Raw genomic sequence first — 57,671 nt, forward strand, 5'->3', positions numbered from 1 at the left:
TTCACTCTTCGTTCTTCACTTTATTAAAGAGCATTCAGCACCTGCTCCTTGATCTGCTCCAGTTCGTCCTTCATCTTCACCACGATGTTCTGCATCTCAGCCTGGTTGCTCTTAGAGCCGGTGGTGTTGATTTCGCGTCCCATTTCCTGTGCGATGAAACCGAGTTTTTTTCCTACACCATGATCTTCCTCATTCATGGTCTCGCGGAAATACTTCAGGTGGTTGGCAAGGCGCTGCTTCTCCTCGCTGATGTCGAGCTTCTCGATGTAGTAGATGAGTTCCTGCTCCAGGCGGTTCTTGTCGTAATCCACATTCGGAATCTGCTGCAGGCCGTTAACGATGTTCTGTCTGATTTTCTCCACGCGAGCCTTCTCGTATGGTTCGATGCTGGCAAGGAGCGCCTGGATGTTATCCACCTTCTCAGTAAATTTCTTCTGGAGAGCGGCTCCTTCCTGCTTACGGAAGGCTACGAGATGGTTCACAGCCTCGCAAATTGCATTTTTTGCCACTTCCCACTCCTCATCGCTCAATTCTTCCACATCCGTCTTCGTTGTTACATCAGGAAGACGCAACAGAGTGCTGTACCAGTCGGTTGGCTCTGGAATGCCTGTTTCAGCCGAAATCTTCTTGATTTGCTGGTAATAATTCTGTACAAGTGCCGCGTTGATAGGAGTGGCATCTGTAGTAGCATCCTTATCAATCCAGATGGCGAAGTCAACCTTGCCTCTTTCTAGATTTTTAGAGATATACTGACGGATTTCCATCTCCTTCTCTCTATAGAGCGGAGCAATACGAGTAGAGAGGTCAAGCGTCTTGCTATTTAATGACTTTATCTCTACATTAATCTTCTTTGTTTTAAAGGCCGCGGTAGCTTTTCCGAAGCCTGTCATTGACTGTATCATATAATCTTTCGCGTTAAATTTCTGCAAAAGTACAAAAAAAAGCGAGAAAATGAGTATATTTGCACCTTATTTAAGAATATATTTTTTAATTATGTCGTGTATTTTGAATATTGAGACGAGTACGGACGTGTGCTCAGTGGCAATTAGTGATAGTGGACAGGTGATTTTCAACCAGGAAGATCACACAGGTCCTAACCATGCTGTTAAGTTGGGTGTGTTTGTGGATGAGGCTCTTGATTTCCTCGATTCTCATGGTCTTCCGCTGGAGGCTGTGGCGGTAAGTTGTGGTCCGGGTTCCTATACCGGATTGCGTATCGGTGTGAGTATGGCGAAGGGCATCTGTTATGGTCGTGGTGTGAAACTCATCGCTGTTCCAACACTCGAACTGATGGCAGTGCCTGTATTGCTTGGCGAACATCCTGAGGAGGAAGACGCCCTCATCGTACCTATGCTCGACGCCCGCCGCATGGAGGTATATGCCGAAGTGCTCGACCGCGCCCTGAAGGTGGTTCGCCCTATTCAGGCTGATATTGTGGATGCTGATACCTACAAGGAATATCTGGACCAGCATCATGTGTACTTCTTCGGAAATGGCGCTGCCAAGTGTATGGAAACCATCAACCATCCGAATGCTCACCTCGTAGAGGGCATTGAGCCTTTGGCTAAGTATATGGCTCCGCTGGCAGAGAAGCGTTTTGTAGAGGGCAAATTCGAAGATGTGGCATATTTCGTGCCTTTCTATCTCAAGGATTTCGTGGCTAAGATGCCAAAGAAACTGCTCTAGAATTATTGATTATATAAAATATTGTAAGAATGAATATAGAAGGATTAGACTATAATACCCAGAGAGCTAAGCTCATTCTGCCTGAGTATGGCCGTGAGATTCAGCAGATGGTAGACCATTGTCTGACGCTTACCGACCGTGAAGAGCGCCAGCGCTGTGCAGAGACCATTATTGCAGTCATGGACCGTATGTTCCCTGAGAACAGAGGGGTAGAGGACCATGAGCAGAAACTCTGGGACCAGCTTGCCATCATGAGCAATTTCCAGCTCGACATCGATTTCCCTTATGATGTATCGGATGCTGTGAAGATAGCAACCAGGCCGGAGCCTTTGCCATATCCTATGCAGCACATCCCGGTGCGCCATTATGGAGCTATGCTCTTCGAGATTTTTGAAAAGCTGAAGACGATGGAACCAAGTGAGGAGCGCGATAAACTCGTGGAGCTTACTGCCAACCAGATGCATCGCGACCTGGTAACCTGGAGCCATGGCTCCAGTGATGTAGCCAAGGTAGCTTCCGATCTGGCACGTTTTACCGATGGCAACATCCAGCTCGATCTCGATACTTTCGTTTTCGAGAAGATTGAGGCACAGCCTAAGAATGTAAATAATAATAAGAAGAAAAAGTAATCCACATTATTATATATAGTAGACAAGCTTATGGAGTCTTTCATCATAGAGGGCGGTCATCCGCTCAAAGGTACTATCACACCTCAGGGCGCCAAGAACGAGGCCCTGCAGGTTATCTGTACCACAATCCTTACCGACGAGCCTGTGCGCATCACCAACGTGCCGGACATCCTGGATGTGAACAACCTGATTAAGTTGCTCCAGGAGATAGGTGTCAAGGTAACCAAGCACAGTCGTCACGACTATACATTCCAAAGTGATGAGTTGAAACTCGATTATCTCGACAGTCTGGAGTTTGTGAAGAAATGTTCTTCTCTTCGTGGTAGTGTGCTCATGATAGGTCCGCTGCTCGGTAGATGTGGCAAGGCTACCATAGCTCAGCCGGGTGGCGATAAGATAGGTCGTCGCCGTCTGGATACCCACTTCCTGGGCTTCAAGTATCTGGGCGCCAACTTCGTTCACGATGATGAGCGTAATGTTTACCAGATACAGGCAAAGAAGCTGAAGGGCTGCTATATGTTGCTCGATGAGGCTTCGGTTACCGGTACCGCCAATATCATCATGGCATCAGTATTGGCAAAGGGCACTACCACCATTTATAATGCAGCTTGCGAACCATATATCCAGCAGCTCTGCCATCTGCTCAATGCGATGGGTGCTCAGATCAGCGGCATCGCCAGCAACCTGCTCACCATCGTGGGTGTTGATAAACTGCATGGTGCCGAGCATCGCATCTTGCCTGATATGATTGAGGTTGGTTCGTTCATCGGCATGGCGGCAATGTGTGGCGAAGGTGTGCGCATCAAGAATGTGTCTGTCAAGGATTTGGGTATTATTCCTGATGCATTCCGCCGCCTGGGAGTGAAGATAAAGATAGAGGATGATGACCTTGTGATTCCAGAACAGAAACATTATGTCATCGATTCATTTATTGACGGCACCATTATGACGCTTGCCGATGCCCCTTGGCCAGGACTCACTCCTGACCTTCTCTCCGTGCTCCTCGTAGTGGCTACCCAGGCTCGCGGCAGCGTCCTCTTCCATCAGAAGATGTTCGAGAGCCGCCTCTTCTTCGTGGATAAACTGATTGATATGGGTGCGCAGATCATTCTCTGTGATCCTCACCGTGCTGTGGTGGTTGGTCATGACCATAAGATCAAACTGCGTGCTGGCAGAATGACCAGTCCTGATATTCGTGCCGGTATAGCCCTGCTGATTGCTGCCATGAGTGCCAACGGTACCAGCCGCATTGCCAATATTGCCCAGATAGACCGTGGTTATGAGGATATCGAGCATCGCCTTAATGCGCTGGGTGCCAAGATTACCCGTGTCAGTGACTAGATAAGTGAAGAGTGAAGAACGAAGAGTGAAGAATTCAACGGCTTTACTAATCATAAAGTTCAAAGTTCAAAATTCAAACTTCCAAGTAATATGATTAGACGCGACGAAGTATATAAGATAGGAAAGTTGGGAAAACCTCATGGCGTGAAGGGCGAGATTACTTTCGCCATTACAGATGATGTTTTCGACCGTGTAGATGCCGAGTACCTGGTACTCGACATCGATGGCATCCTCGTGCCTTTCTATTTAGAGGAATATCGTTTTAAGAACGATGAGAATGTGCTCGTGAAGTTTGAGGATATCGATACCCAGGAGCAGGCACGCAACTATACCGGTTGCGAGGTTTTCTTCCCACGTCATCTCTCTGACAGTGATGAAGAGAACATGAGCTGGGCAGAAATCATCGGTTTCCATCTGGTAGATGCTGTAAGCGGCAAGGTGGTAGGTACCATAGAACATGTAGACGATTCTACCCTCAACCTTCTTTTCGAGGTAACAACCGATGCAGGTGATGAAATCCTCATCCCTGCCAGCAACGACCTCATCGAAGAGGTGAGCGCTGAAAAGAAAGAAATCAGAATGGCGATTCCGGAAGGATTGCTCGACTTATAAAGTGAAGAAATATGAAGAAACAACAGATATGTATTCTCGGTTCTACGGGAAGTATCGGTACACAGGCGCTTGATGTCATCGAGCAGCACAGTGACCTTTACGAGGTGTATTGCCTCACCGCCAACAACCGAGTGCAGGAACTTGCCGAGCAGGCTCGCAAGTTCCATCCGGCTGCTGTGGTCATAGCCAATGAGGCTCGTTACGAGGAGCTGAAGGATATGCTCAGTGATGAGCCTGATATCAAGGTTTATGCCGGTGCTCATGCGCTTTGCGATATCGTACAGGCTGAGCCTATCGATATGGTGCTGGCTTCCATGGTAGGCTTCTCGGGCCTGGAACCAACCATCCATGCCATCAAGGCGCGTAAGAAGATATGTCTTGCCAACAAGGAAACGCTGGTGGTAGCGGGTGAACTGATTTGCAATCTTGCACAGGAATATCATGTGCCTATCCTCCCTGTTGACAGCGAGCATAGTGCTATCTTCCAGAGTCTGGTGGGTGAGGGCGACAACGAGGTAGAGAAGATTCTCCTGACCTGTTCGGGTGGTCCTTTCCGTAATTATACCCACGAGCAGTTGGAGAAAGTGACTGCTGCAGATGCCCTCAAGCATCCTACCTGGGATATGGGCGCCAAGATAACCATCGATTCGGCTTCGCTCATGAACAAGGGCTTCGAGGTGACAGAAGCTAAATGGCTCTTTGGGGTTCCGGCTGACAAGATAGAGGTGCTTATCCATCCGCAGAGCGTTGTGCATAGTGCCGTTCAGTTTGTTGATGGTGCTGTCAAGGCTCAGTTGGGGGTGCCAGATATGCGTCTGCCTATCCAGTATGCCTTCTCTTTCCCTCAGCGTCTGCATCTGAATGGCGATCGTCTCGACCTCTTCAAGACGCAGGATTTGCAGTTCTTCAAGCCCGACTATCAGAAGTTCAAGTGTCTGCAACTGGCTTTCGATGCCATCAGAAAGGGTGGTAATATGTCATGTATCGTGAATGCTGCCAACGAGATAGTGAATGCCGGCTTCCGCAAAGGTGAGTGTGGCTTCCTTCAGATGGCTGATATCATCGAAAAGACGATGGCGAAGGCTACTTTCGATAGTAATCCCGACCTCGATGTCTATCTGCAGACCGATGCTGAGGCTCGCCGCATAGCTACGGAGCTGATGCACAAGTAATAGTTTATAGTTAATAGTTTATAGTTAATAGTTAAAATGAACATAGGATATAGGGCTAATCATAAAGTTCAAAGTTCCAAGTTCAAAGTTCAAAGTAAATAAATGGAAGTATTTTTGATTAAAGCGTTGCAGCTGATGCTGTCGCTTTCCATCTTAGTGTTGCTCCATGAGGGTGGACACTTCTTCTTCTCCAAACTCTTTGGTGTAAGAGTGGAGAAGTTCTATCTGTTCTTCGACCCTTGGTTCCATCTCTTCGAGTTCAAGCCAAAGAATTCGGATACTACCTATGGTTTGGGATGGTTGCCGCTCGGAGGATATTGCAAGATTTCGGGTATGATAGATGAAAGTTTCGATACCGAACAGATGAAACAGCCGGAACAGCCATACGAGTTTCGCAGCAAACCGGCATGGCAGCGCCTGCTCATCATGATAGGTGGCGTGCTGGTTAACTTCGTGCTGGCTCTCTTCATCTATTCCATGATTCTGTTCCATTGGGGCGACAATTATGTTGCTACCCGCGATATGAGTTATGGTATGAAGTTCAATACCGAGGCAAAGGCTTTGGGTTTCCAGGACAAGGATATTCTGGTAAGCACCGATCTGGGTGAGTTCAAGACCTTTGATGGCGATCTGTATCGTAATCTCTCTGAGGCTAAGCTGGTCAATATCATCCGTCAGGGCAAACCGGTGACGCTTTATCTGCCTGGCGATCTCGACATGCTCAGTATGATTAAGAGCAGTCCTCGCTTCGTTGATGTGTATGTACCGCTGCAGATTGATAGTGTGATGAAGGATTCGCCTGCCAGCAAACTCGGTTTGGCAAAGGGTGATAAGATTCTTGCTATTAATAATAAAAAGGTAGTCTCTTTCAACGAATTTCAGATAGAATTGGGCAGAGTAGAGGATGTGCTTGCTTCGGCTGAGACGCCGCAGGATAGTGCCAGAGCACTTACTGCTCAGGTTACTTATCTCAAGGCTTCTGGCGATACCGTCAAATCGAGTGTTCTTCTGAAGTCTACCGAAGAGGGTGTGAAGTTTGGTTTCTACAATCATCCTGTCATGCTTGATTATAAGATTACTCATGTCAACTATGGCTTCTTCGAGAGTTTCCCTGCCGGCATCAAATACGGCTGGAATGTCTTGGCCGGTTATGTGGGCGATATGAAGTATGTCTTCTCTAAGGAAGGTGCCAAGAGTCTGGGTGGTTTCGGTGCGCTGGGCAGTCTCTTCCCATCTGTATGGGATTGGCATGCATTCTGGCTTATGACAGCGTTCCTGAGTATCATTCTTGCCTTCATGAACATTCTTCCTATCCCTGCTCTTGATGGTGGACATGTGTTCTTCCTTCTCTATGAGATTATCACAGGCCGCAAACCGGGCAATAAGTTCATGGAGCGTGCTGAGTATATTGGTTTCGGCATACTGATTCTTCTGCTTGTTGTGGCCAATCTGAACGATGTATTGCGACTCTTCGGCATCTTGTAATGCCGGGGAATCGCGAAAATAAAGGTCTGAAAAAAGAGGGTATGTCATTAATTTATGACACACCCTCCTTTTTTTTGAGTTTATTCTTTTATACGTATCTGATAATCTGTCCTACACTAACCTTCTTGTCTTTGCGGTAGCCGTTGAGTCTGCAAATCTGCTCTACAGTTACGCCACGCTTTTCAGCGATAGAACTAAGCGTTTCGCCTGGCTTCACCTTGTGGTAGAGCTTCTCGTGGCCAGCAGGCAATTCGTTGTATCTTCCCGCTTCGCCGCCGTTAACCTGCTCTCTGGTGTAACCGCCGTTGCCAACCTTGCCGCGGGCAGCATTGGCATCAGCTGATTCGCTTTCGTAGGTATCACGGTTAAAACTGTAGAAGTCGCCTGTAACGTCCTGGTTGCGGAAGTCGAAGAAGAGTGCCGGGTTCAGAGCCACACCACAGAGACGGGTCTCAAAGTGGAGATGCGAACCGGTACTTCTACCCGTGTTACCACCCAAGCCAATCACATCGCCGGCTCTTACCTCTTCGCCCTCAGTAACGAGCTGCTTAGAGAGGTGACCATAGATAGTCTCCAAACCGTTGTTGTGACGAATCACGATGTACTTACCGTAACCACCACCTTCATATCTTACGATGCGAACTCTGCCTGAAAAGGCTGAGCGGATTGAGTCGCCAATATAAACCTTGATGTCCATACCTTTATGTTGGCGGCCAAAGCTAGCACGGTAACCGAAGTTACTTGTGACAACGCGACTAGGAGTTGGCATGCAGAAATGACGGAGATCGATGCGGAAGTGCTCAGGCAAGGTTGTAGCCCTGTGAGCGTACTTGTTAGAGAAATCCTCATACAGCTCGGCTGCAGGGTTCTCTCTGTCTTCAATCATTCGATAATGCGACACAGCGAGTGTGTCGAGCGATTTCATTCTGTGGTCTACAGGTGCCTGTCTTGCCAACAGATCTTGTCCGCAAACGGGAGAAACTGTTAGCGCCAACAATGCAACGACCGAAATTTTCTTTATACTCTTTTTTAAACTCATACTACTTTTTCTATTTTCTTTTTTAGGTTCGTGTCAACAGCGCAGAATCATACAAAAAACTCTGCAAAAACCACTAAGGCAAATGCCTTCATACAGCGATTTTGTTATGTAGACGTTGCAAATATAACAAAAATACTTCAAAAAACCAAAGTTGTTAAAGCCAAAAGGGCGATATTTAACGCCCTAGCCTTATTTTTAACTTACATTAGGAAAATAAGATGCAAGGAGTTGACTTTTAGCACGTTTCATGATTTTGTAGCATTCTCAACAGAGCCACGGCAGGAGAATGCCCCATGAAAATATACTTTTTTACCTCCGGACTGGTGAATCTGAGGCATTCCTGATAAGCGCGGTAGAGGTCGTTGAGATTGATGGTAAATTCCTTACCCGATGACTCTCTGATACCGATAATCATCTTTGCCGTGACATGCAGTTTGACGTATCTGATGCCTGTTGCGCTTTCTATTTCTGTAATGTTTTCGAGAATGGCTCTCATTTCTTCCAGGGATATTTCTGGTCGCGGCTCCCTGATAGCCGGCTTTCTTCTTCTATCCATAATTATACTTTTTACTTTTGGGACAGGCGATGGAATCGCCTGGAACGGGGGTGAGGCTGCTTGATAGCTGAAGCCACCTTTTAGCCTTGCTTTCTGATAGCAGGAACTGCTCTTGCTTGCTGTTTTAGCTGATGGCTGCCCAGTTGATATGGGTTTTCTTCAAATCCCTGAGGCGGTTCCAGAGCAGGGCGTTGTGAGGAGCATTGCATTCGGGATCGTTGTCGATGATTTCCTGTGCTTCTGTGCGTGCCAGTTGTACCAGCTGACCGTCTCTGGCAATATTCGCTATCTTCAGGTCGAAAGCCATGCCGCTCTGCTGCGTTCCCTCCAAGTCGCCGGGACCACGGAGTTTTAAGTCGGCCTCGGCGATACGGAAACCGTCGTTCGTATCGCACATGATATCAATGCGTTTGCGGGTTTCTTCTGAAAGCTTATAGTTGGTTACCAGAATGCAGTAGCTTTGGTCGCAGCCTCTTCCTACACGGCCTCGCAGCTGGTGCAACTGGGAGAGACCGAAGCGCTGTGCATCCAGGATAACCATCACAGAAGCATTGGGCACATTTACACCTACTTCTATTACGGTGGTGGCAACGAGAATCTGTGTTTCGCCCTTTACAAACTGCTCCATCTCTACCTCCTTTTCAGCAGATTTCATCTTGCCATGAATCTTACTCAACTTGAACTCCGGGAATGCCTGTTTCAGCGTTTCGTAACCTTCTTCCAGGTTCTTCAGGTCACTCTTTTCACTTTCTTTGATCAGCGGAAAGACGATATATACCTGTCTGCCGAGATTAATCTGGCGGCGGATGCTCTGATAGAGACTGGTGAGTTGGGTATCAAACTTATGTAGCGTCTGTATCGGTTTTCTGCCCGGTGGCAGTTCATCAATCACGCTCACGTCCAGGTCACCATAAATGGTCATGGCGAGGGTGCGGGGGATAGGAGTGGCGGTCATCACGAGGATATGAGGCGGATTCTCGCTCTTGTTCCACAACTTGGCTCTCTGCGCCACACCGAAACGATGCTGCTCATCGATGACGGCTACGCCTAATCTTCTGAAAACCACCGGGTCTTCGAGGATGGCATGGGTGCCTACCAGAATCTGGATGTCGCCCGTAGCCAGGTCGGCAAGAATCTTTTCTCTCTTCTTTCCCTTTACGATGCCAGTGAGCAGTTCTACCCGGATGTCCATTCCCTGCAGAAAGTCGCAGATGGTTTGCAGATGCTGCTCGGCAAGAATTTCGGTAGGTGCCATCATACATGCCTGATAACCGTTGTCCAGCGCAATGAGCATGGTCATGAGAGCCACGAGCGTCTTGCCTGAACCTACATCACCCTGCAGAAGACGGTTCATCTGTCTGCCGCTGCACATATCGGCTCTGATTTCATGCATCACCCGTTTCTGTGCTCCTGTCAGTTCGAAAGGCAGATGATGGGCATAGAACCCGTTGAAGATGTCAGCGATGCGGTTGAAGACATAGCCCCTGAACTTGCGGCGCTGGTCGGTGGCATACCTTATTATATTAAGCTGCACATAGAAGAGTTCCTCAAATTTAAGGCGTACCTGTGCTTTCTGCATCTCCTGATGGGAATGCGGATAATGAATCATGCGGATGGCTGCATCGCGCGAAACCAGATGCAGACGGTCTACGATATGGCTGGGCAGCGTTTCGGGAAGAGGAGGAAGGATGGTGACCAACTGCTTGGTCATCTTCTCTATGGAACGTGAGGTGTAGCCGCGCTTTCTCAGGTTCTCGGTAAGCGAGTAGTAGGGCTGCATGCCCATCTCTGAAATCTGGAGATTGGTGGCATCGTCCATATCGGGATGGGTAAACTGGAATCTGCCGTTGAAGACGGTTGGCTTTCCGAAAACGAGATATTCGGTTCCCACCTTATAGGTCTTCATGATGTATTGGGCACCGCGATACCAGATGAGGTCAGCCACACCGTAGCCGTCTGAGAAATGGGCTACCAGCAGCTTGTTGCGCTTGCCGGTATCTATCTCATCGTAGCTGAGTATCTTGCCTTTGAGTTGTACAAAGGGCATGTCGGCATTGAGTTCGCTGATGTGGAAAACCTTGGAGCGGTCTACATATTTATATGGATAGTATTCCAGCAGGTCACTATAAGAGTTGATGCCGAGCTCCTTGCTCAGTATCTCTTTCTTCTTGGGTCCTACCCCCGGCAGGAACATGATGTCTTGGTCTAAAATACTATTCATAATGATGCAAAAGTACAACATTATGGCAAAACAGCCAAAATGTTTAACTTATTTTTAAATAGTGACGTTACAAAACGGAGCGTCTTGCGTCTTTATTCTATAATCATTAGAAACAAACTCTAGAACAATGATAAAGATAAAGAATAAACTGTTCATCATCTTATGGTTGCTGTCCTTGGGCTTTGCAGTCCAGGCACAGGATCTTTATGTGTCAACCTCTTTCCACGAGCCGGCAACCGACGGCTTGCGGTTCATCTATAGTAGGGATGCTGTCCATTGGGACAGTATTCCGGGCACCTTCCTGGCTCCTAAGGTAGGCAAGCAGAAAGTGATGCGCGACCCTTCCATCATCCATACCCCAGACGGTGTGTTCCATCTGGTATGGACCAGCAGCTGGCGGGGCGACCGTGGCTTCGGTTATGCCGAGAGTCGCGACCTGATGCATTGGAGCGAACCGAAATTCATCGAGGTGATGGACGATCCTACCACGGTGAACGTATGGGCACCGGAACTCTTCTGGGATGAAGACCGCCACCAGGCAATGGTGGTATGGGCATCGTGTGTGCCTAGCCAGCACTTCGCCCTGGGTATCGAAGACGAGAAGAACAATCACCGTCTCTACTATTCCGTAACCAAGGATTTTAAGACATGGACCAAGGGCAAGCTCCTGATAGATCCGGGATTCAGTTGCATAGATGCCACTCTGCTGAAGCGTGGTAAGAACGATTATGTGATGGTATTGAAGGATAATACCCGCAATGCCCGCAATATCAAGGTGGCTTTTGCCAAGAACCCGATGGGACCGTGGAGCAAGGCTTCTGAACCGTTCACCGGCAATTTCATGGAAGGACCAACCACCGTCAAACTGCCTAAGAACAGTCCGCTGGGCAATGGTTATCTCATTTATTACGATCGTTACCGCCTCTTCGATTTCGGCGCTCATTTTACCAAGGATTTCGTTCATTTCACCGATGTGAGCCAGCAGGTGAGTGTGCCGAAGAACCACAAGCACGGCACCATCTTCCGTGCTCCGGAACGCATCGTGAATGCTTTGCTGGAGCAGGACCGCATCCACTATACCGGAACCACGATGGCAGATCCGTCTCGTCATGACGGAGCCTTGTCGCCAGTGGTAGGAGTTCACAATATCCAGACGCTCCGTGCCAACCGCGAGCATCCTTCTCAGGCAAATGGCGGGGGCTGGACCTATAACCACCAGCCGATGATGGCGTATTGGAATGGCAAGTTCTACATGCATTTCCTGAGCGATCCTGCTGAGGAGCATGTACCCCCATCGAGAACCCTGATGCAGGTTTCTGAGGACGGATATAACTGGAGCCAGCCACAGATTCTCTTCCCTGAATATGATGTGCCAGCCGATTTCAGAAAGGCGAAATACCAGCCGAAACCGGAACTGCAATATCCTGATGTCTACAAGCAGAAACCATTGAAGGCAATCATGCACCAGCGTGTGGGCTGGTATGTATCCAAGGGCGGCATCCTCCTGGCTACCGGAAACTATGGTGTGGCATTGGACCGGAAGGACGACCCGAACGATGGCAACGGCATCGGCCGTGTGGTGAGAGAGGTGAAGAAAGACGGTTCGCTCGGACCTATCTATTTTATCTATTACAACCACGGATTCAATGAGAAGAATACCGATTATCCTAATTATAAAAAAGCATCCAAGGCGGTAAGAGCGGCTTGCGAGGAAATCCTTGCCAACCCACGTTACCGCATGCAATGGGTGGAAGAGGCAGATAGAGGCGAAAAGCTGATACCTGTCAACAATGGTTACAAGGCTTATTGCGACTATACCCTGCCGGATGGCAGAATAGCCAGTCTGTGGAAGCATGCCCTTACCTCGCTGAGCTTGGATGGCTGCAACACCTATACCACTACCAACCGTGCCCTGGGATTCGTCAACAGCAATGCCAAAATCTGGGGACAGCGGTTGAGTGATGGTACCTATGCCACCGTCTACAATCCGTCTGAATACCGCTGGCCGCTGGGCATCTCGCTGAGTGGTGACGGATTGGAATATAAAACGCTGAATCTGATTTGTGGCGAAGTACCACCGATGAGATACGGTGGCAACTATAAGAGTCGTGGTCCGCAGTATGTCCGTGGCATCCAGGAAGGCAATGGCGTTCCTAAGGATTCTGATATGTGGGTGAGCTATTCCATGAACAAGGAAGATATCTGGGTGGCGCATGTACCCGTTCCGGTAAAGACCGTGGCTACTGCCCATGCCGATGATGATTTCGCTCAGTATCAGAAACTCGGCGATCTCAAGACCTGGAATATCTATTCTCCGCTGATGGCGCCGGTTTCACTCCGTCAGGAGTGGCTCGAACTGAAGGATGAAGATCCGTTCGACTATGCCTGTGTAGAGCGCAAGATTCCAGCTTCTTCCTACCTGAAGGCATCCTTCGATGTGCAGGCAGCTCAGACCCGCAACGGTTCCCTGCAGATTGAATTCCTCGATGAGAAGGGCATCGCCTGCACCCGCATCGAACTGAACAAAGAAGGAATGATACGTGTGAAGAACGGAGCGAGATATGGCAATGTGATGCCTTATCAGGCTGACCAGACCTATCGTTTCGAAGCTACATTGGATATCCAGCACCGCCAACTCAACCTCACCGTGAGCACACTCGATGCAGATGGCAAGGCATTGCAGAGCAAGAGTACCAAACGCATCTTCTACGCACCTGTGCATCAGATAGAGCGTATCCGTTTCCGTACCGGCGACCTCCGTACCTTCCCTACCATCGACACTCCTGCCGACTGGTTCGGTACTTTGGAGCATGCCGGTGATACCGATACCACCGCCCTCTACCGCATCGCTCATGTCAAGACCGTGAGTCTAGGTGCTGATGCCGGTTCGGCTGTGCTCAAGATCGCAGATTACAAGCATTATGTAGACGATTTCAATGCAATGGAGCCGGAGGTTCTCCATGCTTCTGCCATCCCGAATGCGCAGGCATGGGACTGGATGAAGCAGAATGTGCCCCTCTTCGACTGTCCGCAGCGCAACTTCGAGGAGATGTATTATTTCCGCTGGTGGACGCTCCGCAAGCATATCGAAAATACACCTGTAGGCTATGCGATGACCGAGTTTCTCGTTCCTCGCAGCTATGCCGACAAGTACAATCTCATCGCCTCTGGAGTGGGACATCATATCCACGAGAGTCGTTGGATTCGTGATGGAAAGTATCTCGACGGCATCTTGAATACCTGGTATCATGGCAATGGTGGCAAGCCGATGGCTAAGATCAATTTCTATAGCAGTTGGATGCCTGCCTCTATCTGGGAGCGCTATCTCGTAGACGGTAACTGGAAGGAGTTTAAGTCGTTGTTGAACGACCTGGACAAGGAGTATCAGCTGTGGGATGACCACCGCTGGAGCAACGGACTCTACTGGCAGTATGATGTGCGTGATGCGATGGAAGAGACCATCAGTGGCGGCAGAAGAGAAAAGAATGCCCGTCCTAGCATCAACAGTTATATGTATGGCAATGCAATGGGCATCGCCCAGATGGCAAAGACCATCGGCTATCAGGACTTGGCTAGGAAGTATGAGGCTAAGGCAGATACTCTGAAGCATCTGGTAGAAACCCAGCTCTGGGATGCCGACCATCAGTTCTTCGAGGTGTATAAGCCGAATGCCGGCGAGGCGAAGGAGGTAGCCACGAAGAGAAGTTTCCAGCCTAGTGGCGATGCTGCAGTATCAGCAAAGGTGCGCGAGGCAATCGGTTTCCTGCCTTGGTATTTCAATCTCCCTGCTGATGAGGCGAAGTTTGCTGAGGCATGGAAACAGGCAGCAGACAGCAAGGGCTTCTCTGCTCCTTACGGACAAACCACCGCAGAGCGCCGCCATCCGCAGTTCCGCTCTCATGGAGTAGGAAAGTGCGAGTGGGATGGTGCCATCTGGCCTTTTGCTACCGCCCAGACCCTGACAGCGATGGCGAATTTCATCAATAATTATCAGGTGAAGCCATCTGCCCTCGCAGCTTCTTCAAAAGGTAGTCTCGATATGGACAGCCTTTACTTCAATGAGATGGAGAAGTATGTGCAGAGTCAGAGCATGCGTGGCAAACCTTACATCGGTGAGTATCTTGATGAAACCACTGGTTACTGGTTGAAGGGCGATCAGGAGCGCAGCAGATATTACAACCATTCTACCTTCTGCGATCTCATCATCACCGGCATCGTGGGTCTTCGTCCTCGTGCCGATCAGACCATCGAGGTGCGTCCTATCATCCCAGCCGGCAAATGGCAGTACTTCTGTCTTGACAAGGTGCGTTATCATGGTCACGACCTCACCATCCTCTATGACCAGGACGGTTCCCGTTATCATGTGGGCAAGGGCTTGCAGGTATGGGTAGATGGCAAGTTGGCGGGGCAGCGTGATACGCTCGGCAAACTCGTAGTGAAGGATGCATTCAAATAATGTAGAATAAAATACGATATGAAACGAAGAAAATATTTATTGATACTGATAGGACTTTTGGGCATGATGCAGATTCATGCTCAAAAGTCTGTTGCTTTTAATACGACCGGTGAAGCACCTCAGCCACAATGGATTGGAGCGATAACCGATGAGGATGCGCACATTCCGAGTAACCGAGATTATATCGGAACGGGAACGGTGAATGCGAAGGGAAAACCAGACTGGAAGGCTACGGCTCCATTGTCAAGACAAAGCATCTGGCTGAAGAAAGAAATGAAACTCCCGGCTGATGTCTACAAGGCAACGATGAAGATTGTGGGACTGGGTTTCTATGAGCTCAGCATCAACCGGCAGAAGGTGACGGATGCCGTTTTCGTCCCTCTGTGGAGCGATTATGACAAGACCGTCTTTTACAATACTTACGATGTGACTGCGTTATTGAAGAAAGGCAAGAACCAACTTTCGGTATTGCTGGGCAACGGATTCTATAATGAGCAGGGTGGAAGATACACCAAGATGAAGGTTTCCTATGGTCCTCCTACGCTCTACTGTTCGCTCGAAATAGAACTGAAGAATGGCAGAACCGTCTGCATCGTCAGCGATGGCTCATGGAAATATTCGCCTAGCAGCATCACCTTCAACAGTATCTATGGTGGTGAAGACGAGGATGCCCGCATTACGCCTTCCTGGAAACCGGTGGTGATACAGAAGGGACCTCGTGGTATTCTGCGCCAGCAGATGGCACAGCCGGTGAAGATGATGGAATACTTCGGTGTGAAGAGCCGTCATCAGCTCACTCCTCAGCAAATCGCCAAGGCTTCCAATGCCAAACATCCTATTCCGGCAGGAACCTTTGTGCTGGATATGGGACAGAATCTCGCCGGTTTCCCACAGATTAAGGTCAGTGGAAAGGCAGGACAGCAGGTACGGCTCTATCCCTCCGAGACCCTGACCGCACAGGGAACCTGCAACCAGAAACAATCGGGCAGTCCTTACTATCTTACTTATAAACTCAGCGGAAAGGGCGAGAAGTCGGCTGACGGCAAGCGCATCGAGACTTGGCATCCGCATTTCACCTATTATGGTTATCGCTATATCCAGGTAGAAGGTGCCGTAATGAAGGGTGATGAGAATCCTGATGGCAAGCCAGTGATAGAGGATATCCAGTCGTGCTTCGTCTATAATTCAGCTGCGAAGATTGGCAACTTCGAATGTTCTAATCCGATGTTTAACCGTGCTTATCAGATTATCGACCGTGCCATCCGAAGCAACTGGCAGGCTGTCTGGACCGACTGTCCTCATCGTGAGAAACTCGGTTGGCTGGAGCAGGATTGGCTCAATGGTGAGGGATTGGTATACAACTACGACTGTCGCTCGATGATAGAGCAGACGATGCAGAATATCGCCGATGCCCAGCATGCCAACGGTGCCGTTCCTACAACCGCTCCTGAGTATATCTACTTCAAGGGCAAGTGGCTCGACCCGTTTGCTGAATCTCCAGAGTGGGGCGGTGCCCTGGTAGCGCTTCCATTCCTTTATCTGCAGCATTATGGTGACGACCGGATGGTGAAGAAATATGCACAGCAGATGTTCCGCTATGTGGATTATCTCCAGAGTAAGGACAGTTGCCGTATACTGAAACAGGGTTTGGGTGACTGGTATGATTACGGAAAAGGCCGTTCGGGCTTCTCTCAGAACACCCCGATGCCGCTGGTAGCTACAGCCCATTATTATCTGTGGGTGAAACTGACACAGAAGGCTGCGGCAATGAGCGGAAAGACTGCTGAAGCCAACCGCTATGCCATCCTGGCTTCTGAAATTCTGCAGGCTTTCCAAAAGGAATTCCTGCATGTTGAGAAGGCTGCATCTTCTGAGAAATCTTCTTCGGATGCAGTAGTAAAGGATGCTGTAGAAAAGGTATATTACGGTTCGGGAAGTCAGGCTTCCAATGCCATTCCTTTGGCGCTGGGCATGGTTCCATCCCAGTATCGCAAGCAGGTTCTCCAGCATCTGGTAGATGACATTCATGCACATCACGACCGGCTGACAACCGGTGATGTGGGCAACCGCTACCTCTTCCAGACATTGCTCAGAAACGGATATGCCGACCTCTGGTACAAGATGCTGGCGCATGATGATGTGCCGGGCTACGGCTTCCAGATTAAGAAGGGAATGACCACGCTCACCGAACAGTGGAATCCGGAGATGGGTGCTTCGATGAATCATTTCATGATGGCGCATATCAACAACCATTTCCTGCCGGATATTGTGGGCATCCGCATAGAGCAGGGCAGACTCATTATCGCTCCTCAGCCGATGGGCAACTTGACCTGGGCTAAGGGAAGTACCCGACTCAGCGATGGCAAACAGGTTGCCGTGGCTTGGAAGAAATTGGCTGATGGTAAAATAGAAGTAACGGTAGATACTGATAATGATATAGAATACGAAATCAAGATAGATTATGATGAAACAGAACATAATGACGGCACTTATCGCGGCAAGCATGTCTTTGTCGGCAAGTGCGCAAAATAACGGAAACCAGCCAAAGGCTGTTGCTCAGAACTGTTATCAGGGGCATTTCACCCGCAGTCTTCACGATGTGATGCAGGACGTATCGCAGCGCTGGGGTGTTCGCTTTAAATATAATGTGGATACCGTTGGTAGGCAGTTGCCTTATGCCGACTTCCGCATCAAGCCCTATTCGCTGGAGGAAACCCTGACGAATATCTGTAAGTATTTCGACTTCAACTGGTGGAAGCAGAATGGTAATGTCTATAAGATCAAGCCTTATGAATATCCCCGTCGCCATACCGAAGAGGGTGAGCAGATGCTTGCTTATCTCAAGACACTCTACCAGAACCGGGAACAGTTTGAAGCACGCAAGGATTCTGTACGCAAGGAGGTGCGCTGCATCCTGGGTATCGACCGTTATATGGATTCCCTGGTTCATAAGAAACCGATTTTGGGAAAGGTACGCCGATATGACGGGTATACGGTTCAGAATATCTGCATCGAGACCTTGCCTGGCGAGCATGTCTTCGGTTCCATCTATACGCCCGCCAAGAAGGGCAAGCATCCTTTGATTATTTGTCCCGACGGTCATTTCGGTGGTGGCAGATATCGTGCCGATGAGCAGCAGCGCCTCGGAACCTTGGCAAGAATGGGTGCTATCTGTGTAGATTTCGACCTGTATGGCTGGGGACAGAGTGAGGCTGAATATGGCAAGAATTCGCATCAGACCGACCGTGCCCATGTGATTCAGGCTCTGAATGCCGAGGTATTGCTCGATTATATGTGGAACCATCGCAAGGATGTGGATAAGACGCGCATCGGAGCGAATGGCGGCAGTGGCGGCGGTACGCATACAGTCCTGCTGACGGTACTCGACGACCGTATCACGGCAGCAGCCCCAACGGTGAATCTTGCTTCTCATTTTGATGGCGGTTGTCCTTGCGAGAGTGGCAAACCTATCCAGTTGGCGGGGTATGGTACGTGTAATGCCGAGTTGATGGCTTTCTTTGCCCCTAAGCCGTTGTTGGTAGTGAGCGATGGTGGCGATTGGACCGTCTCTGTTCCATCTCTCGAATATCCGTATCTGCAGTATATATATAATATGTATGGTGCCAAGGAACAGGTAACCAATGTGCATCTGCCTAAGGAACGTCATGATTATGGCATCAACAAGCGCCAGGCAAACTACGATTTCTTCATCCGTGTCTTCGGTTTGGACCGCAGTAAGTTGGATGAAAGCAAAGTGAAGGTTGAAAAACCGGAAGTTTTGCAATCGGTCATCAGATAATAAGATAGAAGATAATAAATCAGACCTCACGCCGTTTTGTAAATGACGTGAGGTCTTTTTCGTCTTTTCTGACGACAAAGGCGGCTCTTTTGCGTCTATATATAAAATTGTTTAATCGATTAAAACAAAAACAAATGAAAATCTTAAGAACCATCACACTTTGCTGCCTGGCTTGTCTCTCTTTGCAAGCAACAGCACAATCATATAAGCTCTGGTACGACAAACCAGCGCTGGTCTGGACCGATGCCTTGCCTTTGGGTAATGGACGGTTGGGTGCCATGGTATATGGCATTCCAGCCACCGAACGTCTGCAGCTGAACGAGGAAACCATCTGGGCAGGACAGCCTAACAAGAATGCCAATCCTCATGCCAAGGCAGCTCTTCCAGTTGTCCAGAACCTCATCTGGCAGGGCGAATACCGTAAGGCACAGGATATGTGTACCGAGAAAATCATGTCGAATACCAACTTCGGAATGCCTTACCAGACCTTTGGTGATGTCTATATCTCTGCTCCCGGGATGGATGGCTATTCTCAGTATTATCGTGAACTGAGTCTGGATTCTGCCCGCTGCCTCACCCGCTGGACAGCCCATGGTGTCACCTATCAGCGCGAGGTCATCACCTCCTTTTCCGATAATGTAGTGATGGTAAGATTCACTGCCAACAAGCCTCATAGTATCACCTTCAATGCCAACTTCACTTCTCCTCATGATGATGTCATCATCCGTACCGATGTCGAAGAAGCTACCCTCGAAGGAGTGGCTGCCAAGCACGAAGGTCTGAAGGGAAAGGTGAGATTCATGGGCAGAATGGCGGCTCAGATCAAAGGCGGCGAGGCTGCGAAGACCTGTCGCGACGGCGTGGTAAGCGTGAAGAATGCCGATGAAGCCGTACTCTATATATCCATCGCCACCAACTTCGTTAACTACAAGGATATTACCGGCAACGAGGTGGAACGCAGCAAGCAGGCGCTTCATACCGCCATGGCGAAGGATGCCCGAGAACAGATGGCGCAGCATGTGGCTAAATTCCAGAGCATGATGCATCGCAACTCGCTCTGGTTGGGCGCTGACAAGTATCAGAATCTGCCTACCGACGAACGCCTCATCCGCTTTGCCAAGCAGGACGATAACTATCTCGTAGCCACCTATTATGCTTTCGGCAGATACCTTCTGATATGCAGTTCGCAGCCTGGCACACAGCCAGCTAACCTGCAGGGCATCTGGAACGATAAGATGTTCCCGTCATGGGACAGCAAGTATACCACCAACATCAACATGGAGATGAACTACTGGCCATCAGAGATGACTAACCTCTCCGAACTCAATGAACCGCTCTTCCGGTTGATTCGTGAGGTAAGCGAAACCGGAAAGGAATCAGCTCAGACCATGTATGGAAAGAACGGCTGGGTTTTGCATCACAATACCGACATCTGGCGAGTGACGGGCGGTATCGATAAGGCAGCATCAGGCATGTGGATGACCGGTGGCGCCTGGGTTTCATCCCATCTCTGGCAACATTATCTCTATAGTGGCGACAAGGAATTCCTACGTAAGGCTTATCCTATCATGAAGGGGGCAGCCACCTTCCTCGATGAGATGCTGATACCGGAGCCTGAGCATGGATGGCTCGTGATTTCTCCAGCTGTGAGTCCGGAGAATACTCATCCTTCCAAGGATGGAAAGATAGCCATGAGCTATGGCACTACGATGGATAATGAATTGCTCCACGAACTCTTCTCTACCGTTATCAGAGCGAGCGAAATCCTGGGCGAAGATGCCGGATATGCTGCTCATCTGAAGGAAGTTTTGGGAAAGATGGCACCGATGCAGATTGGCAAGTGGGGACAGTTGCAGGAATGGATTAAGGATTGGGACGATCCTCAGGATAATCATCGCCATGTGAGTCATCTCTATGCGCTCTATCCTGGTAATCAGATTACACCGGAGCAGACTCCGGAACTCTTCGATGCAGCCCGTACTTCGCTGATACATCGTGGCGACCCGAGTACAGGTTGGTCGATGGGATGGAAGGTTTGTCTCTGGGCTCGTCTTCTGGATGGTAATCACGCCTATAAACTGATTCACAACCAGTTGACCCTGACCGATGACCACTTCCTCGCCTATGGATTGAACAAGAAAAAGGGTGGAACCTATCGCAATCTCTTCGATGCGCATCCACCGTTCCAGATAGATGGCAACTTCGGCTGTACAGCCGGTATCGCAGAGATGCTGATGCAGAGCCATGACGGATGTGTCAATATCCTGCCGGCTCTTCCTGATGCCTGGAAGGCTGAAGGAAAGGTGCAGGGACTCCGCACCAGAGGTGGTTTCCTCATCGAGGAACTGGCATGGAAGAATGGCAGAATCACGTCGCTCAAGATCCGTTCTACCCTCGGTGGCAACCTTCGTCTCCGTCTGCCGGTAGGCAACCGGTTAAAGGGCATCAAGGGTATGAAATCAGCCAAGGGCAAGAATTCGAATCCGCTCTTTTCAGCCTTCGAACAGCCACAGATGCAAAACCATTCAGAAGTGAAACTCAACAAGGTGGTGTTGCCAAAGGCAAATACCTATGACATCACTACACGAAAGGGAGAGACCATCCGATTGATTTAAAAATATGGGTATAAACTCCTTAACATCAAAACTCCTTTAGAAAATGAAAAAAATAATGATAACATTGGCGCTGGCTTGCGGAATCTTTACCGCAGCCTCTGCCGCAAAAAACGAAAAGCCTTGGGCTAATGGTAAATTACAGGTTTCTGCCAACCAGCGATTCCTCCAGTTTGAAAACGGACAGCCGTTCTTCTTGTTGGGTGATACCGGTTGGCTTCTTCCGGAACGTCTGGATAGAGCCGAGGCACAGTATTATCTTCAGAAATGCCGTGTAGCGGGATTTAATACCGTTCTCATCCAGGTGATGGACGGCACACCTTCTTTTAATATCTACGGACAGCAGTCGCTCCCTGCTGGTTGGGATTTGTCGAAGGCAGACCCAGCAGGTGTTTACAGCTATTGGGATCATCTCGACTACATCATCAAACTTGCCGAACAGAACGGCATCTACATCGGCATGGTAACCATCTGGGGTTCTCAGGTAAAGGCAGAGAATATCAATGCACAGCAGGCTAAGGCATACGGAAAGTTCCTTGCCAACCGCTATAAGAATTCGCCTAATATCATCTGGGTGATGGGTGGCGATATCCAGGGCGATATCCACCCAGAGGTGTGGGAGTCGCTCGCTACCAGCATCAAGAGTATTGACCACAACCATCTCATGACCTATCATCCTCGTGGCAGATATACTTCAGCCAAATGGTGGAGCAAGGCGAAATGGCTCGATTTCCATACCTTCCAGAGCGGTCACCGCAAGTATGGTCAGCGTATGGGCAACAAGGATTATCCTATCCCGGACAATACCGAGGAAGACAACTGGATGTATGTGGATTCTACCTGGGCATACAAACCTATCAAGCCTGTGCTCGATGCCGAACCGAGCTACGAGGATATTCCGAAGGGACTGCACGATCCTAACGAGGAGCGCTGGCAGGATTATGATGTTCGCCGCTATGCCTACTGGAGTGTCTTTGCCGGTTCCTGTGGTCATACCTATGGTCATAATGCCATCATGCAGATGTTGAAGCCTGGCTATCCTACCAGTTATGGAAGTGATGGAGCCGAGAAGCCTTGGTATGTGGCGCTCAACGACCCAGGATTCAACCAGATGAAGCATCTCAAGAATCTGATGCTCTCGCTGCCATACTTTGAGCGTGTGCCCGACCAGAGCATCATCGCCGGTGAGAATGGTGAAAAATATAACCGTCTGCTGGCTACCCGAGGCAACGATTATCTGATGGTTTACAATTACAACTGTGTTCCGATGAAACTCGACCTCCGCAAGGTTTCGGGTAGCAGAAAGAACGTATGGTGGATGGATGCTGCTAACGGACAGCTGGAATATATCGGAGCGTTTGATAACAAGGTCATCACCTTCGCTCCTCAGAAGGCTACCCGCGGTATCAGCGATGGTGTTTTCATCGCCATTGATGCCAGCAAGGACTATCTGAAGAAAGACCAGAAGATGATAGAAGACCAGAGTCTGGCTGGTAAGAAAAGAGATTTGAATGAATAAATAAAGTGAAGAGTGAAGAACGAAGAGTGAAGAATTCAAATGAAGAATAATATATTGATGAGTGTGTTGCTGACCGTATCACTGTCGGCTGCACTTCCGCTTTCCGCTGCCAGTCATGTTGACGTGGTAAAGATGCGGACAGAGAACCGGGTGAATCCTTTGGGAATCGGAACATCAACCCCTCGCTTCTCCTGGCAGATTACTTCAGACAGGAAGGGCGTGGTGCAGACGAGTTATCAGATTCTGGTGGCTTCTTCCCGAGAAAAACTGGATAGAAATGAGGCTGATTTATGGAATAGCGGTGAACGCAACAGCGATGAACAGCTGTGGATTCCTTATCAGGGCAAGGCGCTGCTGAGTGGCGCTCAAGCTTACTGGAAGGTGCGTATCACTACCAATAAAGGAAAATCGGAATGGACCGAACCGCAGCTCTTCACCATCGGACTGCTCGGTGAAACCAAATGGAGCGGTACCTGGATTGGCTTGGAAGACCTGCAGCCCGGAGAACAGAAAGGCATGCATACCCGACTGGCGGCACGCTATATCCGCAAGGACTTTGCGGCAAAAGGCAAGGTGAAGCGGGCGGTGGCTTATGTTGCCGGACTCGGTGTATACGAGTTTTATGTCAACGGACAGCGTATGGGGGGCAGTCAGGCTTTGCAGCCTGCACCAACCGATTATCGCAAGACCATCTATTACAATACCTTTGATGTCACTTCGCTCCTTACCGAGAAGAATGCCATCGCCATCAAACTTGGCAACGGCAGAATGTTTCCGATGCGACTGGAGAAGGCATACAAGACACCTTTCTTCGGTTATCCGAAATGCCGCATCAACGTGAAGGTGGAGTATGAGAACGGAAAGACTGAAACCTGGGCAACCAATAACACATGGAAGTTGAGCTTCGATGGTCCTATCCGCAGCAACAACGAGTATGATGGCGAGGAGTATGATGCTCGCAGGGAACAGGCGCTGAAGGGCTGGACCCAGGCTGGTTTCGACGATAGCCAGTGGCAGAAAGCCGAGCGCTGTGCCATTCCTGATGGTACGCTGATGGCGCAGCCGATGACGGGAATGGTTGAGAAGGAATTCGGTCATCCGGTGAGTTTGAAGCATCGCCACGATACCCTCATCGTAGATTTCGGACAGAACATGGCGGGCTGGATTGGTTTCCAGGTCCGTGGCAGGCAGGGTGATACCATCCGTGTGAAATATGCAGAGAAACTGCAGGCTGACGGCAGTCTGTATCTCGACAACTTCCGCAATGCCCTCTCTGAGGATATTTATGTCTGCAATGGCAAGGAAAACGGAAAGTCTTGGCGTCCTGCCTTCTCTTATCACGGTTTCCGCTACGCTGCCATCACTGGTATGAAGAATGCCCGCAAGGAGGATTTCACCGCTTATACCGTGAGCGACGAGATGGCTACCATCGGACATATCGAGACTTCTGATACGATATTAAATAAGGTGTTGAAGAATGCATGGTGGGGCATCTACGGCAATTACAAGGGTATGCCGGTAGACTGTCCGCAGCGCAACGAGCGCCAGCCTTGGTTGGGCGACCGTACGGTGGGTTCGTTGGGTGAAAGTTTCGTTTTCGACAACGAGCGACTCTACAGCAAGTGGATGCACGATATCTGCGATGCCCAGCGTTCGGATGGCAACATCCCGGATGTGGCTCCTGCTTTCTGGAATTACTATACCGATGATGTTACCTGGCCGGCAGCCTTGCCTTTCACCTGTGATATGCTCTATCATCAGTTTGGCAACAAGCAGCCTATCATCGATTCTTATCCATCCATCAGGAAATGGATCAACCATATCCTGGCTGAATATACGGATAAGAACGGCATCATCACCAAGGATAAATACGGCGACTGGTGCGTACCACCAGAGAAACTGGAACTGATTCACAGTCAGGATCCGAAGCGAAAGACCGATGGCAAGCTGATAGCCACCGCTTATATGATCCGCTGTCTGCAGCTGGCAGAGCAGTTTGCCAACCTGCAAGGTTTGAAGGAAGAAGCGAAAGCTTGGGCAGACCGCAGAAGTGGGATGATAGAAGCTTTCAACAAGCAGTTCCTCACCAACAAGGCAGGAACTTCCCGTCGTCCGGGTCATGTGCTTTATCCAGACAGCATCTATTATGGCAACAATACCTCTACAGCCAATCTCCTGGCACTCTCCTTCGGCATCGCTCCCCAGAAGTTGCGCAGCGAACTCATCAAGCAGGTAGTGAAGGGCATCTGCATCGATGCCAAGGAACATGTCAACTGCGGTGTCATCGGCATCTCCTGGCTCCTTCGCGGTTTGAGCGACAACGGTTTCCCTGATGTGGCTTATCTCCTGGCTACCCAGCGCACCTATCCGTCGTGGGGTTATATGGCAGAGAACGGAGCCACTACCATCTGGGAACTCTGGAATGGCGACAAGGCTGATCCGAAGATGAATTCGGGCAATCATGTGATGCTTTTGGGCGACTTGCTTACCTGGTGCTATCAGTATCTGGGAGGCATCCAACAGCAGGGAGTCGACGTGCAGCAGGTGGCTGAGGCTGATGCCAGCGTGGCTTACAAGCACATCGTGCTGAAGCCGGAATTCAGTATTCAGAACTGCGAATCGGTAAAGGCTGATTACGAGACTCCATACGGAGTAGTGAAGAGCCAGTGGAAGAAGACCTTGCAGCATGTGGATTGGGATATCACCGTGCCTTGCAACACCACAGCCGATGTCTATCTGCCTGATGGCAAGGTTGAGACGGTGGGTAGTGGCGATTATCATTATTCGGTAGAAATCCCTACCCGCGATGCTGCCATCCTGAAGGATGAATTCCTTTATGATTACAGTGGATTCCCATCGGCTCATGCCTCTACTATTACCCAGTTGAAGAATGGTGACCTGGTGGCTGCTTACTTCGGCGGTACCTTCGAGCGCAATCCGGATGTCTGCATCTGGGTAAGTCGCAAGCCGAAGGGTGCCAAAACTTGGGAGAAACCTATCCTGGCTGCCGATGGTGTTTATCGCCTGGGTACTCCTGAGGCTAAGAAGGCGGGTCTTTCGGGCATCGATGAGAAGACAACTCCGGCTGATAAGGGACCTATCAAGGATGGATTGCGCCGTTTCGGTGTGCCTGCCGGCTACAAATATGATTTCCGCTCTAAGTCAGCCAATATCAAGTTGCCTGCCAATCTGAAGCGCAAGTCTTGCTGGAACCCTGTGCTCTATACCATGCCGGATGGCGAGATATGGCTGTTCTATAAGGTGGGTTCTACGGTTGGCGACTGGACGGGCTGTCTTGTGAAATCGAAGGATGGCGGTAAGACCTGGAGTGATCCGGAGGCTTTGCCAGACGGTTTCCTCGGTCCTATCAAGAACAAGCCGGAAATGGTGAACGGCAGACTCATCTGCGGTTCCAGTACCGAGAACAAGGGTTGGCGATTCCATGTAGAGATTCTCGACTTGAAGACCAAAAAGTGGAAGTATGTGGGTCCGGTAGATGCCGAACTGAAGCCTCGTACCGACGATGTGGATTCGGCTACGGTGGATATGCAGCATCCTATCTACAAGGAGGGTGAGAAGGCGAGATATATCTACAGTATCCAGCCATCTATCCTGAAGTTGATGGATGGCAGATTGCAGGTTCTGATGCGTACTCATAATGCCAAACTTGCCACCAGTTTTAGCAGCGACGGTGGTGATACCTGGACTCCGGTTACCCTGCTCGACATCGAAAACAACCAGAGCGGTACGGATGCTGTCACTCTGAAGGATGGCAAACACGTGCTCATCTACAACAATTTCGAGACCTTGCCGGGAACTAAGAAGGGACCTCGCACACCATTGAGTCTTGCCATCAGCGATGACGGCACCCATTGGCGTCATCTCCTCACCCTGGAGGACAGTCCTATCAACCAGTATTCCTATCCAGGCATCATCGAGGGAAAGGATGGCAAATTGCATTGCATCTACACCTGGCGCCGCCAGAGAGTGGCGTATAAGGAAGTGGATTTGAAAAAGATAAAATAAGAAAATAGTAAATTAAAAGGATAGAATATGTACGATGAACGTATCATACTCTATCCTTTTATTGTTTTAGATCCCACAAACGAATGTTCCTTCATTGATTACAAAAATAAGTTATCTGCGTCTTTATTTATAAAACAAAGACTAAGACAATGATAAAAGTACAAAAGATTTTTGTGATGGCAGCCCTCGTGCTGATTCCATCTGTATCCTTTGCCCAGAAAGTGAATATCCTGACCGAGAAGAAGGCTTCTAATCGGGAACAGTATGCTGCTGAATACTTGCAGAAGAAGCTCAACCGTTTGGGATTCTCTGCAGTGGTGAACGGCAAGAAGGGCGAATATCGCATTTCGCTCTCGCAAGCCAAGGATACTGCCGGACTGAAGAAGGAAGGTTTCTCATGGACCCGCAAGGGAAAGAAAATCCAGTTGCAGGGAAATGACGGCTCGGGAGTCATCTACGGCTGCAACGAAATCGCTGAATACGTGGCTCAGCATGGTTCTCTCAATGTGCCGCTGATGCAGAAGGATGCGCCTGAAATGGTGCTCCGTGGTGCTTGTGTAGGTTTGCAGAAAACCGTTTATCTGCCGGGCCATCAGGTTTACGAATACCCTTATACCCCGGAGAACTTCCCTTGGTTCTATGACAAGGAACAGTGGATTCAGTATCTTGATATGCTCGTAGACAACAAGATGAATTCGCTTTATCTCTGGAACGGTCATCCTTTTGCTTCGCTCGTCAAACTGAAGGATTATCCTTTCGCCCTCGAAGTGGATGAGGCTACCTTCAAGAAGAACGAAGAGATGTTCTCGTTCCTGACCAGGGAGGCTGACCGCCGTGGTATCTTCGTCATTCAGATGTTCTACAACATCATCCTCTCTAAGCCTTTTGCCGATCATTATGGCTTGAAGACACAGGACCGTCACCGTCCTATCACTCCGCTCATCAGCGATTATACCCGCAAGTCGGTAGCTGCCTTCATCGAGAAATATCCGAATGTAGGCTTGCTCGTCTGTCTCGGTGAGGCGATGAATACCTACGAGGATGATGTGGAATGGATGACCAAGACCATTATTCCGGGTGTCAAGGACGGCTTGAAGGCTTTGGGAAGAACCGACGAACCGCCAGTCCTGCTCCGTGCCCACGATACCGACTGCAAGATGGTGATGGAGGCAGCGCTGCCTCTCTACAAGAACCTCTATACGATGCATAAGTATAACGGAGAGTCGTTGACCACCTATCAGCCTCGCGGTCCTTGGACCAAGATTCATACCGATTTGGCAGCCCTGGGTTCTACCCATATCAGCAACGTGCATATCCTTGCCAATCTCGAACCATTCCGCTGGTCATCTCCTTCTTTCGTTCAGAAGGCGGTAACGGCGATGCACGATGTTCATCACGCCAATGCCCTGCATCTCTATCCGCAGGCTAGTTACTGGGATTGGCCTTATACGGCAGATAAATTGCCTGGCGGACAGCGGGAGAAGCAGTTGGACCGCGACTGGATGTGGTACAAGACATGGGGAAGATATGCCTGGAACTGCCGTCGCGATGTAGCTGCCGAGGGTAATTACTGGGATAAGGTACTTGCCGATTACTATGCTTCTGATGCCTCTGTTGCTGACAGCATCCGCAAGGCATACGATGAGAGCGGCGAGATTGCGCCTAAGCTCCTCCGCCGTTTCGGTATTACCGAAGGCAACCGTCAGACGCTGCTTCTGGGCATGTTCATGAGTCAGCTGGTGAATCCATATAAGTACACCATCTATCCTGGTTTCTATGAGAGTTGCGGTCCTGAGGGCGAGAAACTCATCGAATATGTAGAGAAGGAGTGGAAGCATCAGCCTCATGTGGGTGAGTTGCCGCTCGATATTGTAGCTCAGACCGAGGCTCACGGCGACAAGGCTGTGGCTGCCATCGATGCCGTAGCGAGTCGTGTAACCGGCAATCAGGATGAGTTCCGTCGTCTTCAGAACGATATGCATTGTTACCGTGCCTTTGCCTATGCTTTCGGTTGGAAGGTGAAGGCGGCTCAGCATGTGCTCAACTATAAGTGGGGCAAGGATATCAAGGAACTGGATGCTGCCGTTCCGCTGCTCGAAAAGAGTCTGGATTATTACCGTCAGCTGGTAGATCTTACCAAGGATACCTATCTCTATGCCAATTCGATGCAGACCGCCCAGCGCCGCATTCCAATCGGAGGTGATGGCGGCAACATGAAGCATTGGAGCGAACTCTTGCCGAAATATGAGCAGGAACTGGCGAATCTGAAGAAGAACATCGCCATGCTCAAGGCCCAGGCTGCGGGTACTTACAAGATGAAGGCAGAGGATATCAAGCCTTTGAAGGATGCAACCCAGCAGAAGGGTGCTTTCCAGATGGAGAATATCAATGGCGAGACTAACTTCAAGACTGTGAAGATAGCCAAGGGAGCCAGACTCTTCAACGATTTGGATAGTGTAGTGACCGATTTCGCTCCTGAGTTGGCAGGTATGAATGCTTATGTAATGAACAGCAGCAAGCAGCGTGGCGAGTCTACCTCGCTCACCTTCATCACCAAGAAGCCTGTGCAGCTCCTGATAGGTTATTTCCGTGATGACCAGATGAAATATGCCAAGGCTCCGAAGTTGGAGACCGATGCCACAGCCAACGATTACGGTCAGGCTGAACCTCAGCTCACCAGCGCCATCCGCATCGACGGTATGCCACAGGTCAACATCCACAAGTACGAGTTTGCTGCCGGCAAGCATACCCTGCTTTTGCCAAAGGGCTTCCTGCTTGTGCTCGGTGCTACGGGCGATAAGATTACCGCTCGTGACGCCGGTCTCTCAGGTGCCGACAAGGCGATTGATTGGCTGTTCTACTAAATAGAATGATATAATTGGAAGGATAGAGTATAGCACAAATCATGTGTTATGATCTATCCTTTCTTCGTTTTGTTGGCGAGGTTTTTATTTCTATTTCAAGTTTTGCATGTAAACTCCACACGCCCTGAAAGTTCAGTTATGTTGTATGTTTACGCCTTAATCCATTACAGGAAATTCTCTTAAATTCAAGATTTATTGCTTGTAATCTTGGGAATGCATATTGCTTGTCATTCTTATATACTGTACCCATCCAAAACCAACTATAAGTATTGATATATAGGGGTGAATACTCTATAAGTTTTTCAGACAGTTTAATGAGTCTTTTATCTTTAACACAATCTCTAGGTAGATTGGTGTGTTACCAGTACAATTCCTATTATAAATAATGTTCTATTTTTCATGTGTTGTAATTTTTAAGTTGCTGCAAATATAGCCTTTTCCTTTTGTAATGTATGTTTTTTCATGGTTAATAATTCTAAAACACATAAACTTTATGCAAATAGTTACAAAAACTATCTCCAAACGTCTTTGAATTTGTAAGATTTAAAATTACTAGGTACTAAAATTAAAAGAATTCAAAAGAAAAAACTGGTGCTGTTTTCTTTGTATTAAGAGTTGAGTAGGATAAGTGGACCTGTTTCTTTGAAAATAGATTCTTAATTATCTATAAAACTTTAGACTAACCCATCTTAAAATGAAGTATATTGTTTATATTTGCATATTATAATTTGGATTAAGATTATGGCAAAGAATACAATGGCTAACAAACTTCCAAGGAAGTTGATACAGAAAATGGAAATCGTGGGGGAGCAGATCAAGCTTGCCAGATTACGCCGCAACTTGAGCATGGCACAAGTTGCAGAAAGAGCAACCTGCTCAGAAGTTACACTTTGCAAGGTGGAGAAGGGATTGCCAACGGTTTCCATCGGAATCTACCTGCGTGTACTCTATGCACTTCAGTTGGATGATGACATCTTGCTCTTGGCAAAGGATGATAAACTCGGAAGGGCATTGCAGGATATAGGACTGAAGAACCGACAAAGAGCAACTAAAAAAGGATAGAAATGGAACGACTGTTTGTTTTCGCAGATTTTAACTGGCTCGACAAAGTGGAGTTGATAGGGGAGTTGTGTTATGAGAAATTGCGCGGCTCTGATAGTTATGCCTTTAAGTTTGATGAAAACTGGCTTAAGATTTATGGCGGAATTAAGCTTTCGGAGGACATCAATAACTATCCAGGCATGCAATACACCCAACCAGGAAGTGATATTTTCGGATGTTTTTCTGATGCATTGCCAGATAGATGGGGACGTACCTTGCTTAAAAGAAGAGAACAGATACAGGCCGCTGAAGAAAAAAGAGCTGTCAGAACACTTTCTTCATTCGATTACCTCATGGGCATAGATGACTTCTCCAGAATGGGTGGCTTTAGATTTAAAAGGGAATTGGAAGGTGATTATATCAATATGTCACCATCTTTCAAGATTCCCCCATTGACAGAGATTAGAGAATTGATTCATGCCAGTCAGGAAGTGGAAAAATCCGAAGAGAATGATGTGTTGCCCGAGAAAAAATGGATAGCACAGCTTATCCAACCTGGTACCTCATTGGGTGGCGCAAGACCTAAGGCTGGTGTGTTGGATGAAAAAGGCAATCTATGTATTGCTAAGTTTCCTTCGCGAAAAGATGACTATGACACAGGACTTTGGGAACATTTTTCTCATCTTCTTGCCCAAAAGGCAGGAATCCAGGCTGCTCAAACCAGGACATTGGGAGGACTAGGAAAATATCACACACTCCTGTCCAGACGCTTTGACAGAACAGATGAAGCCAAGAGAATACATTTTGCGTCATCCATGTCTCTGCTAGGATTAAAGGATGGTGATAATGCCCAAGGTGGTTATGGTTATCTTGATATAGTTGATTTCATACTCCAAGGTTGTTGCAACGTAGAGAAAAATCTTCAGGAACTCTACAGAAGGGTTGCCTTCAACATTTGTATTGGTAATTCTGATGACCACTTCAGAAACCATGGCTTTCTGCTGACACCAAAAGGATGGACTCTCTCTCCTGCCTATGATATGAACCCTACTCTTAATGAATATCAGAGTCTTCTGATCAATGAATCTTCAAACAAGGCTGATATCCATGTTCTGCTTGATTCGTGCGAGAGTTATATGATTAAGAGGGAGGAGGCAGAAAACATTATTCAGGAGGTTCAAACGGCCGTTGATCTATGGGAAAATTTGGCGATTCAGCTTCAGATTCCTGCAAGAGAAATGGCTATGTTTAAGGAGAGATTTAAACTTAACCTATAATATAATGAAGTAATATTCGTAATTACTTCATTATATTTAGGGTTACTTCTTCTAAATCTTTATCATTTCATGTTTTGCAATTCTAAATCACATAAACTTTATGCAAATAGTTACAAAAACTATCTCCAAACGTCTTTGTATTTGTAAGATTTAAAATTAATTGATACTAAAATAAAAATATGAAAATCGAAAGAAAGAGACTGGTACTCTTATCTCTTCTTATCTTTGGCGGCATCACCGCTTTTGCACAGAAAATCAGCAAAAACGTGATGCAGAAGATATACGACGAGGTGAAGACACCTTATAAATATGGTATGGTGGTTGCCCCAAAGGACAACTACCACCAGATAGACTGTCCGATGGTGTACAGGGAGGGCGGCAAGTGGTATATGACCTATGTGGTATACAACGGCAAGGACGGAACGGATGGCAGAGGGTATGAAACATGGCTCGCTACCAGCGATGACCTGCTGCAATGGAAAACCCTGGGCAGACTGCTCTGCTATGCCGACAAGGGATGGGATATGAACCAGCGTGCAGGATACCCGGCGCTGATAGACTGGACCTGGAACGGATCCTATGAGATGGCAAAATACAAAGGTCGCCACTGGATGAGCTATTTCGGTGGTGAAGGTACGGGCTATGAGGCCATCCGCAAGCCGCTCAATATGGGTATGGCATCTACCAGAGGCGATATCACCAAGGCACATCCTTGGGAAACATCCCCTTCGCCTGTTCTCTCCATCAACGATAAGAGTGCACAGTGGTGGGAGAAACTCACCCACTATAAAAGCACCGTCTACTGGGATAAGAACAAGACGTTGGGCAAACCTTTCGTCATGTTCTATAATGCCGGTGGCATCAATCCTGCCAACCAGCTGAAGGCTGAGCGCATCGGTATCGCCCTTTCCGGCAACATGACTTCCTGGCGCCGTCTGCCTCTCCGCACAGCCAAGCGAAAGACTGGCAATCCGGTGTTCTTTCATGAGGCTCCGGGCATCATTACGGGAGATGCACAGATCGTGAAGTTCCCGCATTATTATGTCATGTTCTATTTCTCTGCCTATAATCCGGAGAGAAAATACAATGCCTACAATACATTTGCCGTAAGCCGGGACTTGGTGAACTGGCAGGACTGGGAGGGAACCGACTTGGTTTATCCTTCCAAACCTTATGATGATATGTTCGCCCATAAGAGTTATGTGCTGAAACATCAGGGCGTGGTATACCATTTCTATTGTGCCGTGAACCATGCCGGACAGCGAGGCATCGCCGTGGCTACGAGTGTGCCGATGGGACGTTCGCAGGTTTCTTTCCCGACACCTGAAAAGAAGGGAAAACGACAGATCGTGAGTCTGAATCAGGATTGGCAGGTAACCTTCGGCAAGACTTCGGAAGACAGTATCACGAAGAAGATGGGAACCTTCCGGGTGAATGTGCCTAGTAATCTGGACGATTATTACGGTTACCGACAGTTGAAGCACGGCAACCTGCATGGTACCGCCACCTACGAGAAGCATTTCTCCGTTCATAAACAGACTGGAAAACGCTACTTCCTGCAGTTGGAAGGTGTGGGAACCTTTGCTACGGTCAAGGTGAACCGCAAGAGTTATCCGAAGGAACTGGTAGGCAGAACCAGTTTTACGCTCGATATCTCGGATGCACTCCATGAGGGCGATAATGTATTGAATATCAAGGTAGAACATCCTGCTATGCAGACCAATAATCCTTGGCCTTGCGGTGGCTGTTCGTCAGAGTGGGGATTCTCGGAGGGTAGTCAGCCTTTCGGCATCTTCCGTCCTGTATCGCTCATCGAAACCGATGAGGTGAGGGTGGAGCCTTTCGGAGTACACGTCTGGAACAACGAGGCATGCGACAGCGTCTTCGTGGATACCGAGGTGAAGAACTATTCCGACCATGAGCAGACCATCGAGGTAATCAGCAAACTGGCGCTGAGCAGCGGCAAGACCGCTTTCCGACAGACCGGAAAGATTACCCTGAAGGCAGGCGAGACCCAGGTGGTCCGTCATCAGGCAAAGGTCAGCGATGCTCATCTGTGGAGCATCACGGATCCTTATCTCTATACCCTTTCCAGCATCATCAAGCGAGAGGGCAAGACCATCGATGATGTGGCTACACCTTTCGGCATCCGCACCATCTCCTGGCCGGTACTCCGACAGAAGCAGGCTGCGCTCCGTGGCGATTCAGCCCAGATGGATAAGAAAGACGGCAGATTCTATCTCAATGGCAGTCCGGTATTCATCAACGGAACCTGCGATTACGAGCATCTCTTCGGTCAGAGTCATGCCTTCTCTCACGAGCAGATTGCCTCTCGTGTCAAGATGATGCGCCAGGCAGGTTTCAATGCCTTCCGTGAGGCTCATCAGCCACATAATCTCTATTACCAGCAGTTGCTGGATGAGCAGGGCATGCTGTTCTGGAGTCAGTTCTCAGCACATGTCTGGTATGATACATCCGCCTTCCGCAAGAATTTCAAGCGTCTGCTGCGCCGTTGGATCAAGGAGCGCCGCAATTCGCCTAGCGTCATTCTCTGGGGTATTCAGAACGAGAGTGTGATGCCGAAGGATTTCACCGAGGAGTGTGCTGCCATCATCCGGGAGATGGACCCTACCGCTCAGACCATGCGCGCCATCACGACCTGTAATGGAGGAGAGGGAAGCGACTGGAATGTGATTCAGAACTGGAGCGGAACCTACGGCGGAACAGCCGATCAATATGATCAGGAATTGAAGCAGCCTAACCAGTTGCTGAATGGTGAATATGGTGCCTGGCGCACCCTCGGTTTCCGCAGTTCCGATGCAGAGAAACTGCATGCCGGTGATGCGAAGGCTCTGTCAAAAGCCTATACCGAAGATGCCTTTGTATCTCTTCTCGGCAAGAAGGCGATGCTGGCAGAGAGTGCCAGGGACAGCGTCTGCGGCCATTTCCAGTGGCTCTTCGTATCGCATGAGAACCCGGGCAGAGTACAGCCGGATGAGGCTTACCGCCGCATCGACAAGGTGGGACCGTTTAATTACAAGGGACTTCTCACGCCTTGGGAACAGCCTACCGAAGGCTTCTACTGGTATCGCAATCATTATACGAAGGTGCAGCCAGATACGCTTACGCCTACAGCTGCCGACCGCAGCAGAAATCTTCTGAAACCAGCCGAGGGTTATACCTATCTGTATAGAGTGAACTGTGGCGGTGATGCCGTTACAGACAGTTATGGCAGCGAGTGGGAGCAGGACGACAGCGTCTATTCTCATTCCTGGGCAGAGCGTTTCGGCATGAATCCGTTTACGGCGAGTCAGGGACATATCACCTCCCGCATTCATGGCTTGAAATCATCATCTGCAGCCTCTCTGCATGCTGCGGCCCATGATGCAAAGCTCTTCCAGTATTTCCGTTGGGGGCGTCATGCGCTGAACTATCAGTTTGCCGTTCCGGATGGAGAATATCGCGTAGAACTCTATTTTGCTGAGCCTTGGTTGGGCAAGCATGAGGGCGCCGGCATCGATTGTGAAGGCGAGCGCATCTTTGATGTAGCCATCAACGATTCCGTGGTAGTAGATGACCTCGACCTTTGGGCTGAGGCTGGCTTTGCGGGAGCCTGCAAGAAGGTGGTAGATATCAAGGTAAAGGGCGGTCTGCTGACCGTTTCTTTCCCGGAAGTTAAGGTGGGAGAGGCAATCATCTCTGCCATCGCCATTGCTGCCAAGGGAGAGATAGGAGATGCAGAGAAGTGGAATGTCGCCTTCAAGGGCAGCAAGTCTGAGAGCGGAATGAGCAAGACCTACTGGGCTGACCTGGATAAGGATGTGGTAGAGAAATATCCGAAGGAGCTGTTGCCTCAGGACAACGAAGTATTCCCGGCTGTGCGCTATAAGAGCAAGTCCTCAACCTGGACCATCAATCCTGGTGTAGCCCGCGAATACATGTTGCGTTTCCGTTATAAGAACACAACCGGTGAGCAGCAGGTAGGCAGGTTGAAGATTGTGGACAGCAAGGGCATCGTCCTGCTGGATAGAGACATGACCTTCCCTGAAACGCCGAATAAGTTCAAAACCATCGGTACCACTACTGATTCTCAGATCAATGCCGGTACCTATCAGATAATCCTCTCCAGTCTTCCGAACGTTTCGTTCGATTATCTGGAAGTACAATAAAAGGAAATCTGCGCCATTTGCGAAATCTGTGTGACTTAAGAATCTCACGCAGATGACGCAGATGGCGCAGATTTTTTTCTTGCGTAATAAGTTTTTTTTTGAGAAAAAAGTCTCAAAGTCTCATTATTAGGTGGAAATATTATTGTAAAGTGTTGATATATGATGATTTGTAAAAATTAGACTTCCTAATATCTTTACAAAAAAGTATCATAGAAGTATCATAAAATCGGGAGAAGTATCATGAAATCGGCATTGGGTTGCTGCAAAAGACTATAAAAACGTCTATTATTTCAGTCTTTTTGAGTCCGTAGCGTCTATTTTTTCAGTTTTTATATCAGTAGTAGTGTCTACCTTTCTAGTTTTAAGAAAGAGTAAACGTCTACGGAATTAGGACAATTTATATATGCTTTTGCCCAGACTTACCCAAGCCTTTGGGCATTTGTGCCCAACTATGTAGGGCATGGTTGCCCAAGGCTTTGGGCATGGATACCCAACGTTTTGGTCACTCGTACCCATGTACGTGGTCATGGCTACCCATGTACGTGGGTACGAGTAACCACGTACGTGGACATAATTGATGCATTTCGTTTGATATTTCGCTTGTTTTGTATGCTGTTTCGCTTGTTTTGTATGCTGTTTCGCTTGTTTTGTATGATGTTTGCCGGTTTTTTATGATACTTCTCCCTATTTTATGATACTTCGATGAGACTTCTCTGGCTATTTTCAGAAAAGTATCATTCTTATAAACGGTTATATATCAGATATATAAACTAAAATTTTCCTGAAAAATGAGACTTTGAGACTTTTTTCCGAGAAAAACACTTATACGTGTGCGCGTGAGAGCGACGGTAAATCTAAAAAGTACTCATTCTCAGTTACAAAAAATGGGGTGGGGCGTCTTTATTGTATGGACAAAAACGATAAACTGGTAAACTGTTTAAAAAATAAATAATATGATGAACAAACGGAAAATCATGATCATGATGGCTGGGATGGTTTTGCCAATCCTTGCACCTCAGGCTTCAGCCGCTGCAGAGCACCATGACTGGGAAGACCAGCATGTGCTTTCCATCAACCGGGAACCGGCACGGGCTGCATTCATGCCTTATCAGGCAAAGAAGGGAGATAGCCAGATGTCGCTCAACGGAGAATGGAAGTTCAGATGGACGAAGACGCCGGAGGAACGAATCGTGGATTTCTATCGTGCTGACTATAGCTGCAAGGACTGGAAAACGCTCGCAGTACCAGCCAACTGGGAGGTGAATGGATATGGTACACCTATCTATATATCAGCAGGTTATCCCTTTAAAATCAATCCTCCTTATGTGATGACTACACCTAAGAAGGACTGGACTACCTACGAGGAACGCAATCCTACCGGACAATATAAACGTAGCTTCCAGCTGAAGGCAAACTCGCTGCTGTTCCGGCAGGACCGTCAGACCTTCCTGCGTTTTGAAGGCGTGATGAGCGCCTTCTATGTATGGGTGAACGGCGAGAAGGTTGGTTATTCGCAGGGTTCGATGGAGCCGAGCGAATTTAACGTGACTCCTTATCTGAAGGCAGGCAAGAACGAGATAGCCGTAGAGGTTTACAAGTATAGCGACGGCAGTTATCTGGAAGATCAGGACTTCTGGCGCTTCGGTGGCATCCACCGTGATGTTTGGCTCTATTCCACACCGAATGTCCGCATCCGTGATTTCGCCGTCCGCACCCTGCCGCAGCTCTCTTCCGCTGCATCCTCTCCCTGTGATTTCACCCTGCAGATCAATCCGCAACTGGCGGTGGCAGCAGGTGAGAAGGGAGAAGGTTACCGGCTGATGGCGTGGCTGGAGGATGCAGAAGGTAAAGGCGTGATGCTGAAACTGCCGGGAGCTGACAGACCGGAGGCTTCTCTGCAGGCTTCTGCCGATGAGATTCTCGACCTGAATCATAAGGCAGCCCTGATGAACGAATGGTATCCGCAGCGAGGTGGAAGAAAATTCGAACGCATGGAAGGTGTGGTGGAAAAACCGCATGCCTGGACCGCTGAGACACCTTATTTATATACCCTGAAACTGGCACTTCTCGACAAGCAGGGAAGTGTGGTGGAACAGGTACAGCAGCGCATCGGATTCAGATGGGTTTCGGTAGAAAACGGACAGCTGATGGTGAACGGAAAACCTATCAAACTGCGTGGCGTGAACCGGCACGAGCATGATCCGAAGCTGGCACGAGTGATGACCGAGGAGATGATGCAGCGCGATATCCGGCTGATGAAGCAGGCGAACGTGAATGCCGTCAGAACCAGTCATTATCCGAATGTTTCCCGCTGGTATGAACTGTGCGATAGTGCCGGCATCTATGTGATGGACGAGGCAGATTGCGAGACCCACGGACTCCGTGGAACGCTCACCTCTACTCCCGACTGGAATGCCGCCTTTCTGGACAGAGCCGTGAGAATGGCAGAAAGAGACAAGAACCATCCGAGCATCATCTTCTGGAGCTTGGGCAACGAGAGCGGTTTCGGTGCCAATCATGCAGCTATGGCAGGCTGGCTTCATACCTTCGACCCAACGAGACTGGTGCATTATGAAGGTGCTCAGACGCCTTATCAGCCGGCGAAGGGCCTGAGCGAGAAGGATTTTGATGAGACCGACCCAGCCTGTGTGGATGTCATGAGCCGTTTCTATCCCCGTGTGAAGGCAGAGTATTTGAATCCGGGCGTTCCCGAAGGTTCTGACAAGGAGAGAGCGGAGAATGCCCGATGGGAGCATCTGCTGGATATTGCGATGAGAAAGAACGATAATCGTCCTGTGCTTACCAGCGAATATGCCCATTGTATGGGTAATGCGCTGGGTAATTTCAAGGAATATTGGGAGGAGATATACAGTCATCCCCGTATGGCTGGCGGCTTTATCTGGGACTGGGTTGACCAGGGCATCTATGCTCCGGGAACCAACCATGTGCTCTATGGCGGTGATTTCGGTGACAAGCCTAATCTCAAAGCCTTCTGTCTGAATGGTGTGGTCTTCTCCGATCGCTCGGTATCGGCTAAGTATCAGGAGGTAAAGCATGTTTATGCACCGGTGTGGATAACTCAGAAAGGGGATGAAATCTGGGTAAAGAATCATCATTCCCATCTCTCGCTGGAGAACTTCAGCTGCCAGTATCAGGTGACGAAAAATGGTGCTGTCGGTCAGGAAGGAGAGCTGAAGATGCCATCAGTACAGCCGGGTGATAGTGCAAGGTTATGCAGCTTGCACGATTTCAAAACGTATAAAAATACGGATTCCCGATTGAATCTCTCAGTCATTTCCCAGCAGGGTGTAGAGGTAGGAAGGGAGCAGATAGCCCTCAGCGATGACTTGTATGAAGCTGGCAGGAAACTGGCTGCGGATGCCATGAAGCGATACAAGTCTTCCCGCCGTTTGGCAACTCTGTCAACTGCCGAGTTGCTGGCACGCAATTTCTCCGTGATTCCTCAGTTCTTCCGTGCGCCAACCGACAACGACAAGAGTTTCGGCAACTGGATAGCGAAGGATTGGAAGAAGACTCATCTCGACAGCACACTTTCCGCTATCCCGCTGAAGGATGGGGAGTATGTATATCATTATGGTGAGGATGGAGCATCAGATAAGGCTGGTTCTTCGGCATCGGCTAAGTCTGGCGGCAATATCCGTCTCCGCTTGGAGGTATCTCCTCAGCAGGACGGCTTCGTCGACGTGAAGGCTACCTATAGTTTTGAGGGCAATCTGCCTGAACTTCCTCGTCTGGGTCTGATGCTGGAGCTGCCAAGAGTGGCTTACGACCAGGTGAAATGGTATGGCAGGGGACCTTGGGAGAATTATCCTGACCGCAAGCAGTCTTGTCCGATAGGATGGTATGAGAGTAGCGTGGAGAATCAGTTTACCCACTATCCCCGTCCGCAGGACAACGGTAACCATGAGGACTGTTCGTATATCGAACTGACCAATAAAAATGGCAAGAATGCCTTGCAGGTTATCGCTGCCGGCGATACACCTTTGAGTTTCTCTGCCTTGCCATACAGCGTGACAGACCTCTATGCCGCCCATCACGATTTCGAACTGAAGCAGTCGGGTAATCCTAACCTGCGCTACACCTGTCTCAGTCTCGATTGTGCCGTTCTGGGCCTGGGTAACAGCAGTTGCGGACCTGGTGTATTGAAGAAATATTCCATCGACAAAACCAAGACTTATACCCTGCATTTCAAGATGAGAATACTGTGAGGCATCAGGTATGGGGATGCCGTTTTGAGGCAAATTAATAACTTGTCGGAAAAGGTGTGTAAAAGCCCTTTTCCGACAATTTAGCTCTATAATCTGTGAAAGTTGATGATTTTTGATATATTTTCGCAGCTTATTTCGAATTATTTGTTTTGCATTATGCAATTTGCATAATTTAATTTGCATAATTCGAGAAATCTTATTATCTTTGCCGCCATAACTACTGATTTAATTAGGTAAAGAGTATGGAGAATCCTTTTATTATCACAGGCAAGATTAAGCCAGAGTACTTCTGCGACAGAGAGGTGGAGGCAGAAAGAATCATCCGAAAGGTAACTTCGGGTGAAAATATTGTGTTGATGGCTGCACGGCGTGTGGGCAAAAGTAAGCTTATCGACTTTTGTCTCGACTCGCCGATGGTCAAGAATGATTTTATCGCCATTTCCATCGACATACTCCGTACTTCGAGCATCCAGGAGTTTGCCTTCGAACTAGGTAAGGCTGTTTTCGAACAGGCTCATCGCAGTCAGAAGATGCTCAAGATGGTGGTCAACACATTGAAATCTATCAATGGGTGTTTCGGCTATGATCCCATCTCGAACACGCCGACCTTTAACCTTTCGCTAGGTGATATCTCCAATCCGATCTATACCCTGGATGAGATATTTGCCTGTTTGGAGCATGCTGACAAGAAATGTATCGTGGCGATAGACGAGTTCCAGCAGATTGGCTATTATCCAGAGAAGAACATGGAAGCAATATTACGCACTTATGTGCAGAAATGCAGCAATGCCAACTTCATATTCTCAGGTAGCGAGCGCCATCTCATTACGAAGATGTTCTCCGAAAAGGCGCATCCATTCTACAATAGTGCCGATATGCTGAACTTGGAGGTGATACCATACGATAAGTACTTGGAATTTGCGAAAAGTTTGTTTGCCAGGTTTGGGAAGGACGTGGAGGAAGAGGCTGTGCGTGATGTCTATGATACGTTCGGAGGAAATACGTATTATATGCAGAAGGTGTTTCATGAAGCTTTCAACCAGACGGATGTAAAGGGCAAGGCTGACAAGGCAATGGCGGAAGCCATCATCCACATGATGATATTGGACAACGACCGCAAGTTTAGTGAAATCCTGTCGCGTCTCACGCTCCCTCAGAAGGAATTGCTTTATGCAATAGCCAAGGATGGCATTGCCAAGCAGATTACTTCCACGGTTTTTGTAAAACGGCATAATCTACGCTCTGCCAGCAGCGTTCAGTCTGCCATCAGGAAATTGCTGGAGTATCATCTGGTATCTACTTCCTTGGGCACGTACTATATTGATGACCAACTGATGAAGTTGTGGCTGAATTAGCTCTATAATCTGCGAAAGTTGATGTTTTTTGATATGTTTTCGCAGCTTATCGGCGTATTTCCGATTTGCTAAATAGTTACAAAATCTGTGTTTATGAGTCTTTATTGGGGAATAACAAAATGAATATAAACAAATACGGAATAAACAATATGTATCTAAAACAAACGTTTTTAATGATAGCTTTGGGGGCGATGGCGATGACTGCTGCCGCACAGGCTAGTATTGATACACAGCGCCAGTATCTCTCGGGACATGGATGTGATGATATGGTGAACTGGGACTTCTACTGCACAGGTGGTAGGAATGCCGGCAAGTGGACCAAGATTGGGGTGCCTTCCTGCTGGGAACTCCAGGGATTCGGTACCTATCAGTATGGTATGCGATTCTACGGAAAGGCTACTCCAGAAGGTATTGCTGACGAAAAAGGAAAATATAAATATGAGTTTACGCTGCCACAGGAGTGGGAGGGCAAACAGATAGAACTCGTCTTCGAAGCCGTGATGACCGATGCCAAGGTAACCATCAACGGCAGAAAGGCGGGAAACGGTTTGCATCAGGGCGGTTTCTATCGCTTTACTTACGATGTGAGCGACCGCATCTTCTTCGGAAAACATAAAAACCGACTCGAAGTGGAGGTGAGCAAGGAGAGTAGCAACAGTCAGGTGAACATGGCAGAGCGCCGTGCTGACTACTGGAACTTCGGCGGCATCTTCCGTCCTGTATTCATCGTGGCGAAACCTGCGCAGAACATCGACCGTGTGGCAATTGATGCCAAGGGGGATGGTCATTTTATGGCAGACTGCTACCTGAACCGTGCCGTCAAGGGGGCGAAGGTGAAGACCGAGATTCTGGATGAGAAAGGAAAGGTGGTAGCATCGAACGTGGCTGATGCCAGAAACAGCGATGAGGCGCATGTCGACTTTCTGACAAAGGCTCCTAAGCAGTGGATTGCCGAGACTCCACATCTCTATACTGCCGTTTTCACACTCCAGGATGCAGCAGGCAAGACGCTCCACAGAGAGCGTCAGAAGTTCGGCTTCCGCACCATCGAATACCGTGCCAGCGATGGCGTTTATATCAATGGTCAGAAAGTCATCTTCAAAGGTGTGAACCGTCACAGCTTCCGTCCTGAGACCGGTAGAACGCTGAGCAAGGCGAAGAATATAGAAGATGTGAAACTCATCAAGAGTATGAACATGAATGCCGTGAGATTGAGTCATTATCCTGCCGATCCTGAGTTTCTGGAGGCATGCGATTCGCTCGGTCTCTATGTGGAATGTGAGTTGAGCGGCTGGCATTGGGCGCATCCTACCATCGTGGGCAAGCAGCTGGTGAAGGAGATGATTACCCGTGATGAGAACCATCCTAGCATCATCTTCTGGAGCAACGGTAACGAGGGTGGTTTCAACTATGAACTGGAACCAGACTTCGCTCTCTGGGACAAACAGAAGCGCGTGGTTCTCTATCCTTGGGCTAACCGCAACGGCTTTGAAACCAAGCATTACCGCTCTTATGGCGAGACCCAGGAGTATATGCGACAGAAGGAAATCTTCATGCCTACCGAGTTCCTGCATGGTCTGTATGACGGTGGACACGGAGCAGGACTGAAGGATTACTGGGACATGATGATGGCAAACCCTCGCTGTGCCGGCGGATTCCTCTGGGATCTGATGGACCAAGGTGTGGTGCGTACCGACAAGAACAATTATGTAGACTGTATGGGTAACTTCGGAGCCGATGGTATCGTGGGCCCTCATGCCGAGAAGGAAGGCTCTTACTATACGATTAAAGAGGTATGGTGCCCGGTACAGTTGACTTGGAATGATGTGGAGAAAGGTGAACTCACCTTATCTAATCAGTATAACTTCGTGAATCTGAAGGATTGCCGCTTCTCTTATCGTCTGCTGCAGATGCCAGCGATGGGCAGCACTCAGGTCAAGGTATTAAAGCAGGGCAATCTCTCTTCTCCGGATGTAGCTCCGGGTAAGGAAGCCCAGGTGAAGATACCGATGATGGCGAATGCTGATGCGGTAGAAATCAAGGCTGTGAACCATGAAGGTGAGGAAATCATGACATGGAGCAGGGGAGTGAAGAGTGAAGAACGAAGAGTGAAAAATTCAAGTGCTCTAAGTACTTCATCTGCTGCTTATGCTGACCAGGCTGATGCTGTTGAAGTGAAGGCGGGTGGCAGAACTTATCGCTTTGCCAAGAAAGATGGCAGACTGTTGGGTGTTGAGGTTGGTGGCAAGGCAATCTCGCTGAGCAATGGTCCTCGGTTTATGGCTGCCAGAAGAAGCGACCGCAGTCTGGACCAGTTCTATAATCACGATGACAAAGAGGCTGAGAAGAAAAAGACACTTTATACCGAGTTTGTTGACCAGGGTGCTTTCGTCGGTTTCGAATGGAAGGAAGCGGAGGCAAAGCTGGTGGCTACATATCAGCATGGCTCACTCGATGAGGTAGACTGGCAGTTCCTTTCTGACGGTTCGGTGGCTGTAACCTGTCATTACAATTTCGGTGGCGTAGTAGATATGATGGGCATGGCTTTCGACTATCCGGAAAGCAAGGTCCGCAGCAAGGCTTGGGTGGGCAACGGTCCTTACCGGGTTTGGCAGAACCGCGAACAGGGTCCGCAATACGGCTATTGGCAGAACGACTATAATGACCCGATTCCAGCCGAAAGCTGGGATTATCCAGAGTTTAAAGGCTACTTTGCCAACGTGAAGTGGATGCAGTTCAAGACTGATGAAGGAAAGATCGGCTTCTCTGGTCTGACTGCCGATGAGCACATGGGTGTTTATACCCCTCGTGATGGTCGTGATGGTCTGCTCTATACCTTGCCACAAACCGGTCTGGCAGTCTTCAAGGTGATACCTTCAGTAAGAAACAAGGTGAATACCACCGACCTCAACGGACCTTCAGCCCAGCCAAAATGGCTGAACGGCAAGGGCAAGGCTGTGTTTACTTTGAACTTTGAGCTTTGAACATTGAGCTTTGAGCTGTTAACTTTTAACTGTTAACTTTTAACTGTTATGAACTGTTATGAATAAGAAAAAACGATATACGGTGATGGCATTGTCGGCGCTTCTGGTAGCGTCGACAATGGCTCATAATGACGAGGCCAAGCCCTGGACCTTCTGGTACTGGATGTATGGCGCCGTTTCCAAGGCAGGTATTCATGCCGATCTGGTCGGTATGAAGAATGTTGGTTTGGGCGGTACCTATCTGATGCCGATCCGTGGTGTCAGCGAACGTCCGGAGTATCAGGGCGAGGCGGCACAGTTGTCACCTAAGTTCTGGGAGATGGTGGATTACTCTTTCCAGCAAGCCGACTCCCTGGGCCTTGACATGGGCATCCATATCTGCGACGGTTTCGCCCTGGCAGGCAATCCGTCTATCCTTCCTGCCGAATCGATGCAGAAGGTGGTATGGACCGATACCATTGTGGGTGGCGGTAAGAAGATAGAAGGCATGCAGATGTGGCAACCCGAAAGTTATAAGGACGGGAAGTTGCAGCCTGCCGGAAGCGAGGGTGGATATTATCAGGATATAGCTGCCTTTGCCATCCGATGCAAGGAGAAACCCCAACTCTTCAAACCGGAGAAGATAGAATATACCGAGGCTGTTTCTACCGCCAAGGGCTATTATCTGGCAGCGAAACCTGCCTCTATCACCTATTCGTTTCATAAACCCGTTACGGTGCGCAGCATGCGGGTGGTGCCTAACGGCAACAACATCCAGTCGCAGCGCCTCCTGGTGCAGGCTTCTGATGACGGCATCAACTTCAGAGATATCAAGCAGTTGGTGCCTCCCCGTCAGGGTTGGCAGAACACAATGTGTGATTATACCTTCAGTTTGCCGACTACCACCGCCCGCTATTTCCGATTCTCATGGACTCCGGAAGGTACAGAGCCGGGAGCAGAAGACCTGGATGCAGCCAAATGGAAACCGCTGCTGAAACTGGAGAATATCCTCTTGAGCAACCAGCCGATGATTAACCAGTATGAGGGAAAATCGGGTGCCGTATGGCGTATCGAAACCGATGCGGCAGCTAAGAGCGAGACCGTGGCGATGGCAGATGTACTGCCTTTGAAACTGGAAAATGGAATGGTGATGGGTGTCATGGTGAACGGCAACCTGATGAATAAGTTGCCTAAGGGCACCTGGCGCCTGTTGCGAATGGGACATACCTCAACAGGACAGACCAATGCGACAGCCGGAACCGGTAAGGGACTCGAAGTGGATAAGTTCTCACCGGCAGCCGTCAGGAAACTTTTCAATTCCTGGTATGCATTGTTCCTGAACCGTCCGCATAGCGATGTGGTGAAGTATCTGCACATCGACTCCTGGGAGTGTAGCAGTCAGAACTGGGGCTATCAGTTTGCCGAGGAGTTCAAGGCACGCCGCGGTTACGACCTCATCCCATACCTCCCGATTATGGCAGGTGTTCCGATGGAGTCGGCTTCCAGATACGAACAGGTACTGAAGGATATCCGTCTCACCATCAATGACCTGGTAAACGAGAAGTTCTTCAAGACCTTTACCGATCTGGCTCATGAACAGGATATAGAAGTATCTCACGAGAGTATTGCACCAACCTTCCCTGCCGATGGTCTGCAGCACTATCAGTATGCCGACAATCCAATGGGAGAATACTGGCTCAATTCGCCTACTCACGATAAACCCAACGACATGCTCGATGCCGTGAGCGGTGCACATATTTATAATAAGAATATCGTTCAGGCAGAGGGATTCACCGAGGTTCGTGGTGTATGGAATGAGACACCAGCCATGCTCAAGCCGATGCTCGACCGCAATCTGGCGCTTGGCATGAACAAGCTCTTCTTCCATGTAACTGCCCATAATCCTTGGATGGACCGCAAGCCGGGTATGACGCTTGATGGCATCGGTCTCTTCTTCCAGCGCGACAATACCTGGTATCCTGAGGCACGTGGTCTTGTGGATTACATCACCCTGTGTCAGAATTATCTGCAGCAGGGCAGACCGGTGGTAGACATCGCCGTGTTTACAGGCGAAGAGATTCCGAGCCGTTCGCTTACTCCGGATAAACTCGTTCCGATGCTTCCGGGTGTGTTTGGTGCAGAACGGGTGGCTAGTGAACAGAAACGTATGGCTAATGTGGGCATTCCGATGGAAGAATCGCCTGTAGGAGTAACTCATTCGGCGAATATCCTCGATCTGAAGGACTGGTGCAATGCCCTGCATGGCTACAAATATGATTCGATGAACAAGGATGCCTTGCTGAAATGGAATTTCGAATACAGTCCGAAGGGCAAGTTGCCTGGAAATCAGGATTACCGCATCCTGGTGGTTCCGCAGCCGGCAAATACCCTGTCTGCCGAGGTAAAGGCGAAGATAGAGGAGTTGCGCGAGGAAGGCATCATTATTATCGACAAGCCTTATCAGGCAAAGGACTTCTCTCAGTATGGCATCGAACCGGATGTTGTTCTGCCCGAGAATATGGATTATGCTCACCGCTGTGTGTTGGAGGCAACAGGCAGAAAGGACATCTATTTCCTGACCAACCAGGAAGATAAGGAACGCCAGATTACGGCAACCTTCCGTACCAGGACTTCCAAAATCCGCCAGGTCGTGAAATTGAGTCTGCCTGCTTATGGTTCCGCTTTCGTTATCCTCTCGAACAAGGAAGACATGCAGGTTATCAGTCAGACAGGTCATAAACTGGTTGAAGAAGAAGGTGTGGGTTTTGCAGAAAACTATCCTTCTGTGCTGGCTGTAGCCGATAAGTGGAAGGTTCATTTCGATGATATCCGCAAAGATACCACCGTAACGCTTCCTTTCGACTGGTCGAAGTCGGCAGATGAGAAGATGAAGTACTACAGCGGTCACGTTACCTTTACCTCTTCTTTTGAATGGGGCGATTCTGTTCCGGTTTCAGCAGAAGAGAAAATGGAAGTTCCAGCCGAGAAAACGAAGACGGCTCCTTCTAATGACGGATTCATCAAAATCCAGTTGGGCAAGATTGGTGATGTGGCACGTGTGCTGGTCAACGGCAAGCAATATGGTTATGCCTGGACAGCTCCTTACGAGGTGTATGTTCCGAAGCGCGACCTGAAGAATGGCAGCAACGAAATACAGATTGTTGTAGCCAATACCTGGCACAATGCGCTGCAGGGTGCTGGCGAGGGAAAGGCTCCGTTTAAGGGAATCTGGACCAATGCCAAATATCGCACCAAGAGCAAGGCGCTCCTGCCTGCTGGATTACTCTCCACGATTAACATCGTGTATTAGTTTATAGTTAATAGTTGATAGCAAGACTGCTCACTTAACATTTAACACTTAACATTCAATACTTAACACTTAACATTGAATAAAATGAAGAAACTGTTATGTTCAGCTCTGCTGCTTGCCATGACTCTGGCAGCGCAGGCAGAAGTGAAACTGCCAAAGATCTTTGGCGACAATATGGTATTGCAACAGCAGACGGAATGCAACCTCTGGGGTACTGCTGATGCCAACAAGGTGGTAAAAGTGCGTGCTTCCTGGAACGGCAAGACCTATAAGACTCAAGCCGATGCCCAGGGAAAATGGGCGATGAAGATAGAAACGCCTCAGGCTGGCGGTCCTTATGAACTGAGTCTGAGCGATGGAAAGGAATTGAAACTTCACAATATCCTGATTGGTGAGGTCTGGATCTGTTCGGGTCAGAGTAACATGGAGATGCCGATGAAGGGATTCAAGGCACAGCCTGTTGCGGGCACTCCTGAAGAACTGATGCTGTGTAAAGACCAGCAGTTGCGCCTCTTTACGGTTCAGCGTAATGCCCAGTTGCATCCTGTTGATACGGTGGCTGGCGACTGGAAGGAAGCTGATGCTGCAAGCGTTCGTGAGTTTAGTGCTGCTGCTTATTATTATGGTAAGACGTTGCGCCAATCGCTGGGTGTACCAGTAGGTCTGATTGTTACTTCCTGGGGCGGTAGTGCCTGTGAGGCATGGATCAACGGCAATCTCATCAAGAGCGATTGGCTCAAGGCATTCCCTAAACTTCATACACCTTGGAATGAGGCTGATGTGAAGAAATATCAGCAGCGCAGTCCTTCGGCTCTCTATAATGGTATGCTCCATCCGCTCATCGGTTACACCATGAAGGGTGTTATCTGGTATCAGGGTGAGGATAACTGCAATCGCTATGCTACTTATGCCGACCAGATGCAGACCCTGGTAAACAGTTGGCGCAAGGAATGGAAGCAGGGGATTTTTCCGTTCTATTATTGTCAGATTGCACCCTACGATTATAGTCTGATAAAATGGAAAAACAACAGTGCCCTGCTTCGTGAAAAGCAGATGGAGGCAGAGAAGCGCATCAGCAACTGCCGTATGGCTGTATTGCTTGATGCCGGTCTGGAGTATGGCATCCATCCACGTAAGAAGAAGGAGGTGGGCGAGCGTCTGGCTCTGCTTTCTCTTGCCAATACTTACGGTCAGAAGGGATTGCCTGATTTCGCTGTCTACAAGAGTGTTGAGTTCAAGGGCGATACCGCTGTAGTCAGCTTCGACCGCAGCAAGGAGTGGGTTTACTTCAACAATGGTCCTAAGAGCGACAACTTCGAGATTGCCGGCGAAGACCAGGTATTCCACAAGGCACAGGCTTGGATTTCACGCAACAAGGTGTATGTAAAGAGTGAGGACGTGAAGAAACCTGTGGCTGTGCGCTATGCGTTCAAAAACTGGGTTGTGGGTGATCTCTTCCACGATGGTCTGCCTGTCAGCTCTTTCCGTACCGACGATTGGGAAGTGAAGTAATAGTTTATAGTAAATAGTTTATAGATGAGATATTACATATTGATGGCTATGATGCTTTTGCTGGGCGCAGGCTCGGCAAAGGCATCGGCTTACGATGATACATCGGTGGCGGGTTTGTTTCCTGTCAGCAACCAGGGACGCGAGGTGTGGAATTTCAATCCCAACTGGCGGTTCCATCTGGGTGATGTGCTGGGCGCAGAACGTGCCGACTATGATGATACAAGCTGGGAGGTAGTTTCTACCCCTCATAGTGTGAAACTGGTACCTGCTGAGGCTTCGGGTTGCCGCAACTATCAGGGTATAGCCTGGTATCGCAAAACCTTTATCGTGCCGGGCAATCGCTCTGAAATCTATTTCGAGGCGATAATGGGCAAGCAGAAGATTTATGTGAACGGCAAACTGGCTAAGGAGCACTTTGGCGGTTACTTGCCTGTTATCGTCAACCTGAAAGAGCAGGGACTGAAGAAGGGCGATAAGTGTGTGGTGGCTGTGATGGCTGACAACTCTAATGACAAGAGTTATCCTCCTGGCAAACCGCAGTATACACTCGACTTTGCTTATCATGGTGGTATCTATCGCGATGTGTGGCTCATCAATAAGAAGGATGTTTCTATCACCAACGTGATTGAAGCCGACCGCCGTGATGCCGGCATCTTCGTTCATTTCTCGGATATTTCAGAAAAGCAGGCGAAGGTGTTTGTTGATGTCGACTTGCAGAATGTGGGCAGAAAGGCACGCAAGGTGAAGGTGGAGCAGAGTCTGCTGGATGCTTCGGGCAAGGTGCTCAAGACCGTTTCGCAGAATGTGCTCCTGGCAGCTGGCGATGCACATCAGACCGTCAGACAGATGTTCTCTGTCAGGAATCCGCATCTCTGGTCGCCGGAGACACCTTATTTATATAGTGTGGTTACCCGCATCAGGGACGGTAAGCAGGTATTGGACGGCGGAAAGACCAAGTTGGGTATCCGCAGCTTCGAGTTCCGTGGCAAGGAAGGTTTCTGGCTCAACGGCAAGAAATACCGCCAGTTTATCGGTGCCAACCGTCATCAGGATTTTGCCTATGTGGGCAATGCACTTCCCAACAGTCAGCAATGGAGAGATGTGCTCCGTCTGAAGAATGCCGGTTTCAACATCATCCGTACTGCCCACTATCCTCAGGACCCGTCGTTCATGGATGCCTGCGATGAACTCGGAATCTTCATCATCGTGGCTACACCGGGCTGGCAGTATTGGAACAAGGACCCTCAATTTGCAGAACGTGTGTTCCAGAATACCCGTGAAATCATCCGTCGTGACCGCAACCATCCTTCGGTTCTGATGTGGGAGCCTATCCTGAATGAGACCCGCTATCCTAAGGATTTCGCCCTGAAGTCGCTGCAGTTGACCAAGGATGAGTATCCTTATCCATACCGTCCTGTGGCTGTTGCCGACTGGAATTCGGCAGGTGTCAAGGAAAACTATGATGTGGTTTACGGATGGCCGGATATGGATATGAGCGGCATCAGCCAGTGTGTCTTTACCCGAGAGTTTGGTGAGTATGTGGATGACTGGTATGCGCATAATAACCTGAACCGTGCCAGCCGCAGCTGGGGTGAGAAACCGATGCTGACCCAGGCTTATTCTCTGGCAAAGACTACTGAGGAGATGCACACACCGGGACAGTTTATCGGTGGTTGCCAGTGGCATCCTTTCGATCATCAGCGCGGTTATCATCCAGATCCTTACTGGGGCGGTATCTATGATGCATTCCGACAGAAGAAGACTGCTTATTATATGTTTGAGTCACAGCGCAGCGACCAGCCATTTGTGCATATCGCTCACGAGATGACCCAGTTCAGCGATGCCGATGTGACGGTATTCTCTAATTGTGACAGCGTTCGTCTTACCACCTATCAGGGTGCTCATACCTATACTTTGCCAGTTCTTCATCCTACGGCAGCCGCCTTTAATGCCCCTGTGGTATTCAAGAATGCCTGGGATTTCTGGGAGGCTCGCGAATACAGTTATAAGAAGAAATCTCCTCAGATGGTAGTGATGGTAGCAGAGGGATACAAGGACGGCAAGGTGGTTTGTACCGATCAGCGCATGCCTTCCCGCCGCAGCATCAAACTCCGTCTTTATGTTGATGAAATGGGCAAACCGCTGGTAGCTGATGGCAGCGACTTTGTAGTTGTGGTAGCCGAAGTGACCGATGATAACGGTCATGTCCGCCGTCTGGCTAAAGAGAATATCCGCTTTACCCTGGAGGGTGAGGGCGAAATCATTGGCGATGCCAGCATCAATGCCAATCCGAGAGCCGTAGAATGGGGTAGTGCTCCTATCCTGGTGCGCAGCACGATGAAGCCGGGCAAGATAAAGATTCATGCCGAGGTTCAGTTCCCGGGTACTCATGCTCCTACTCCTGCCGACCTGGAGATAGAAAGCGTAGCTTATCAGGGAACCATGATGATGGGTACAAAGACTGCCAAGTCTGCCACTTCATCATCTGTTCAGAATGCTTCTTCTGCCACTTCTTCTTCTCATGAGTTTACACCTGAGCAGAAGGCAAAGATGCTGAAAGAGGTAGAAGACCAGCAGGCAGATTTTGGTATCAATAATTAATAATGCGTAACCGGAGCGTTCTATGCAGAAGATTCCGTTTACGTAATCGTTATCGTCTTGAAATCTTCAAAAAACAGAAAGTTTATTGGAGATTTCAAGACTTTTTTTGTACTTTTGCATACGTGAAACGATATTTAACCATACTTCTCTGTTCGCTTTATGCCTTGTTGGGTATGGCACAGAACAATATGCAGGTAGCCCATTATTCTATGAAGGAAGGGTTACCTCATGACATCGTATACTGTTCTCTGAAGTCGGAAGACAGTTTCCTGTGGTTTGGAACCTGGTTCGGCTTATCTCGTTTCGACGGATCCCGCTTTGCCAATTATTCAGATGCTTACATCTCTTCTTCCGACCAGCCACCCCGTAAGGTAGAATGGTTGGCAGAAGATGCTCTGGGCAATCTCTGGATCAAGACGCTCGACTGGAAACTCAGCGTCTTCTTCAAGCAGACCGAACGTTTCGAAGATGTCTATGATGAACTGAAACCTTATGCCCGTAACCTGCAGGTCATCAAGATTCAGGCAGATGGTACCGGTAAGATTCTCCTGCTCACCAAAGATAAGAACCTGCTTCTTGCAGAAACATTAAAGGATGGAAGCATCCGTATCCAGACGCTGGTAGATGCCCGAAAGTATATCAATACGTTCAATTATCAGTTGCGCCAGGATGTGGTACAGCTGAAGGTTTCGCGTGCTAACTATGTAGGAAAGGATTATCAGATTTATTCCGTTCCTATTACTGCGAAAAACAGAAAGTGGACGCTCGGCATGTGGCAGCAGTATTTCGCCCGTAAATCAAAGGAACATTTTGTTTATCATACCCCGAACGGATGTGTGTGGCAGTTGGATGAATCGCATACCGCCCTGGTGTGCCATAATCCGAAGATCGGATGGGAGCGCCGTTATCCGATTTCGGGCGTAGGTAAGGTGGTGGAACCTAAGTTCATCGCCACCTCTCATCATGGTTACTTCTATCTTTCCGGTGCTGGCGAAATCATCTATATTGATCCGCAGACGATGGAAGGCGTTAACCTGGCTTTCCTTCCTAAGTTCCAGGACCATAAGCCAGATAGCCACTTCTTGAACATGAACCTGGACAAGGACGGACTGTTGTGGCTCACTTCTGCTGATAATGGCATTTACCGTGTCAGTTTCACCCCCAACCAGTTCCGTGTCATCCCTTTGCCGGATGGTGATAAGAGTGGAGTGAAAGCCATCTGCCAGTTGAAGAATGGTGATGTGCTGGTGGGTGCCCGCAGCAAGAATGTTTATCTGTTGGATATGCAGGGCAGGGTGAAGCAGGTGTTCGATTATGCCCATCATCAAATTGGCAGCATTTATCATGCCATGTATGATGACAGGCAGAATCTCTGGCTCTCTACCAAGGGAGACGGATTGGTAAAACTGACTCCCGATGCCTCCAGACCAATAGGGTATCGCATCGCTCATTACCGTCATGATGCCCGGGATCCTTATTCCATCAGCGGCAACAATGTCTATATGACCTATCAGGATTCCCACCATCGCATCTGGGTGGCTACGCTGGATGGAGGTCTCAATCTGCTGCAGGAACAGGGCGGAAAGGTGCGCTTCTATAATAAATATCATGGTATGAAAAACTATCCCGGTTACGGACTCTACATGGATGTCCGCAACCTGGTAGAGGACAGTCATCAGAGAATGTGGGTAGGAACGATGGACGGACTGATGTCTTTCAAGACAGATTTCAAATCGGTAGGTGACCTGCGCTTCGAGACTTATCGCAATACCGAAATCAATACCCGTGCCAATAGTGACATCTACGGACTTTACAAGGATAGCAACAGGCAGGTTTGGATGTGTACCTTTGGTGGAGGTCTGAGTCGTCTGGATGGTTTTGATGAAGTGACGCATCTGCCTATTCTTACTTCTTTGGGAGCAAAGGAAGGTTTGCATAATGATGTCATCATTTCGATTTTAGAGGATAAGATGGGACGCCTTTGGCTGGTAAATGCCGATGGCTTGTCGTGCTATGATTATCAATCAGACCGCATCCGGCATTTCGACAATTCCGACGGTTTCCCTGATGTCCAGTTGGAGGAATCTTCTGCGGCTTTGATCCAGAATGGGGAGATATGGCTGGGGTGCAAGGAAGGAATCCTTGCTTATCAGCCGGAACGTATCCATACCACCCGTCTGCAATATCCTATATATATAATAGGTGGAGAGGTGAACAACCGTGATATCCGCAGTTACAATCAGCCAGCCATCCTGGAGAAGTCGATGGTTTATACCGATCATCTCACCCTGCGCCATTCCCAGTCGATGTTCACTCTGGAGTTTGCGGCCCTGAATTTCTGCAATCCGGAGCGCATCAGCTACCGTTACCGGCTGAAGGGTTACGACCATGACTGGCATTATGCCGGCAAGAACCGTCTGGCTTCCTATACCAATGTGCCGTCGGGAACCTATCAGTTTATCGTAGAGGTAATGGATGCTACCAATCCTGATTCTCACAGCACGAGAGAGTTGACCATCACCATTCTCCCACCCTGGTGGGCTACGTGGTGGGCTTATCTCATCTATATCATTCTGATATCCGTAGCCAGCTACTATGCTTTCCGCTATGCGAAGTATCAGATTCGGCTGAAGAACAATATCTACATCCAGAACCAGCTGGCAGAGTATAAGCGCAAGTTTAATGCCGAACAGCAGGATAAGCAGTTTGCCGACAAGGTGCGCCGGTTTATGGAAGCCAACCTGACCAATGCCGATTTCGAGATAGATATGCTGGCACAGGAATTGGGCATGAGCCGTTCAGCCTTCTTCAAGAAGACGAAGGCTGTGATGGGCTGTTCGCCAAGCGATATGGTGAAGGATTTCAAACTGAGTCATGCCGTAGAATTGCTGAAGCATTCCGGCCAGAGTATCACCGATGTAGCCTACAGTTGCGGCTTCACCGATGTGGGCTATTTCGGCAAGTGTTTCCGTAAGAAATATGGCATGTCGCCAAGAGAGTATGTAGCGCAGCAGCAGGAGAGTGAAATAAAAAAATAAAGTTTTTTATAAAAAATCTCAAAAAAGGTGATTACATGGTAGGGTCCTTTGCGTCTTTTAGATAATCTTATTTATAACAGCAGTATGCTAACCGTCATGGAAAAGATGATGGGGACAGACTATTTATAAAAATAGATTAAGATATTAAAACAATTTAAAATACAACCTAAAAGTTTCAATTATGAAGAAATTGAAGAATCCTGTCGCATTTGCAGGAATTACCTCTAAGGTAATGTTGGTTTCTACAGTCTTGTTGACTCCAACAGCAATGATGGCTGGTAATGGTCAGAGAGGAATTCAGACTCCTCCTTCTGTAGTTCAACAGTCAAAATCTATCAATGGTACTATCGTTGATGAGACTGGAGAGCCAATGATTGGTGTAACCATCAAGAAAAAGGGTAGTGGTGTAGGTGCTATTACTGACATGGATGGTAAGTTTTCTGTAAATGTACCTTCAGGTACTATTTTGGAAATCAGTTACACAGGTTATAGAACTATCACTGTATCTGCCAAGCAAGGTATGGGTATCAAAATGGAACCTGATGCCATTGGTCTTGATGAGTTGGTTGTTGTTGGTTATGGTACACAGAAAAAACGTGATTTGACAGGTGCTATTGCTTCTGTCAAAAGCGATGATATTGTGTTGACTCCTTCATCTAATCCAATGGAGGCTCTTCAGGGACGTGTGTCAGGTCTTGATATAACTAAGTCTAGCGGTCAGGCTGGTTCTGGTGTAAGTATGCAGTTGCGTGGTAACCGCTCTTTGGTAAGTGGTGGTACTTCTCCATTGTTTATCATTGATGGTATGCCGGGTGACTATTCAACATTGAATCCTAACGATATTGAAAGCATCGAAGTGCTGAAGGATGCTTCTTCTACAGCTATTTATGGTTCTTCTGGTGCCAATGGTGTTGTCTTGATTACGACCAAAGGTGGAAAGTCAGGTAAACTGGCCGTAAACTTCAATGCTTATTATGGTATTAATGGATGGTCTGATGTGCCAGAGGTGCGTCAGGGCGAAACCTATATGGAAGGATTACGTCAGGCAGCCAAGAATGCTGGTACATATGTAGATGATGCAACTCTTTTCCAGAGTAATCCGAACTACTATACAGCCTATAAGAACGGAAAGAACATCAAGTGGACTGATGAACTGCTTCATACAGGAACAGTTCAAAACTACTCAGTTTCTCTTTCCGGCGGTACAGACAAGACAAAGGCTTACATGTCTTTGAATTTCTCTGATGAAAATGGTCAGTATAGAGACGACTATTATAAGGTATATTCTACCAATATCCGAGTAGACAATCAGGTAAACAAGTGGTTGGCTGCCGGTGTTGCCATGCAGGCATCTTATGTGCACCAGAACCGTCCCTTTGCCAAAATGTCGGCTGCTATGAGAGCGATTCCTTATGGTGATCTATATGATGAGAATGGCAATGTGAATGTATATCCTATAGAGGGTGATAATACATATATCAACCTTCTTGTGAACAATAAGTCAAACTATCGGCGTCAGAACCAGAGGGCTAAGTTCTATATAAATCCTTATATTCGTATTACTCCGTTCAAGGGATTCACTTGGGAGAGCCGTATCAATGGTACTTTGACATACAATCGTGCCAATGCCTTTGATGGTGCAGGTTCCTACAACTTCTATAAGAATGGTTCTAACGTGAATAATGATACCAGTGCAAGCGTATCTGACAGTCGTGGTTATAGCTACAAGTGGGAGAATATATTCACTTACCAGTTTAATGTAGCTAAGGATCATGCATTTACAGTAACAGGCGTTACTTCTTGGAACCACAACCGTAGTGATGTAACTCTTGCTTCTGGTACAGGTATTCTTCAAAATTCATATTTGTGGCATAACTTAGCTAATGCTAATATGCATAATAGTACTTCTAGCTACAGCATGAGTAAGGGTATGGGCTTGATAGGTCGTATCAACTACTCTTATTTAGGTCGCTATCTGGCATCTGTTTCTGTACGTCATGACGGTTCTTCTCGTTTGGCAGAAGGCCATAAATGGTCTACTTTCCCTGCTGTTGCTTTGGGATGGCGTATCAGCGACGAGAAGTTTATGGAGAGTACCCGTTCTTGGCTCGATAACCTGAAACTACGTATGGGTTATGGTGAGACAGGTAGCACTGCAG

At 48.6% G+C, this 57,671-nt stretch carries 28 protein-coding genes (1 of these 28 only partly in view); 24 read left to right on the top strand and 4 right to left on the bottom strand.

What is annotated here, in order from left to right; genetic code table 11:
- Positions 1 to 23: 23 nt before the first annotated feature.
- Complete coding sequence (locus tag RCO84_RS15245) at positions 24 to 902, bottom strand: YicC/YloC family endoribonuclease (protein WP_200756315.1); 879 nt, start codon at positions 900 to 902, stop codon at positions 24 to 26.
- A 91-nt stretch (positions 903 to 993) separates the two neighbouring features.
- On the opposite strand from RCO84_RS15245, the gene tsaB reads away from it, so the two are divergent.
- The 6 genes from tsaB (at position 994) to rseP (ending at position 6,925) form a co-directional block, all read left to right on the top strand.
- Positions 994 to 1,686, top strand: coding sequence for a tRNA (adenosine(37)-N6)-threonylcarbamoyltransferase complex dimerization subunit type 1 TsaB (tsaB, locus tag RCO84_RS15250; RefSeq protein ID WP_287860123.1), 693 nt, complete (start codon positions 994 to 996; stop codon positions 1,684 to 1,686).
- A gap of 29 nt (positions 1,687 to 1,715) precedes the next feature.
- Positions 1,716 to 2,315 carry a DUF4290 domain-containing protein gene (locus RCO84_RS15255; RefSeq protein ID WP_317585589.1) on the top strand — a complete coding sequence of 200 codons (600 nt, stop codon included), beginning with the start codon at positions 1,716 to 1,718 and terminating at the stop codon, positions 2,313 to 2,315.
- A 30-nt stretch (positions 2,316 to 2,345) separates the two neighbouring features.
- On the top strand, positions 2,346 to 3,656 hold the full coding sequence (gene murA / locus RCO84_RS15260) for a UDP-N-acetylglucosamine 1-carboxyvinyltransferase (RefSeq protein WP_022121310.1): 1,311 nt from the start codon (positions 2,346 to 2,348) through the stop codon (positions 3,654 to 3,656).
- 90 nt (positions 3,657 to 3,746) lie between these two features.
- Positions 3,747 to 4,268 carry a ribosome maturation factor RimM gene (gene rimM, locus RCO84_RS15265; protein WP_117728768.1) on the top strand — a complete coding sequence of 174 codons (522 nt, stop codon included), beginning with the start codon at positions 3,747 to 3,749 and terminating at the stop codon, positions 4,266 to 4,268.
- A gap of 11 nt (positions 4,269 to 4,279) precedes the next feature.
- Positions 4,280 to 5,440 carry a 1-deoxy-D-xylulose-5-phosphate reductoisomerase gene (locus RCO84_RS15270; RefSeq protein ID WP_287839627.1) on the top strand — a complete coding sequence of 387 codons (1,161 nt, stop codon included), beginning with the start codon at positions 4,280 to 4,282 and terminating at the stop codon, positions 5,438 to 5,440.
- A 102-nt stretch (positions 5,441 to 5,542) separates the two neighbouring features.
- Positions 5,543 to 6,925 (top strand): RIP metalloprotease RseP, encoded by a 1,383-nt coding sequence (rseP, locus tag RCO84_RS15275; protein WP_317585590.1) that lies wholly within the window; start codon positions 5,543 to 5,545, stop codon positions 6,923 to 6,925.
- An 88-nt stretch (positions 6,926 to 7,013) separates the two neighbouring features.
- On the opposite strand, the gene RCO84_RS15280 is transcribed toward rseP, so the two are convergent.
- The 3 genes from RCO84_RS15280 to recG all read right to left on the bottom strand — a co-directional run bounded on the left by RCO84_RS15280 (position 7,014) and on the right by recG (position 10,741).
- A complete protein-coding gene (locus tag RCO84_RS15280; protein ID WP_200756308.1) occupies positions 7,014 to 7,964 on the bottom strand; it encodes a peptidoglycan DD-metalloendopeptidase family protein in 951 nt (316 codons plus the stop codon).
- 235 nt (positions 7,965 to 8,199) lie between these two features.
- A complete protein-coding gene (locus RCO84_RS15285) occupies positions 8,200 to 8,520 on the bottom strand; it encodes a hypothetical protein (RefSeq protein WP_144154964.1) in 321 nt (106 codons plus the stop codon).
- A gap of 124 nt (positions 8,521 to 8,644) precedes the next feature.
- Positions 8,645 to 10,741 carry an ATP-dependent DNA helicase RecG gene (gene recG, locus RCO84_RS15290; RefSeq protein WP_144154966.1) on the bottom strand — a complete coding sequence of 699 codons (2,097 nt, stop codon included), beginning with the start codon at positions 10,739 to 10,741 and terminating at the stop codon, positions 8,645 to 8,647.
- A gap of 1,018 nt (positions 10,742 to 11,759) precedes the next feature.
- Here recG and RCO84_RS15295 point away from each other — a divergent pair.
- From RCO84_RS15295 to RCO84_RS15380, 18 genes are all read left to right on the top strand, one after another.
- Positions 11,760 to 15,197, top strand: a complete 3,438-nt coding sequence (locus tag RCO84_RS15295) for an MGH1-like glycoside hydrolase domain-containing protein (protein ID WP_445081699.1) — start codon at positions 11,760 to 11,762, stop codon at positions 15,195 to 15,197.
- Positions 15,198 to 15,215: 18 nt separating this feature from the next.
- Positions 15,216 to 17,729 (top strand): family 78 glycoside hydrolase catalytic domain, encoded by a 2,514-nt coding sequence (locus RCO84_RS15300; RefSeq protein WP_317585592.1) that lies wholly within the window; start codon positions 15,216 to 15,218, stop codon positions 17,727 to 17,729.
- The gene (locus RCO84_RS15305; RefSeq protein WP_373690159.1) at positions 17,662 to 18,996 is read left to right on the top strand and encodes an alpha/beta hydrolase family protein; all 1,335 of its coding nucleotides are present in this window, start codon (positions 17,662 to 17,664) and stop codon (positions 18,994 to 18,996) included. Before RCO84_RS15300 ends, RCO84_RS15305 begins: the two co-directional genes overlap by 68 nt.
- A gap of 134 nt (positions 18,997 to 19,130) precedes the next feature.
- A complete protein-coding gene (locus RCO84_RS15310; RefSeq protein ID WP_317585593.1) occupies positions 19,131 to 21,611 on the top strand; it encodes a glycosyl hydrolase family 95 catalytic domain-containing protein in 2,481 nt (826 codons plus the stop codon).
- A 43-nt stretch (positions 21,612 to 21,654) separates the two neighbouring features.
- Positions 21,655 to 23,127, top strand: coding sequence for a glycoside hydrolase family 140 protein (locus RCO84_RS15315; RefSeq protein WP_373690160.1), 1,473 nt, complete (start codon positions 21,655 to 21,657; stop codon positions 23,125 to 23,127).
- A gap of 39 nt (positions 23,128 to 23,166) precedes the next feature.
- Positions 23,167 to 27,153: a family 78 glycoside hydrolase catalytic domain gene (locus RCO84_RS15320; RefSeq protein ID WP_373690161.1), complete on the top strand. Its 3,987-nt coding sequence runs from the start codon at positions 23,167 to 23,169 to the stop codon at positions 27,151 to 27,153.
- Between the two features lie 176 nt (positions 27,154 to 27,329).
- Positions 27,330 to 30,017, top strand: coding sequence for an alpha-d-galacturonidase (locus RCO84_RS15325; RefSeq protein WP_317585797.1), 2,688 nt, complete (start codon positions 27,330 to 27,332; stop codon positions 30,015 to 30,017).
- 741 nt (positions 30,018 to 30,758) lie between these two features.
- Positions 30,759 to 31,079: a helix-turn-helix domain-containing protein gene (locus RCO84_RS15330; RefSeq protein ID WP_217314339.1), complete on the top strand. Its 321-nt coding sequence runs from the start codon at positions 30,759 to 30,761 to the stop codon at positions 31,077 to 31,079.
- Between the two features lie 2 nt (positions 31,080 to 31,081).
- Positions 31,082 to 32,335 (top strand): type II toxin-antitoxin system HipA family toxin, encoded by a 1,254-nt coding sequence (locus tag RCO84_RS15335; protein ID WP_317585594.1) that lies wholly within the window; start codon positions 31,082 to 31,084, stop codon positions 32,333 to 32,335.
- Between the two features lie 179 nt (positions 32,336 to 32,514).
- The gene (locus RCO84_RS15340) at positions 32,515 to 36,504 is read left to right on the top strand and encodes a malectin domain-containing carbohydrate-binding protein (protein WP_317585596.1); all 3,990 of its coding nucleotides are present in this window, start codon (positions 32,515 to 32,517) and stop codon (positions 36,502 to 36,504) included.
- A gap of 953 nt (positions 36,505 to 37,457) precedes the next feature.
- A complete protein-coding gene (locus RCO84_RS15345) occupies positions 37,458 to 40,733 on the top strand; it encodes a glycoside hydrolase family 2 TIM barrel-domain containing protein (protein WP_373690162.1) in 3,276 nt (1,091 codons plus the stop codon).
- A gap of 242 nt (positions 40,734 to 40,975) precedes the next feature.
- Complete coding sequence (locus RCO84_RS15350) at positions 40,976 to 42,088, top strand: AAA family ATPase (RefSeq protein WP_317585598.1); 1,113 nt, start codon at positions 40,976 to 40,978, stop codon at positions 42,086 to 42,088.
- Positions 42,089 to 42,237: 149 nt separating this feature from the next.
- A complete protein-coding gene (locus RCO84_RS15355) occupies positions 42,238 to 45,072 on the top strand; it encodes a glycoside hydrolase family 2 protein (RefSeq protein WP_317585599.1) in 2,835 nt (944 codons plus the stop codon).
- A gap of 58 nt (positions 45,073 to 45,130) precedes the next feature.
- Positions 45,131 to 48,361 (top strand): glycosyl hydrolase, encoded by a 3,231-nt coding sequence (locus tag RCO84_RS15360; protein ID WP_287798001.1) that lies wholly within the window; start codon positions 45,131 to 45,133, stop codon positions 48,359 to 48,361.
- Positions 48,362 to 48,445: 84 nt separating this feature from the next.
- The gene (locus RCO84_RS15365; RefSeq protein ID WP_317585601.1) at positions 48,446 to 49,873 is read left to right on the top strand and encodes a sialate O-acetylesterase; all 1,428 of its coding nucleotides are present in this window, start codon (positions 48,446 to 48,448) and stop codon (positions 49,871 to 49,873) included.
- A gap of 24 nt (positions 49,874 to 49,897) precedes the next feature.
- On the top strand, positions 49,898 to 52,474 hold the full coding sequence (locus RCO84_RS15370) for a glycoside hydrolase family 2 protein (protein WP_373690163.1): 2,577 nt from the start codon (positions 49,898 to 49,900) through the stop codon (positions 52,472 to 52,474).
- A gap of 173 nt (positions 52,475 to 52,647) precedes the next feature.
- Positions 52,648 to 55,512, top strand: a complete 2,865-nt coding sequence (locus RCO84_RS15375; RefSeq protein WP_317585603.1) for an AraC family transcriptional regulator — start codon at positions 52,648 to 52,650, stop codon at positions 55,510 to 55,512.
- Positions 55,513 to 55,693: 181 nt separating this feature from the next.
- A protein-coding gene (locus tag RCO84_RS15380) for a SusC/RagA family TonB-linked outer membrane protein (RefSeq protein ID WP_317585604.1) crosses the window boundary here: on the top strand, positions 55,694 to 57,671 show its 5' portion. It continues 1,196 nt past the right edge of the window; the window shows 1,978 of its 3,174 coding nt (coding positions 1-1,978); it begins with the start codon at positions 55,694 to 55,696; its stop codon lies off the right edge, out of view.

Source organism: Segatella copri, assembly GCF_949820605.1.
Lineage (GTDB): Bacteria > Bacteroidota > Bacteroidia > Bacteroidales > Bacteroidaceae > Prevotella.

Coding starts and splice junctions, on each gene's coding strand:
- tsaB (WP_287860123.1), top strand. CDS start 994: ATGTCGTGTATTTTGAATATTGAGACGAGTACGGACGTGTGCTCAGTG.
- RCO84_RS15245 (WP_200756315.1), bottom strand. CDS start 902: ATGATACAGTCAATGACAGGCTTCGGAAAAGCTACCGCGGCCTTTAAA.
- RCO84_RS15350 (WP_317585598.1), top strand. CDS start 40,976: ATGGAGAATCCTTTTATTATCACAGGCAAGATTAAGCCAGAGTACTTC.
- RCO84_RS15300 (WP_317585592.1), top strand. CDS start 15,216: ATGAAACGAAGAAAATATTTATTGATACTGATAGGACTTTTGGGCATG.
- RCO84_RS15255 (WP_317585589.1), top strand. CDS start 1,716: ATGAATATAGAAGGATTAGACTATAATACCCAGAGAGCTAAGCTCATT.
- rimM (WP_117728768.1), top strand. CDS start 3,747: ATGATTAGACGCGACGAAGTATATAAGATAGGAAAGTTGGGAAAACCT.
- RCO84_RS15280 (WP_200756308.1), bottom strand. CDS start 7,964: ATGAGTTTAAAAAAGAGTATAAAGAAAATTTCGGTCGTTGCATTGTTG.
- RCO84_RS15355 (WP_317585599.1), top strand. CDS start 42,238: ATGTATCTAAAACAAACGTTTTTAATGATAGCTTTGGGGGCGATGGCG.
- RCO84_RS15330 (WP_217314339.1), top strand. CDS start 30,759: ATGGCAAAGAATACAATGGCTAACAAACTTCCAAGGAAGTTGATACAG.
- murA (WP_022121310.1), top strand. CDS start 2,346: ATGGAGTCTTTCATCATAGAGGGCGGTCATCCGCTCAAAGGTACTATC.
- RCO84_RS15345 (WP_373690162.1), top strand. CDS start 37,458: ATGATGAACAAACGGAAAATCATGATCATGATGGCTGGGATGGTTTTG.
- RCO84_RS15305 (WP_373690159.1), top strand. CDS start 17,662: ATGAAACAGAACATAATGACGGCACTTATCGCGGCAAGCATGTCTTTG.
- RCO84_RS15270 (WP_287839627.1), top strand. CDS start 4,280: ATGAAGAAACAACAGATATGTATTCTCGGTTCTACGGGAAGTATCGGT.
- RCO84_RS15375 (WP_317585603.1), top strand. CDS start 52,648: ATGGCACAGAACAATATGCAGGTAGCCCATTATTCTATGAAGGAAGGG.
- RCO84_RS15325 (WP_317585797.1), top strand. CDS start 27,330: ATGGCAGCCCTCGTGCTGATTCCATCTGTATCCTTTGCCCAGAAAGTG.
- RCO84_RS15365 (WP_317585601.1), top strand. CDS start 48,446: ATGAAGAAACTGTTATGTTCAGCTCTGCTGCTTGCCATGACTCTGGCA.
- RCO84_RS15370 (WP_373690163.1), top strand. CDS start 49,898: ATGAGATATTACATATTGATGGCTATGATGCTTTTGCTGGGCGCAGGC.
- rseP (WP_317585590.1), top strand. CDS start 5,543: ATGGAAGTATTTTTGATTAAAGCGTTGCAGCTGATGCTGTCGCTTTCC.
- RCO84_RS15360 (WP_287798001.1), top strand. CDS start 45,131: ATGAATAAGAAAAAACGATATACGGTGATGGCATTGTCGGCGCTTCTG.
- RCO84_RS15320 (WP_373690161.1), top strand. CDS start 23,167: ATGAAGAATAATATATTGATGAGTGTGTTGCTGACCGTATCACTGTCG.
- RCO84_RS15310 (WP_317585593.1), top strand. CDS start 19,131: ATGAAAATCTTAAGAACCATCACACTTTGCTGCCTGGCTTGTCTCTCT.
- recG (WP_144154966.1), bottom strand. CDS start 10,741: ATGAATAGTATTTTAGACCAAGACATCATGTTCCTGCCGGGGGTAGGA.
- RCO84_RS15285 (WP_144154964.1), bottom strand. CDS start 8,520: ATGGATAGAAGAAGAAAGCCGGCTATCAGGGAGCCGCGACCAGAAATA.
- RCO84_RS15315 (WP_373690160.1), top strand. CDS start 21,655: ATGAAAAAAATAATGATAACATTGGCGCTGGCTTGCGGAATCTTTACC.
- RCO84_RS15340 (WP_317585596.1), top strand. CDS start 32,515: ATGAAAATCGAAAGAAAGAGACTGGTACTCTTATCTCTTCTTATCTTT.
- RCO84_RS15335 (WP_317585594.1), top strand. CDS start 31,082: ATGGAACGACTGTTTGTTTTCGCAGATTTTAACTGGCTCGACAAAGTG.